Origin of the sequence: Pseudomonas sp. CF161 (assembly GCF_000416215.1) — a bacterium.
Classification (GTDB): domain Bacteria; phylum Pseudomonadota; class Gammaproteobacteria; order Pseudomonadales; family Pseudomonadaceae; genus Aquipseudomonas.
The window spans coordinates 1-57,671 of record NZ_ATLP01000094.1; the positions used below are offsets into that span (position 1 = coordinate 1).

Annotated in this window: 44 protein-coding genes, 2 pseudogenes and 1 riboswitch (1 of these 47 running past the window's edge); of the genes and pseudogenes, 12 read left to right on the forward strand and 34 right to left on the reverse strand. The window is 66.2% G+C overall.

The features are described 5' to 3' along the window. The 12 genes and pseudogenes from CF161_RS21060 to CF161_RS21110 all read right to left on the reverse strand — a co-directional run. Positions 1-226: ATP-binding cassette domain-containing protein (locus tag CF161_RS21060; RefSeq protein ID WP_020298630.1), on the reverse strand; the 226-nt coding region annotated here is incomplete at its 3' end. Then, the gene (locus CF161_RS21065) at positions 223-1,230 is read right to left on the reverse strand and encodes an iron ABC transporter permease (protein ID WP_020298631.1); all 1,008 of its coding nucleotides are present in this window, start codon (positions 1,228-1,230) and stop codon (positions 223-225) included. The genes CF161_RS21065 and CF161_RS21060, both read right to left, overlap by 4 nt. Next, positions 1,227-2,087, reverse strand: coding sequence for an ABC transporter substrate-binding protein (locus CF161_RS21070; protein ID WP_020298632.1), 861 nt, complete (start codon positions 2,085-2,087; stop codon positions 1,227-1,229). The genes CF161_RS21065 and CF161_RS21070 overlap by 4 nt, the downstream gene beginning before the upstream one ends. A 47-nt stretch (positions 2,088-2,134) precedes the next feature. Next, the gene (locus CF161_RS21075) at positions 2,135-4,255 is read right to left on the reverse strand and encodes a TonB-dependent receptor (protein WP_020298633.1); all 2,121 of its coding nucleotides are present in this window, start codon (positions 4,253-4,255) and stop codon (positions 2,135-2,137) included. A gap of 35 nt (positions 4,256-4,290) precedes the next feature. Further along, complete coding sequence (locus CF161_RS21080; protein ID WP_020298634.1) at positions 4,291-5,064, reverse strand: bifunctional 2-polyprenyl-6-hydroxyphenol methylase/3-demethylubiquinol 3-O-methyltransferase UbiG; 774 nt, start codon at positions 5,062-5,064, stop codon at positions 4,291-4,293. A gap of 108 nt (positions 5,065-5,172) precedes the next feature. Further along, positions 5,173-5,376, reverse strand: a riboswitch (cobalamin riboswitch). Positions 5,377-5,485: 109 nt separating this feature from the next. Beyond that, positions 5,486-5,658, reverse strand: a pseudogene (locus tag CF161_RS33465) (NADP-dependent oxidoreductase); the annotation flags it as partial. 117 nt (positions 5,659-5,775) lie between these two features. Beyond that, complete coding sequence (locus CF161_RS21085; RefSeq protein ID WP_020298635.1) at positions 5,776-6,612, reverse strand: ABC transporter ATP-binding protein; 837 nt, start codon at positions 6,610-6,612, stop codon at positions 5,776-5,778. Beyond that, positions 6,600-7,403: an ABC transporter permease gene (locus CF161_RS21090; RefSeq protein ID WP_020298636.1), complete on the reverse strand. Its 804-nt coding sequence runs from the start codon at positions 7,401-7,403 to the stop codon at positions 6,600-6,602. The genes CF161_RS21085 and CF161_RS21090 overlap by 13 nt, the downstream gene beginning before the upstream one ends. A gap of 9 nt (positions 7,404-7,412) precedes the next feature. After that, positions 7,413-8,399, reverse strand: a complete 987-nt coding sequence (locus CF161_RS21095; protein WP_020298637.1) for an ABC transporter substrate-binding protein — start codon at positions 8,397-8,399, stop codon at positions 7,413-7,415. A gap of 775 nt (positions 8,400-9,174) precedes the next feature. Next, positions 9,175-10,809 carry a GMC family oxidoreductase gene (locus CF161_RS21100; protein ID WP_020298638.1) on the reverse strand — a complete coding sequence of 545 codons (1,635 nt, stop codon included), beginning with the start codon at positions 10,807-10,809 and terminating at the stop codon, positions 9,175-9,177. Beyond that, a complete protein-coding gene (locus CF161_RS21105) occupies positions 10,806-12,206 on the reverse strand; it encodes a cytosine permease (protein WP_020298639.1) in 1,401 nt (466 codons plus the stop codon). Before CF161_RS21105 ends, CF161_RS21100 begins: the two co-directional genes overlap by 4 nt. Positions 12,207-12,364: 158 nt before the next feature. Continuing rightward, positions 12,365-13,855 carry an aldehyde dehydrogenase gene (locus tag CF161_RS21110; RefSeq protein ID WP_020298640.1) on the reverse strand — a complete coding sequence of 497 codons (1,491 nt, stop codon included), beginning with the start codon at positions 13,853-13,855 and terminating at the stop codon, positions 12,365-12,367. Between the two features lie 617 nt (positions 13,856-14,472). Here CF161_RS21110 and CF161_RS21115 point away from each other — a divergent pair. Further along, on the forward strand, positions 14,473-15,387 hold the full coding sequence (locus tag CF161_RS21115) for a LysR family transcriptional regulator (protein WP_020298641.1): 915 nt from the start codon (positions 14,473-14,475) through the stop codon (positions 15,385-15,387). Positions 15,388-15,389: 2 nt separating this feature from the next. On the opposite strand, the gene argE is transcribed toward CF161_RS21115, so the two are convergent. The 3 genes from argE to CF161_RS21130 all read right to left on the reverse strand — a co-directional run bounded on the left by argE (position 15,390) and on the right by CF161_RS21130 (position 18,756). After that, complete coding sequence (gene argE, locus CF161_RS21120) at positions 15,390-16,538, reverse strand: acetylornithine deacetylase (RefSeq protein ID WP_020298642.1); 1,149 nt, start codon at positions 16,536-16,538, stop codon at positions 15,390-15,392. After that, positions 16,539-17,213, reverse strand: a complete 675-nt coding sequence (locus tag CF161_RS21125; RefSeq protein ID WP_020298643.1) for a DUF1028 domain-containing protein — start codon at positions 17,211-17,213, stop codon at positions 16,539-16,541. 160 nt (positions 17,214-17,373) lie between these two features. After that, the gene (locus CF161_RS21130) at positions 17,374-18,756 is read right to left on the reverse strand and encodes an aspartate aminotransferase family protein (protein WP_020298644.1); all 1,383 of its coding nucleotides are present in this window, start codon (positions 18,754-18,756) and stop codon (positions 17,374-17,376) included. Between the two features lie 171 nt (positions 18,757-18,927). On the opposite strand from CF161_RS21130, the gene CF161_RS21135 reads away from it, so the two are divergent. The 3 genes from CF161_RS21135 (at position 18,928) to CF161_RS21145 (ending at position 21,506) form a co-directional block, all read left to right on the forward strand. Continuing rightward, the gene (locus CF161_RS21135) at positions 18,928-19,536 is read left to right on the forward strand and encodes a TetR/AcrR family transcriptional regulator (protein WP_043230009.1); all 609 of its coding nucleotides are present in this window, start codon (positions 18,928-18,930) and stop codon (positions 19,534-19,536) included. 135 nt (positions 19,537-19,671) lie between these two features. After that, a complete protein-coding gene (locus CF161_RS21140; protein WP_043230010.1) occupies positions 19,672-20,994 on the forward strand; it encodes an NAD(P)/FAD-dependent oxidoreductase in 1,323 nt (440 codons plus the stop codon). Positions 20,995-21,062: 68 nt separating this feature from the next. Continuing rightward, a complete protein-coding gene (locus CF161_RS21145; RefSeq protein WP_020298647.1) occupies positions 21,063-21,506 on the forward strand; it encodes a RidA family protein in 444 nt (147 codons plus the stop codon). Positions 21,507-21,607: 101 nt separating this feature from the next. Here the strand turns inward: CF161_RS21145 and CF161_RS21150 are convergent. From CF161_RS21150 to CF161_RS21170, 5 genes and pseudogenes are all read right to left on the reverse strand, one after another. Then, positions 21,608-24,021: pseudogene (locus tag CF161_RS21150) on the reverse strand (TonB-dependent siderophore receptor). A 74-nt stretch (positions 24,022-24,095) separates the two neighbouring features. Continuing rightward, complete coding sequence (locus tag CF161_RS21155; RefSeq protein ID WP_043230012.1) at positions 24,096-25,046, reverse strand: FecR family protein; 951 nt, start codon at positions 25,044-25,046, stop codon at positions 24,096-24,098. Beyond that, positions 25,043-25,558, reverse strand: coding sequence for a sigma-70 family RNA polymerase sigma factor (locus tag CF161_RS21160; RefSeq protein WP_020298649.1), 516 nt, complete (start codon positions 25,556-25,558; stop codon positions 25,043-25,045). The genes CF161_RS21155 and CF161_RS21160 overlap by 4 nt, the downstream gene beginning before the upstream one ends. A 116-nt stretch (positions 25,559-25,674) precedes the next feature. Beyond that, positions 25,675-27,801 (reverse strand): TonB-dependent receptor domain-containing protein, encoded by a 2,127-nt coding sequence (locus CF161_RS21165; protein WP_020298650.1) that lies wholly within the window; start codon positions 27,799-27,801, stop codon positions 25,675-25,677. A 183-nt stretch (positions 27,802-27,984) separates the two neighbouring features. Then, the gene (locus CF161_RS21170) at positions 27,985-28,935 is read right to left on the reverse strand and encodes a LysR family transcriptional regulator (protein WP_020298651.1); all 951 of its coding nucleotides are present in this window, start codon (positions 28,933-28,935) and stop codon (positions 27,985-27,987) included. Positions 28,936-29,072: 137 nt separating this feature from the next. Between CF161_RS21170 and CF161_RS21175 the strand changes: the two genes are divergently transcribed. Continuing rightward, a complete protein-coding gene (locus CF161_RS21175) occupies positions 29,073-30,131 on the forward strand; it encodes an SDR family oxidoreductase (protein WP_020298652.1) in 1,059 nt (352 codons plus the stop codon). Between the two features lie 57 nt (positions 30,132-30,188). On the opposite strand, the gene CF161_RS21180 is transcribed toward CF161_RS21175, so the two are convergent. Beyond that, positions 30,189-30,740: a hypothetical protein gene (locus CF161_RS21180; RefSeq protein WP_218187571.1), complete on the reverse strand. Its 552-nt coding sequence runs from the start codon at positions 30,738-30,740 to the stop codon at positions 30,189-30,191. 141 nt (positions 30,741-30,881) lie between these two features. On the opposite strand from CF161_RS21180, the gene CF161_RS21185 reads away from it, so the two are divergent. Continuing rightward, positions 30,882-31,382, forward strand: coding sequence for a GNAT family N-acetyltransferase (locus tag CF161_RS21185; RefSeq protein WP_043230014.1), 501 nt, complete (start codon positions 30,882-30,884; stop codon positions 31,380-31,382). Positions 31,383-31,416: 34 nt separating this feature from the next. Here CF161_RS21185 and CF161_RS21190 read toward each other — a convergent pair whose 3' ends face one another. The 7 genes from CF161_RS21190 to CF161_RS21220 all read right to left on the reverse strand — a co-directional run bounded on the left by CF161_RS21190 (position 31,417) and on the right by CF161_RS21220 (position 40,376). Continuing rightward, the gene (locus CF161_RS21190) at positions 31,417-32,343 is read right to left on the reverse strand and encodes an alpha/beta hydrolase fold domain-containing protein (RefSeq protein WP_020298655.1); all 927 of its coding nucleotides are present in this window, start codon (positions 32,341-32,343) and stop codon (positions 31,417-31,419) included. Positions 32,344-32,405: 62 nt separating this feature from the next. Further along, positions 32,406-32,846 carry a TspO/MBR family protein gene (locus CF161_RS21195; RefSeq protein ID WP_020298656.1) on the reverse strand — a complete coding sequence of 147 codons (441 nt, stop codon included), beginning with the start codon at positions 32,844-32,846 and terminating at the stop codon, positions 32,406-32,408. 215 nt (positions 32,847-33,061) lie between these two features. Next, positions 33,062-35,446 carry a TonB-dependent siderophore receptor gene (locus CF161_RS21200; protein ID WP_020298657.1) on the reverse strand — a complete coding sequence of 795 codons (2,385 nt, stop codon included), beginning with the start codon at positions 35,444-35,446 and terminating at the stop codon, positions 33,062-33,064. A gap of 180 nt (positions 35,447-35,626) precedes the next feature. Beyond that, positions 35,627-36,601, reverse strand: a complete 975-nt coding sequence (locus CF161_RS21205; RefSeq protein ID WP_020298658.1) for a FecR domain-containing protein — start codon at positions 36,599-36,601, stop codon at positions 35,627-35,629. Continuing rightward, positions 36,598-37,110 carry a sigma-70 family RNA polymerase sigma factor gene (locus tag CF161_RS21210; RefSeq protein ID WP_052027222.1) on the reverse strand — a complete coding sequence of 171 codons (513 nt, stop codon included), beginning with the start codon at positions 37,108-37,110 and terminating at the stop codon, positions 36,598-36,600. Before CF161_RS21210 ends, CF161_RS21205 begins: the two co-directional genes overlap by 4 nt. A 201-nt stretch (positions 37,111-37,311) precedes the next feature. Next, complete coding sequence (locus CF161_RS21215; protein ID WP_043230025.1) at positions 37,312-39,045, reverse strand: amidase; 1,734 nt, start codon at positions 39,043-39,045, stop codon at positions 37,312-37,314. Between the two features lie 116 nt (positions 39,046-39,161). Continuing rightward, positions 39,162-40,376: an MFS transporter gene (locus tag CF161_RS21220; RefSeq protein WP_020298661.1), complete on the reverse strand. Its 1,215-nt coding sequence runs from the start codon at positions 40,374-40,376 to the stop codon at positions 39,162-39,164. A gap of 251 nt (positions 40,377-40,627) precedes the next feature. Between CF161_RS21220 and CF161_RS21225 the strand changes: the two genes are divergently transcribed. From CF161_RS21225 to CF161_RS21240, 4 genes are all read left to right on the forward strand, one after another. Beyond that, entirely contained in the window at positions 40,628-41,662 is a 1,035-nt protein-coding gene (locus CF161_RS21225) for an ABC transporter substrate-binding protein (RefSeq protein WP_020298662.1), read from the forward strand. Positions 41,663-41,734: 72 nt separating this feature from the next. Next, the gene (locus CF161_RS21230; protein ID WP_020298663.1) at positions 41,735-43,969 is read left to right on the forward strand and encodes a TonB-dependent receptor; all 2,235 of its coding nucleotides are present in this window, start codon (positions 41,735-41,737) and stop codon (positions 43,967-43,969) included. A 27-nt stretch (positions 43,970-43,996) separates the two neighbouring features. After that, positions 43,997-46,720 carry a hypothetical protein gene (locus CF161_RS21235; RefSeq protein WP_020298664.1) on the forward strand — a complete coding sequence of 908 codons (2,724 nt, stop codon included), beginning with the start codon at positions 43,997-43,999 and terminating at the stop codon, positions 46,718-46,720. A gap of 41 nt (positions 46,721-46,761) precedes the next feature. Further along, positions 46,762-47,403, forward strand: a complete 642-nt coding sequence (locus tag CF161_RS21240) for a DUF6250 domain-containing protein (protein ID WP_020298665.1) — start codon at positions 46,762-46,764, stop codon at positions 47,401-47,403. On the opposite strand, the gene CF161_RS21245 is transcribed toward CF161_RS21240, so the two are convergent. The 6 genes from CF161_RS21245 to CF161_RS21270 form a co-directional block, all read right to left on the reverse strand. Next, positions 47,384-48,355 carry a LysR family transcriptional regulator gene (locus CF161_RS21245; protein WP_020298666.1) on the reverse strand — a complete coding sequence of 324 codons (972 nt, stop codon included), beginning with the start codon at positions 48,353-48,355 and terminating at the stop codon, positions 47,384-47,386. The two genes, CF161_RS21240 and CF161_RS21245, sit on opposite strands and share 20 nt — an antisense overlap. 227 nt (positions 48,356-48,582) lie before the next feature. Further along, a complete protein-coding gene (locus CF161_RS21250; RefSeq protein WP_020298667.1) occupies positions 48,583-49,908 on the reverse strand; it encodes an amidohydrolase in 1,326 nt (441 codons plus the stop codon). A gap of 9 nt (positions 49,909-49,917) precedes the next feature. Further along, positions 49,918-51,102: an acyl-CoA dehydrogenase family protein gene (locus CF161_RS21255; RefSeq protein ID WP_020298668.1), complete on the reverse strand. Its 1,185-nt coding sequence runs from the start codon at positions 51,100-51,102 to the stop codon at positions 49,918-49,920. 21 nt (positions 51,103-51,123) lie between these two features. Further along, complete coding sequence (locus CF161_RS21260; protein WP_020298669.1) at positions 51,124-52,470, reverse strand: MFS transporter; 1,347 nt, start codon at positions 52,468-52,470, stop codon at positions 51,124-51,126. A 6-nt stretch (positions 52,471-52,476) separates the two neighbouring features. Next, positions 52,477-55,002, reverse strand: coding sequence for a TonB-dependent siderophore receptor (locus tag CF161_RS21265; RefSeq protein ID WP_020298670.1), 2,526 nt, complete (start codon positions 55,000-55,002; stop codon positions 52,477-52,479). A gap of 130 nt (positions 55,003-55,132) precedes the next feature. After that, on the reverse strand, positions 55,133-55,834 hold the full coding sequence (locus tag CF161_RS21270; RefSeq protein ID WP_020298671.1) for an enoyl-CoA hydratase/isomerase family protein: 702 nt from the start codon (positions 55,832-55,834) through the stop codon (positions 55,133-55,135). 147 nt (positions 55,835-55,981) lie between these two features. Here CF161_RS21270 and CF161_RS21275 point away from each other — a divergent pair, with 147 nt between their 5' ends. Next, positions 55,982-57,004, forward strand: coding sequence for an alcohol dehydrogenase catalytic domain-containing protein (locus CF161_RS21275; protein ID WP_020298672.1), 1,023 nt, complete (start codon positions 55,982-55,984; stop codon positions 57,002-57,004). A gap of 2 nt (positions 57,005-57,006) precedes the next feature. Next, positions 57,007-57,671, forward strand: partial view of a class I adenylate-forming enzyme family protein gene (locus CF161_RS21280; RefSeq protein WP_020298673.1) — the 5' portion only. The gene runs 829 nt beyond the window's last position; the window shows 665 of its 1,494 coding nt (coding positions 1-665); it begins with the start codon at positions 57,007-57,009; its stop codon lies off the right edge, out of view.

Sequence of the window (57,671 nt, forward strand, 5' to 3'; positions counted from 1 at the left end):
CCGCGGGCCAGGCGGCAAGGGGCCGCTGCTGCACCTGTACCTGCCCGGCGCTGGTCGGCTGCACCCCGGCCAGGGCGCGCAGGGCGCTGCTTTTGCCCGAGCCGTTGGGGCCGACCAGCACCAGCAGCTCGCTGGGTTGCAGTTCCAGGTTGAAGTCATGCAGCACCGCCTGGCCGGCGTGTTCGACACACAGGCCCCGGGCCTGGAGGACGGGAGCGGTGCTCATGGGGCAGGCCTCGTGCGGGTCAGCAAGACAATGAAAAACGGCGCGCCGAGCAGGGCGGTCAGCAGCCCCAGGGGGATTTCCGCCGGTGGCAGCAGGCTGCGGGCCAGGCCATCGAGCAGCGCCAGCAAGGCGCCGCTGACCAGGGCACTGGCCACGATCAGGCGCTGGTGGGTCGGGCCCAGCAGCCAGCGCACGGCATGGGGCGCTACCAGCCCGACAAACCCCACCAGCCCGCCCCAGGATACCGCCAGCGCGGTGATCGCCGCCGCCAGCAACAGCGCCAGGTTGATAAAGCGCCGGGGCCGCAGGCCCATGCTGTAGGCCACCTGATCGCCGAACCCCAGCAGGTCCAGGCCATGGGCCAGGCGCCGGGCCGCCAGCAGCGCAAGAAGGGTCAGCAGGCCCAGCAGGCCGAGGGCGGCGAAGTCCGGGGTGTGGATGCCGCCCAGGGTCCAGCTCAGCACCACTTGCAGGTTGACCGTTTCATCCGACAGCGCCAGCAGCAGCAAGCTGCGCACGGCGCCGAGCAGGGCGGCAACGGCGATGCCGGCCAGCAGCAGGCCACTGGTGTCGTTGATCCGCGTCAGGCGGGTGATCAGCAGCACCAACAGGGTCGCGCCCCAGGCTCCGGCAAAGGCCAGCAGCGGCAGGCTCAGGGCCAATGCCAGGGGCAGCGGCACCAGCAGGGCGATGGCCGCCCCCACCGCTGCCCCGGGGGCGCTGCCAAGCAGGTAGGGCTCGGCCAGCGGATTGCGAAACACGCCCTGGAAAATCACCCCGGCCAGGCCCAGGCAGGCACCCACGCAAAAAGCCGCCAGCACCCGCGGCAGGCGCCAGGTCAGCAGCAGTTGGGCAAAGGGTGAATCGCTGCCGTGCCACAGCGCCACGACGTCGCTCCAGTGGGCCAGTTCGGCGCCCAGCCACAGGGCCATCAGGATCGCCGGGATCGGCGTCAGGCACAGCAGGCGGTAGCGGCGGTCGACGCCGCGAGTGGCCGGGGTCATGGCGTGGTCTCGCTCGGGGGCTTGGGAAACAGCTCAGGGTGCAGCAGCGCCGCCAGTTGCTCGACGCCCTCGACCACCCGCGGGCCGGGGATCAGCAGCAGGGCGCTGGGCAGGCTGTCGACCCGGCCCGCGGCCACCGCGGCAATGCTCTGCCAGCCGGGGCGCGATCCCAGGCTGGCGGCCTGTTGCGGGCTGCCGGCGACGATGATCCGGGTGGGGTTGGCGTGGTACACCGATTCGCCGCCGACCTGGCTCAGGCGGCTGTCGGCGAACAGGTTGCGCCCGCCTGCCAGGCGCAGAATGTCGCTGGTGTAGTTGTGCCCGCGCAGGGTCAGGTAACTGCCGCGATCATTGCTGCCGGTCTCCAGGTACACCGCCACCGGCGGCTGCCCGGCCAGGCGCGCCTGGACCGCAGCGAGGCGCGCCTGCATGTGTTCGATCAGCTGTTCGGCGCCGTTTTCATGGCCGGTGGCCTGGCCCAGCAGGCGGATATTGGCCTGCACCGCGGCCAGGTCGCGGTGGTTGAGCACCAGGGCCGGAATGCCGATGCGCTGCAAAGGGTCGACCAGGGTCGCGGCCTGGCGTGCCGGGGTCATGATCACCAGGTCGGCGCGCAGCCGGGCGATGGCCTCCACGGAAAACCCCAGGCGCCCACCGACCTTGGCCCGGGCGGCGATGTCGGCGGGGTAGCGGGTCCATTCCTCGACCCCGACTATGGCATCGCCGGCACCGATCGCCGCCAGCATCTCGACGTTGCTGGCGAAGATCGCGACGATGCGCTGCGGCTTGTGGGGGATCTCCACCGAGCGTCCCAGGGAATCCACCAGGGTCCGCGGGAAGCCCTCATCCGCCCACACGCCAGGGCTTGCCAAAAGGCACAACAGCAATAGCCAGCGCACCCGGCTTAAAACCGGTAGCGCGCGCCGAGGTACAGCTCGCGCCCCGGGTTGCTGTTGCCCAGGCCACCGTTGGAGGCGCGCGGGTCGGCCAGCGGCGAATCATTGCCGGTGGCGATAAACAGGCTGCTGCGGTCGATGTCGAACAGGTTGTTGACCCCGCCGAACAGGCTCAGCTGCTGGCTCAGGGTGTAGTTGCCGCGCAGGTTGAAGACCCAGAACGGCGCCTTGCGGTACACGTAGTTGGGATCCGGGTTGAGCAGCCGCTCTTCGGTGCGATAGTACACCGGGCCGCGCAGGATCCCGTTCAGCCCCAGGTCCCAATCACGTTCGCGGCCATAGGTCAGGCCGAGGCTGGCCTGGTATTGGTACATGCGCTGGATCTGCTCGCGGTGCGGGCCGGTCAGGGTGCTGGCGGCGCCCTTGTCGTCCATGTCGAAGTTCCAGTTGGCGTTGCTGTTGATCCGCAGGATGCGTTCGTCACCCAGGGCCAGGGCGCGGGCCAGGTCGTATTGCCATTGCGCTTCAAGGCCACGGATCACCGCGTCGCCGTCGCCGTTCACGTACTGGCTGACGTTGCCGCCCAGGGGCCGGCTGGTGATGCGGTCCTGGATCCGGTTCTGGAACAGCGCCAGGTCGAAGAACTGGTAGCGGCTGGTCAGGGTAATGCCGGTTTCGTATTGCAGGCTGGTCTCGGGCTTGAGGTCGGCATTGCCCAGGGTCTGGCTGCCGCTGGTGGTGGTGAAGTCGGCCGCCAGCTCGCCTGCCAGTGGTGCGCGGAATCCGGTGGAAACCCCGGCCCGCAGCTTGACCCCGGGCATGGCCTCGAAGGCGGCGCCGAGGCTGTAGGTGACTTCATCGAAACTGCGGGTCTGCTCTTCGAGGGTCGGCATGTAGTCGGTCTTGACCGTGCTCGAGCGGCCATAGCTGTAGCGCGAACCGGCGCGCAGGGTCAGGCGGTCGTCCATCAGGCGCTGGATCAGCTCGGCGTAGAGTGCGGCGCTGAGGTCATCGGAGTTGATGTCGTAGGGCGCCACCTGGCTGCTGGTGGAGCCGTTCATGGCCACGCGGAAACGATCATTGCGCAGTGTGCTTTTTTCCAGGTCCAGGCCCAGCAGCAGGTCGGTGCCGGGGCCCAGCAGCAACTGCGGCGTCAGCTTCAGGCCATAGGCGTCCAGGCGGCGCTCGATATGGTCCTTGCTGAACCCGGGGCTGCCGTTGCCCTGGCGCTCGGAACCCCAGTGCAGGTCGTCGACATCGCGCAGGGCGTAGACCTGGGCCGCCCAGTTCAGCCAGTCGCTCGGCTTGGCGGTCCAGTTGGCTTCCAGGGACTGGTTATAGCGGTTGTCGTAGTTGTTGTAGTCCCATTGCGAACCGCGAAAGCCCGCGTCGTAGATGCCGTCCGAGCGCAGGGTCAGGTCCAGGCGCTGGTCATCGGACAGGTCATAGCCCAGGGCCAATAACCCGCCCCGGCGTTTCCACGCGGTGTTTTCCTGGGTGCCGTCGCGGCTCTGATAGTCACCGCGCCGACCGCTGTCCAGGCCCAGGTAGTAATCCAGCGGCCCGGACGCGCCGCTCTGGAACAGGCTGCCCTGGGCCAGGCCCCAGGAGCCGCCCTGCAGGGTCGCGCCGCCGCCTTCGGTGTTGCGGCCATTGCGGGTGATGATGTTGATCACGCCCCCGATGGCCTGGCTGCCATAGATCACCGAGGCCGGGCCACGGATCACTTCAATGCGCGCGACCTGGGCCGGCGACAGCTTGGAAATATTCGCCGTGCCGGCCCGGCGCCCGTTGACCAGCACCGTCACCTGGCTGCGAAAGTCCCGGCCCTGGCCATCGGTATTGCCGCCGCGGATGTTGATCGAGGTCTGGCCCGGGGTCCATTCGCTGAAAAAGCCCACCGCGTTTTCCGCCAGCAGGTCGGTCAGGTTGCGCGCCGAGGAGCGTTCGATCTGTTCGCTGTCGATCACCTGCACGGTGCTGGTGACGTCCTTGAGCGACTCGCCGGCCCGGGGGGCGCTGACCAGGGTCGTGTCCATCTGCAGCACCGACGGGTTGTCGGCGGCCTGGGTGGCGAGGCTGGTGCCCAGCAACAGGGGCAGGGCGAAGGTGTGGCGCAGGCTTGGCATGGGGCAGGTCCGCAGGCAGGTTCTTATGGGAGAGTTCACGCGTGCCAGAGCAAGCTGGCGGCGCGTTTCGGGGCGCTGGCCAGCCAGCCCCCCGGGGCCGGTTGCAGGTGATCCTGCAAATGCCGTTCAAGCAGCCCCAGCGCCGCGCCATCGAGGGCGCCGAGCTTCTCCCTGAAATGCATCAGGGCTGCTTCGGGGGTGGCGAACAGCGTGCTGAACGCCCAGTCGGTGAAGTGAATCTCGTCGGGCTGGGCGCTGGCCGGCAGCTCGGCCAGGGTCAGCTGATAACCCGGGGTCATGTCGCTGCGGTGCAATTGCGGCGGCAGGAACCCCGACAGGCAATAGGTGCGCGGGCCTTCCTGGGCCGGCAGGTTCCACACCAGGGTGCCGCGGGCCAGGGGCCGCACCCGCTCGAGAAAGGCCTGGGCCTGGCCGTCGCTGACCGGGAGGTTGGCGCAGAGCACGGTCTGTGCCGGCGCCAGGCCCAGGTCAGCGATGTCTTGCCAGAGACCCGGGTGCAGGCTCAGGGTCACGGCCGGTGCACGGGCCGCGAGGCGCTCGATGCAGTGGCCCATGTAGGCGTTGGGTTCGACCACGGTCCACTGGCCACCGGGGGCCAGCAGATGCCGCCCGAGAATCCCCGAACCGGCACCGATATCCAGCAGTTGCCGCTGCGGGCCGAGCAGTTGCAGCAGGCAGCCGCCGACACGTTCGACATAGTTGGAGGCGGCCAGATGCTCGGCATAAAACGCCGCTTCGTGGTCGGGCCAGACAAAGGGAGCAGGGCGGGGCGGGGTGCAAAGCGTCATCGGGAAGCGCCGGGTTGAGCCTGGTCGGGCCACCCGCGGGAGCTGAAGCAGAAAGTGACGGGCAGGGAACAGCCTACGCACGCCAAGGCCTGCACCCGCCCACCGCGGATTGCCATGTAGGGATCAGGCCGGTCTCCGGGCTCGCGAGGGGCATGAAACATTCGCCTTCCCATGCCGAGGCACAGTGGCTGTGTGAATGTTTCGCTCGCATACCGTTGCGGGGGCAGCGCCGGACTCGCCCCAAAGGGCCTACCGGCTTCCCGTTTCACCCGCAGCACGACGGCTGCGGACACCTGAAACTGGCGCGCATCTGACCATTGGCGGGCGGCAGCGTCAAGCAACCTAAGCCGCAAGCTTGAAGCTTGCGGCTTAGGTGCTTGATGACCTCCTTGTCGTTGGCGCATCCCTGTGCGACAGACTTCAGGGCTTTCTCGGGCATGGCAATCCGCACGGCGACGGTGCCGATAGGGGCCTGGGGAGGGCGCCCGTAGACCTCGTCCTTCGACTTGAAGCGTCGACCTCGGCGCCCAGCCGCAGCACCACGCCGGCCAGGTCGTTGCCCAAAATCAGGGGCAGGCGGTACGGCTGGATCAATCCCGAGCGTGTCCGGATGATTTGCCGCTGGCCGATGAAATCCTGGCAGTGTGCCGGACCCATATCCTTGAATAGCTGCCGCCTGCATCGGCTGACTAGGCGGCGGGTGCCGCGCCGTTAGTGATCGTCCTCGGGCCCGTCGTGCAGCAGGTGGAAGATGTTGCGCTTCATGCGGATAAAGTCCGGGTCCATGACCATGTCCAGGTTGCGCGGGCGGCCGATGGGCACGTCGAGCACTTCCTTGATCCGCCCGGGGCGGGCGCCCATGACGAAGATCCGGTCGCCGAGCAGGATCGCCTCGTCGATATCGTGGGTCACGAACAGCACGGTTTTCTTGCTGTGCTCCCAGACCTTGAGCAGCAGTTGCTGCATCTGCAACCGGGTCTGGCTGTCGAGGGCGCCGAAGGGTTCGTCCATCAGCAGGATCTGCGGGTCGTTGGCCAGGGCCCGGGCGATGGCCACGCGTTGCATCATCCCCCCCGAGAGTTGCTTGGAATAGTTATCGGCAAAGCGCAGCAGGCCGACTTCATTCAGGTAGTGCTCGACGATCTCCTTGCGCTCCGCCGCCGGCACGCCACGGCGCTTGAGGCCGAACTCGATGTTCTTGCGCACCGTCAGCCATGGAAACAGGGTGTAGCCCTGGAACACCATGCCGCGATCGGCACCGGGCCCATCCACCTGCTGGCCACCGACGTAGATTTCGCCCGAAGTCGGCTCGGCCAGGCCTGCCGTCAGGTATAGCAGGCTCGACTTGCCGCAGCCCGAGGGGCCGACCAGTACCGCAAATTGCTGGTCGGGCACCTCGAACGACACCTGTTCCAGGGCGGTGAAGGTGCTGCCCGACGGGGTCTTGTATTGCAGGGTGACCTGGTCCACCCGCAGTTGCGGCGCCGGCTGCGGGGCGATGCGGGCCTGGGTGAGTTGGGTGGGAGAGGTTGCGGTTACTGAGCCCATGCGGCCACCTTCAAACGGAGGAATCTGAACAGTTGATCGGTGACCAGGCCCAGCAGGCCGATCACGGCGATCGCCAGGAAAATCACATCGACCTGGAACCCGCGCATGGCCTTGAGGCTGAGGTAGCCCAGGCCGCTGGAGGCGGCCACCAGTTCGGCCACCACCAGGTAGGTCCAGGCCCAGCCCATGGTCACGCGCAAGGTGTCGAGTACCCCCGGCAGCGATGCCGGGGCGATCACGTGCAGCACCGCGTCGACGCGGCTCGAACCCAGGGTGTAGGAGGCGTTGATCAGGTCCTTGGAAATGCCCTTGGACACGTCGGCGATCATCACCAGCTGCTGGAAGAACACGCCGAAAATAATGATCGACACCCGCTGCTCCAGGCCGATGCCGATCCACAGGATGAACAGCGGCACGAACGAGGTCACCGGCAGGTAGCGGATAAAGTTCACCAGGGGTTCGAGAAACGCCTGCACCACCCGGAAGCTGCCCATCAGCAGCCCGATGGGCACCGCCACCAGGGATGAGATCACGAAGCCGATCATCACCACCTCGACGCTGGCCCAGACATGGGGCCCCAGGGTGCCGTCGCGGGCCAGGCGCAGGGCGGCGTCGAACACCGCCCCCGGGGTCGGCAGGAACATCGCCGGGACCACGCCGCCGTAGGACAGAAACGCCCACAAGCCGATCAGCAGGCCCCAGGCCAGGGCGCTGGCGCTCCAGACCACCTGGATCGGCAAGCCGGTCTTGGGCGTCAGGCAGCGGTTCAGCCACGAATTGCGCTTGGACATGGCGAGCTCCTATTTCGGGCTGATAAAGCGGTTGTCGATCAAGTCGCTGTAGCTGACGTTGAAGGCTTTGCCCTGCAGCTCGCTGGCGGTTTCATTGGCCAGCTTGATCACCGTGGCCGCCTCGCCGGTGCTGCCATTGCTGCCCAGCAGCTTCTCGCTCGTGGCCTGGTCGTAGAAGCGCACGCCCTTGGCCGCGGCTTCCAGCTCGGCCGGGTCCGCCAGATAGCCGCCGACGCCCTTGGCCATGATCGCGTAGGCTTCTTTCGGGTGTTCCTGGGTGTACTTCACGGCCTTGTACAGGCCGGCCACCAGGGCCTTGATGTCGTCCGGCTGCTTGTCGATCACGTCGCAGCTCAGGGCTACCACATCGACGATCACCCCCGGGGTACTGCTGCTGTCCACCAGCACCTTGCCCTGTTGTTTGTTGCGCACGGTGGTCAGGTGCGGTTCCCAGGTCACGGCGGCCGGCACGCGCCCGGAAATAAAGGCGGTGGCGGCGTCGTCGGCGGTCATGTTCTGGATGTTCAGGTCGCTCATTTTCATGCCGGCGTTTTTCAGCAGGTAATTGAGCCAGAACTGCGACACCGAACCCTCGTTGACCGCCACCGACTGGCCCTTGAGGTCTTGCAGGCGGTTGACTTCCTTGCCCACCAGCACGCCATCGCCACCGTGGCTTTCATCCAGGGCGGCCACGGCCTTGAAGCAGAACTGCGGTCGGTACTTGAGGATCTCGTCCAGGGTCGAGGCCGAGCCGGACAACTTGCCCGAGGCCTGGGCCGCCATGTACATCGAGGCTTCCTCGATGGTCGGCAGGTCGACGGTGAGCCCGCCTTCCTTGAAGTAACCCAGGTCCTTGGCCAGGTACAGGGTGCCGTAGCCGACCCAGGTGGTATGGCCGATGGACAGGGTGCCGGCCTGGGCGCCGCTGGCAACGCCGGCGGCGATAGCGGTGAACACCAGGGGACGCATGCAGCGCGAGACGAAAGACTTGATCATTGAGCACTCCCGGAACGATGGTTTTTAGTTCGTATATCTCGGGGCAGTGGGGCTAGACGCCAAAAACGGGAACATCCTGCGGGTCTCTGACGGACCTTTTGCCGCTGTGGGGCGAGGTTGATGTTGGCTGATGTCGAGGGGCAGGAAAATTAGTAAATATGTCGTCGCTGACGATGAAAAAGATGGGCTGTTTTTGTGGTGAGGGAGCTTGCTCCCGCCGGCCTGCGCAGCAGGCCCAACCCCTGAGACCTCGGTGCCTCTGGCCCAGCGCATGCCGCCCTTTGCGGCTGCTGCGCAGCCGAGCGGGAGCAAGCTCCCTCGCCACGGGGAGGGGAGCCAGGTCTCATGGGCGTCGCACTGGGCTGTTTTGTGGTGAAGGGAGCCAGGTCGTATGGGCGTCGCGCTGGGCTGTTTTTGTGGTGAGGGAGCTTGCTCCCGCTGGCCTGCGCAGCAGGCCCAACCCCTGGCCCCTCGCTGCCTCTGGCCCAGCGCATGCCGCCCTTTGCGGCTGCTGCGCAGCCGAGCGGGAGCAAGCTCCCTCGCCACAGGGGAGGGGAGCCAGGTCTCATGGTCGTCGCACTGGGCTGTTTTGTGGTGAAGGGAGCCAGATCGTATGGGCGTCGCGCTGGGCTGTTTTTGTGGTGAGGGAGCTTGCTCCCGCTGGCCTGCGCAGCAGGCCCAACCCCTGAGACCTCGGTGCCTCTGGCCCAGCGCGTATGGCCCTTTGCGGCTGCTGCGCAGCCGAGCGGGAGCAAGCGCCCTCGCCACAGAGTCGTCAGCTGGTCACTGCCTGATTCATGCGGGTGGCACTGGCGGCCTGGGGTGTGCCGTGCAGGATCAGGTCGGCGGCTTTTTCGCCGATCATGATGCACGGCGCGTTGGTGTTGCCGCTGATCAGGCTCGGCATGATCGAGGCATCCACCACCCGCAGCCCCTGCACCCCGTGGACCTTCAAGTCCGGGCCGACCACGCTCATGGGGTCGAGCCCCATCTTGCAGGTGCCCACCGGGTGGAACACCGTCGCTGCGTACTCGCGCACATAGGCCAGCAACTGCTCGTCGGTCTGCACCGCTTTGCCGGGCAGCATCTCCTCGCCGCGAATGGCGTCGAACTGGCTGTCGGCCAGAATTCGCCGGGCCAGTTTCAGGCCCTCGATCAGTACCTGGGCGTCACTCGGGTCGCTGAGGAAATTGAAGTCGATCAGCAACTGGCCATCGCGGTCCAGGCGCAGCTCGCCAATGCTTTTGGGCCGCAGTACGCAGGTGTGCACCGCATAGCCATGGCCCCATTCGAACAGCCGTCCGCGATGGCTGCGATAGCCCGGTACAAAGTGGAACTGCACATCGGGCACGGCGTCGGCCAGGGGCGTGCGGGCAAAACCGCCGGCCTCCACATAGTTGGTGGTGAGCCAGCCCTTGCGCGCCAGCAGGTAGCGCAGGGGCGCGGCGAGAATGCTGGGCAGCGAGCCCAGGGAGAAGCCCAGCGTCAGCGGGCTTTTCGAGCGAATGGTCAGCAGCCCGTCGAGGTGGTCCTGGAGGTTTTTGCCGACCCCGGGCAGGTCATGCCGGACCTCGACTCCGGCTTGTTGCAGCTCGGCGGCCGGGCCGATACCGGACGCCAGCAGCAGCTGCGGGCTGCCCAGGGAACCGGCGCACAGCAGCACTTCACGGCGGGCGTGCAAGGCCTGGGGCTGACCCTGGATGTCCACTTGCACGCCGCGGGCCACCCGCTGTTCGAGGATCAACGAGCGCACCGAACAGTCGGTGACGACCGTGAGGTTGGGACGCTCCCGCACCGGTGCGACAAAAGCGCGGTAGCTCGACAGGCGCCGGGCATTTTTCTGCGTGAGGTTGTAGATCCCGCAGCCTTCGAGCCGCTCGCCGTTGAAGTCATCGTTGCGCGCCAGGCCCAGGCGCTGCGCGGCTCTGACAAACAGCGCCGACACCGGGTTGGGGTCGCGCGCCGCCTCGACATTCAGCTCGCCGCCCGTGCCATGCAGGCGCGGGTCCTGGCCCAGCTGGTTGTTCTCCGACTTCTTGAAATAGGGCAGCACGCTGTTCCAGTCCCAGCCCGGGCAGCCGGCCTCGGCCCAGCGATCGTAGTCGCTGGCATGGCCGCGAATGTAGATCATGCTGTTCATCGAACTGGAGCCGCCCAGGGCCTTGCCCCGTGGCGTGTGCAGGCGGCGGCCGTTGAGGTTTTGCTGTGGCGTGGAGAAGAAGTTCCAGCTGTAGGTCTTGCTCTTGTACAGGGTGATGGTGCCCGCCGGGGTCTGGATGCGCTGGCTGTTGTCGTGGCCGCCGGCTTCGATCAGGCACACGCTGACGCTCGGGTCGGCGCTCAGGCGGTTGGCCAGGACGCAGCCGGAGGAACCGGCGCCGACAATGATGTAGTCGTAGTCAGTGTTCATGCGTTTCTCCCTGCGGGTTTGAGTGCTTGCTGGCGGCTGCGACGGCGGCTGGCCAGGTAGTAGACCGGCGAGATCACCAGCAACCCGACGATCCAGGAAATATCGGCGCCGCCCATGGCCTGGGCGATGACCCCGGTGTACAGCTCGGTGGCCATGAACGGAATCTGCACCAGCACCCCGAGCACATAGCAGCCCACTGCCGTCCAGTTGAAGTAGCCGTAGATCCCGCCGTCGCGGCGGAAGAACGAGTCGACGTCGTAGTTGCCATGGGCGATCAGGTAGTAGTCCACCAGGTTGATCGCGGTCCAGGGCACCAGCACATACAGCAGCAACAGAATGAAGTTGGTGTAGTTGGCCATGAAGTCATCCTGGCCCAGCAGCGCCAGGGCCAGGGCAATGGAGAACAGCAGCAGCGCGGTCACCGCCCGCGACAGGGCGCCGGCCGACCAGGTGGGCACCAGGGTCTGGCCCACGGTGATGGCCGAGAGGGTGCCGCAGTACAGGTTCATGGCGTTGGTGGCGGCGATGCCGATGGAAAACACCGCCACCACCAGGGTCGCGATGCTGCCGGTCATCTCGATCAGGCCGCTGATGATGTCGCCTTCCACGCTGAGGCCAACCACCACCCCCAGGGTCATGGGCAGGATCGAACCCAGGCAGCAGCCCCAGTAGCTGGACCAGAACGCGGCGCGGCCACCGGTGTCGGCCGGCATGTAGCGCGAGTAGTCCGAGACATAGGGTGCATACGCCAGTTGCCACAGGGCCGCGATCGACAGGGTGCCGAGAAAGCCCTGGAGGTTGGTCTGGTTACGTTGCAGGAAGTCCGCCGGCAGCCCGTGCACGCCGATGATCCAGGCAAAGCACAGCAGCAGGATCGCCCCCGAGACGTAGGACATGAGCCGGGTGTAGGCGTGGATCAGGCGATAGCCGAACACCGTCGCCACTACACTGATCAAGCCCACCAGGACGATGCCCTGGTTGGTGCTGAACAGCGGGTAGCGGCTGTGCAGCGATTGCCCGCCGAGCACCAGGTTGGAGGCGAAAAAGCCCAGGTACATGATCACCACCAGGGCCACCACCAACAGCGAGCCGTAAGAGCCGAACTGGCCCCGGGTCTGCACCATCTGCGGCACACCCAGTTGCGGGCCCTGGGCCGAGTGCAGGGCCATGAAGATGCCGCCGATCAGGTTGCCGGCAATCAAGGCGGCCATGGCCGCCAGGAACGGCAACTTGAACACCGTGACTGCCAGTGCACCGGTGACCACCGTCAGCAACATGATGTTGGAGCCGAACCAGATGGTGAACAGGTCGCGGGCGCGGCCGTGGCGCAGGTGTCGGGCAATGGGCTGGATGGTGCTCAGTTCAAGGGTTGCCGCTCTGTTGTCGTTATTATTCATCGGTCATTCACTCTGGTATCGCCCGGGCAAACGCCCCGGCATGAGTTGCAGGCAAGAAGGATCAAGCAGGTAAACAGTGCCCGGCCGGTTTTGCGCAAACGGCCGGGTCGTGCGTCACAGTGGCCAAGCACGAACCGGGCCGCTGTTGCGATAAGGGCTCAGCGCAGCTGGAACCAGGTGGTTTTGAGCTGGGTGTATTTGTCGAACGAGTGCAGCGACAGGTCGCGGCCAAAGCCCGATTGCTTGCCTCCGCCAAAGGGCACGCAGACGTCCAGGGCATCCACGGTATTGACCGACACGGTTCCGGCATTCAGGCGGCCGGCGACGCGATGGGCGCGGTTCAGGTCATCGCTCCAGACCGAGGCGGCCAGGGCATAGATATGGTCGTTGGCCATCTGCACCGCCTGGTCTTCATCGTCGAAGGCGGTGATTGCCAGCACCGGCCCGAACACTTCTTCGCGGGACAGGCGCATCTGCGGCGTGACTTGGGTGAAGAGGGTGGGCTGGATGAAGTTGTTCGAACCGTTGAGCGTCACCTGCTCGCCGCCGGCCACCCGTTGTGCCCCGTCGCTGCCGGCCTGGGCGATGTAGTCCATGACCCGGGCCGTCTGCCGTGCATCGACCATCGCCCCCATCTTGCTCGCGGGGTCCAGTGGGTCGCCGGGCTGCCAGTGCCGGGTCTGCTCGATCAGGCGTTCGACGAACTCATCGTGGATCGAGCGCTGCACCAGCAACCGCGAGTTGGCTGAGCACACTTCGCCCTGGTTGAAGAAAATCCCGAACGCGGCCTTTTGCGCGGCCAGGTCCAGGTCCTGGCAATCGGCGAACACCAGGTTTGGGCTCTTGCCGCCGCATTCGAGCCACACCTGCTTGAGGTTGGATTGCGCCGAGTACTGCATGAAATGCTTGCCGACCTGGGTCGAGCCGGTGAACGCCAGCGCGTCGATATCCGGGTGCAGGCCCAGGGCGCGCCCGGCGTGCTGGCCGAGGCCGGTCACCACGTTGAACACGCCTTCCGGGACCCCGGCTTGCAGCGCCAGCTCGGCCAGGCGCAGGGCCGAGAACGGCGACTGCTCGGCGGGCTTGAGGATCACGCTGTTGCCGGCGGCCAGGGCCGGCGCGAGCTTCCAGGCGGCCATGTCCAGCGGGAAGTTCCACGGCACCACGGCGGCAATCACGCCCAGGGGCTCGCGGGTGATGGTGGCCAGGGCGCCGCGGCCGGTGGGGGCGACCTGGTCGTAGAGCTTGTCGAGGCTTTCGGCGTACCAGGCAAAGACGTGGGCGGCGCCGGGCACATCGATGTTCCAGGCGTCCATCACCGGCTTGCCCATGCTCATGCTGTCGAGCAGGGCCAGCTCTTCGCGGTGGGCCAGGATCAGCTCGGCCAGGCGCAGCAGCACCGCCTTGCGTTCCCTAGGCAACAGGCGAGCCCAGGGGCCGCTGGCAAAGCTCTTGCGGGCGGCGCTGACGGCCAGGTCGATATCGGCATCGCCGCAGGCGGCGACGTTGGCCAGCAGGGCATTGGTCGCCGGGTTGCGCACGGCGAAGGTCTCGCCGCTCAACGCGGCGTGCGCCCGCCCGGCGATCAGTGCGCTGTCGCTAAAGGGTTGCTTGGCCGCTAGCGTTTGCCAGGTATTGAGGTCAGTCACTGCATACTCCCAGTTGGCCCCTCGGGGCTCCGTCCACGATCAGTGGGGCCGATAGTGGGCCAAGCGCCGGGGGTGGGAAATTAGTAAAAATGTGTTCCGTATCGATAAAAAACCTCGGCTGGCGTGCTTCATCGTGGCGCACGCATCGCCCGTAGCCGCTGTCGAGGCACGAGGCTGTTCAACCACTGACGCTCCTCGACGTCCCGCCCTGTAGCCGCTGCCGCAGGCCCAACCAGACAACCCATCAACACCTGACACTGCTCGGCGTCCATAAGGGCCAGCGCAGCCTCGTGCCTCGGCAGCGGCTATGGGGGTGGGCCTGTCTGGCAGTCTCGTGCTTGGGCGGCATCGGGTTGAGCAGCTTTTTTAAGTTCAGGCCCCAGGAAATTGCTGGTTTCACCCCGGGGCGTGCTGGTTGCAGAATCGAGGTTGTGCGCGCGTTGGCGCAACGGCCCGATTCTTGATTGACCTGGCCCAGTACCGCGCATCATTTCGCCGGGGGCACGATGGCTCGTGCAGGCACGCAGCAGCGGCGTTCTACTAAGCTGCACGCGGTGCACGAGCGCCGTGATCGCGCCCCGTTTTGATGCGTTCGACCCATCTCTTTCGAGGTAGCCATGGCCGCTTACAACTTGCGACAACTCAAATACTTCGTCACCACCGTCGAATGCGGCAGCGTGGCCGAGGCCTCGCGCAAGCTTTACATCGCCCAACCTTCGGTCTCGACCGCAATCAAGCACCTGGAAGAAAGCTTTGGCGTGCAGCTGTTTATCCGCCATCACGCCCAGGGTGTGTCCCTGACCCCCAGCGGCGCGCGCTTCTATCGCAAGGCCCAGGAGCTGCTGCGGGTGGCCCATGAGTTCGAGCAAAACGCCCTGGCCGATAACGATGTGGTGGCCGGGCAGATCGACATTGGCTGTTTTGAAACCGTCGCGCCGCTGTACCTGCCACGCTTGATCGCCGGCTTTCGCGATCGCTGGCCGGGGGTGGAAATTCGCATTCGGGACGGCGAGCAGCAAGAGCTGGTGCAGGCCCTGACCTCGGGCAGCATCGACCTGGCGATTCTCTATGAGCATGACCTGGACAGCACCATCGACACCGCGCCGTTGATGGCGCCGCAGCAGCCCTACGCGCTGTTGCCCGAAGGCCATCGCTTCGCCCATCAGGCCCGGGTGTCACTCAATGACCTGGTGCTCGAACCCATGGTGCTGCTGGATGTGCAGCCCAGCCGGACCTACTTCGTCAGCATCTTCGAGGAGCGCGGCCTGACCCCGCACATCCTGTTCAGCTCACCCTCGATCGAGATGGTGCGGGGCATGGTCGGGCGCGGTTTCGGCTTTTCGATCCTGGTGACCCGGCCCACGTCCGACTACACCTACGACGGCCAGAAGCTGGTCTGCGTACCGCTGGTGGAAGAGGTCACGGGCTCCGGGTTGTCCGCGGCCTGGTTGCGCCGTTCGCAGTTGACCAAGCCGGCGCAATTGTTTGTCGATCACTGCCGCGAAGTGTTGGCGCCCAGGGACCAGGCCTGAGGTCAGCCTTGCAGGGCCGACGCCAGGCGTTCGAGCATGGCGTCGCAGCCCGCGAGCTGGGCGAGGCTGACAAACTCGTCGGGCTTGTGGCCCTGGTCCATGCTGCCCGGCCCGCAAACCACCGTGGGGATGCCCACGGCGTCGAACAACCCGCCCTCGGTGCCAAACGCCACGGTGGCAAATTCGCTGGAACCACAGAACTGGGCAATCCAGCGCGCCGCCTGGCTGTCGGCGTCGGTGGCCAGGCCCGGATAGGCTGAAAGCTCGGAAAAACCAATGCCACTGGCACCGTCCACTGCCTGCATCCTCGGCAGCAATTGCTGTTGCGCGAAGTGCTGCAACTGCTCGGCGACCTGCCGCGGATCCTGGTCGGGCAGGGCACGGACTTCAAAGTCGAAACGACAATCGGCCGGGACGATATTCAGCGCCTTGCCGCCGCTGATCATCCCGGTCTGCACGGTGCTGTACGGCGGGTCGAAACGCGGGTCATGCAGCTCCGGGCGGCGCAGGTGGGCGCCGATGCGGCCCAGTTCGCCAATCAGCTCGGCGGCGTATTCGATGGCGTTCACCCCCTGGGGCGCGTAGGCCGAATGGCAGGCCGCGCCATGCACGTCACAGCGCATCGCCAGCTTGCCCTTGTGCCCGAGCACCGGCTTGAGTTCAGTGGGTTCGCCAATGATGCACAGCAGCGGCTTGTGTGGCCGCCGCTCAAGTTCGGCGAGCAGCGAGCGCACCCCCAGGCAGCCGACTTCTTCGTCATAGGACAGGGCGATGTGCAGCGGCATGCGCAATGGCGCCGCGAGAAACCTGGGCACCGCCGCCAGGACACAGGCGATATAGCCCTTCATGTCGGCGGTGCCGCGCCCGTAGAGCTTGCCGTCGTGCTCGCTGAGCTCGAAAGGGGCGACGCTCCACGCCTGGCCGTCCACCGGCACCACATCGGTGTGCCCGGACAGGACAATGCCCGGCACCTGTGGCGGGCCCAGGGTGGCGAACAGATTGGCCTTGCTGCGCGGCTCATTGAAGATCAGTTCGCAGGGCACCCCGAACCCCGCCAGGTAGTCACGCACAAACTCGATCAGGTGCAGGTTGGATTCGCGGCTGGTGGTGTCGAAGCCGACCAGTTTGGCCAGCAACTCGCGGCTGTTCATCTATTCATCCCCGGGCACGCCGTAGCGTGGGGCTTTGGTCGGGTCCAGCGCGCGCACGATGTAGTCCTGCATCTGCGGGCTGTAGGCCTGCCACAGCTGCGCGAGTTGGCCGATGGGGTCATGCTCGGCCCAGTCGACCCGCAGGTCGACGATGGGCCAGGTCAACTCGCCGACCACCACCATCGCCGCCGAATGCACCGGCCCGGCTTCGCCCCCGGCCGCGACTGCGGCCTGCATCGCGGCGATCAGCCGGTCGGCCAGTTGCCCGCCGCTGGTTTCGAAGGTCTGCACCAGGGTTTCGATCACCCCGGGGTCGGCCAGCATATTGCCGGCGCCGACGCACTGCTCGCCGGCCAGCGCGTGGTGGGTGCCCAGGGTCTGGCTGCCGCTGAAGTGCGCGGTCTGGCCCAGGTGGTCGATGGCGGTCAATTGCCGGTACTGGCTGTAGCCATTGCGGGTCAGGGCCTTGTCCAGCGCCTGGGCGGGGGACAGGCCGGCCTCCATCTGTTCCAGCACCTGGGGCCCGAGGGCGGGCAGGGTGATGTTTTGCGTGGCGACCGCCCCGACCCCCGGGCGCAGCCAGGGGCAACGCGCGCCCACGGCAATGCTCGAGGAACTGATGGCGATCCCCAATTGACCGGTTTCGGCGCAGCGGCCGACGATGGAAAAAGTCATGGCGTGGTGCTCCTGTTTCGTCTGGCCAGCCATCCGCGCCCCAGGTGGTCCCGGGGCGTGGACGGGATATGAATCCATTCTGTCCAGGCGCTGCGGTTGGCGAAACGAGGTTTTTTGTGGTGCTTGCTTAAGTAAATACTTGCCAGATCAGCGCTCGCCGTTACAAGCGCCCGTACTCGCGGGCGGTGCGATCGACGGCGATCCGCGTCTTGTCCACCAACTCATCGAGCTCGGCACGGGTCGCCACCAGAGCCGGGGCCATGATCATGCGGCCCAGGGTCGAGCGGATGATCAGGCCCTCTTCGAAGCCGATGGTGCGGCAGCGCCAGGCGATATCGTTCTCGTTGGCAAAGCGTTTGCGGGTGGCCTTGTCTTCGGCGAACTGCAGTGCCGCCACCAGGCCGATGCCCTGGACTTCACCCACCAGCGGGTGGTCGCTGAACACCTCTCGCAGGCAGTTCTGCAAGTACGGCCCAGTGTCGGTGCGGACCTGGGTCACCACCCCCTCATCGCGCAAGGCCTTGAGGTTGGCGATGGCCACGGCGGCGGCCACCGGGTGCCCGGAGTAGGTCAGGCCGTGGGCGAATACGCCGCCTTTTTCCACCAGGGCCTCGGCCATGCGCCGCGACAGAATCAGCCCGCCCATGGGGATGTAGCCCGAGGTCAGGCCCTTGGCGATGGACAGGGTGTCGGGCTCGAAGCCCATGGCCTGGTGGGCGAACCATTCGCCGGTGCGGCCAAAGCCGCCGATCACTTCGTCAGCGCACAGCAACACGTCGTACTGGCGGCAGATGCGCTGGATTTCCGGCCAGTAGCTGGCCGGTGGAATGATCATCCCGCCTGCGCCCTGGAACGGCTCGGCAACGAAGGCGGCGACCTTGTCGGCTCCCAGTTCGAGGATCTTCTGCTCCAGTTGCCGCGCCCTCTGCAGGCCGAACTCCTCGGGGCTCAGGTTGCCTTCGTGGGCGTACCAGTAGGGTTCGTCGATATGCGCCACATCGGGCACGGTGCCGCCCATTTCATGCATGAATTTCATGCCGCCCAGGGCGGTCGCCGCCAGGGTCGAGCCGTGGTAGCCGTTCCAGCGGCCGATCATGATTTTCTTCTGCGGCTGGCCCATCACCTGCCAGAACTTGCGCACGGTGCGGATCAACACCTCGTTGGCCTCGGAACCGGAGTTGGTGTAGATCGCGTGGCTGTAGTGGGCCGGCAGCAGGCTGAACAGCAGCTCGGACAGCTCGATCACTGCCGGGTGGGTGGTGTGGAAGAACATGTTGTAGTACGGCAGTTGCTGCAATTGCGCGTAGGCCGCGTCGGCCAGGTCCTTGCGGCCGTAACCGAGGTTGGTGCACCACAGGCCGGACATGCCGTCCAGGTAGCGCTTGCCGTCGTTGTCCCACAGCGCCAGGCGCTCGCCGCCGACCATCACCCGCGGGCCTTCGGCGTTGAGGGCTTTCTGGTCGACGAAGGCGTGAATGTGGTGCGCGGCGTCGGCGTTTTGATAGTCCAGGGTGCTGCGGGTGGGGTCGAGGTCGGCGGTCATGGCGTGCTCCAGGTGTGAGGCGCAGTGGGCGATCGGGCTGCCTGCCGACGGGGGCAGGGCAGTGCGGGGATAATATTTGGCACCTAAAAATATTTTTGTAAAGAAAATATTTGTCCTTGAAAAGTGATATCCGTAGGCTGGCCGACATCGTCAGCGCACCCCAGGGGAACCATGTCCGGACTACGAGAGAGGCAAAAGGAGCAGCGCCGCCAGGTGATCGCCGAGGCCGCGTTGCAGCTGTTCAAGCGCAATGGGTTCGGTGCCACCACCCTGGAGCAGATCGCCCACCAGGCGGGGGTGTCGTCGCCGACCGTGGTCAATTATTTCGGCGGCAAGCAGGAAATTCTCCTGGCCCTGCTCAAGGCCCCGGATGAGCAGGCCATGGGCGAGGCCCGGGCCCACCTGGACGAGCGCAGCGACCCGCTGGAGGCCCTGTGCGAGTTCGAAGGCCTGATGACCCGCTACCAGCTCCAGGCCATGCCGGCGTCCCTGTGGCGCGAGCTGGCGCCGTTTCTGTTCACCGGTGAGCTGTCCCAGGCCCTGCAACCCTGGAACGCGGCGGTGATCGAGGAAACCAAGGCCCTGCTGATGCATTTCCAGCGCCTGGGCAAGGTGCGCGCGAGCGTCGATATCGAGGTCGCCGCCACCGTCTTCAACCAGTACGCCAACATGGCGTTCATCCGCCTGGCCACCGAGCCCACCCCGGACCGTGCCGCCCATGCGGCGCATATGCGCAGCTTCCTCGGCCTGTTGTGCCACGGCATGCTCGGCGCCGAGTAGGTCAGCCGCAGGGCCGTGCAGGCGTCGCTGCCGGCCCTAGTTTTTTCCTGCCTTGCGACGACAAAAATCATAATTTCGCTATGCCCTGTATCTGCACAGAATGCGACCACACCCGCCTTCGAGAAGGACACAGGCATGACAGCTGGAAAAATACAGACAGATACGCTGGTTGTGGGCGCCGGTCAGGCAGGCGTGGCCATGAGCGAACACCTGAGCAAACTGGGGGTGCCGCACCTGGTGCTGGAGCGCAACCGGATTGCCGAAGCCTGGCGCACCGGGCGCTGGGATTCGCTGGTGGCCAATGGGCCGGCCTGGCACGATCGCTTTCCGGGGCTGGAGTTCGACGACCTGAGCCCGGACAGCTTTGCCTCCAAGGAGCGGGTGGCGGATTACTTCGAGGCCTACGCCCGCACCTTTAACGCGCCGATCCGCACCGGGGTCGAGGTGCACAAAGTGCGACGCAATATCGGGCGTCCGGGCTTTACCGTGGAAACCTCCGAGGGCGTGATCGAAGCCAACCGCGTGGTGGCAGCGACCGGGCCGTTCCAGCAGCCGGTGATCCCGGCCATCGCGCCCCAGGACCCACGCCTGACCCAATTGCATTCGGCGCACTACCGCAACCCCGGGCAACTGCCCGAAGGCGCGGTGCTGGTAGTGGGCGCCGGTTCATCGGGCACGCAGATTGCCGATGAACTGCAACGCGCCGGCAAGACCGTGTACCTCTCCATCGGCCAGCACGACCGGCCGCCTCGGGCCTACCGCAACCGGGATTTCTGCTGGTGGCTGGGGGTGTTGGGGGAGTGGGACGCCGCCGCGATGAAGCCCGGCCGCGAGCACGTGACCATCGCCGTCAGCGGTGCCCACGGCGGGCGTACCGTGGACTTTCGCGAGCTGGCCCAGCGCGGCCTGAACCTGGTGGGCCTGACCCAGTCCTTCAAGGATGGGGTGGTGAGCTTTCGCCCGGACCTGGTCGACAACCTGGCGCGTGGCGACGAGAACTACCTGGCGCTGCTCAATGCCGCCGATGCCTACATCGAGCGCAACGGCCTGGACCTGCCCCTCGACCCTGAAGCCCGTCGGGTATTCCCCGATCCGCAGTGCGTGACCCAGCCGATCCTCGAACTCGATCTGGCGGCAGCGGGCATCAGCACCATCATCTGGGCCACCGGTTTTGTCGCGGATTACAGCTGGATGGAAGTCGATGCCTTTGATGCCAGCGGCAAGCCGCAGCACCAGCGTGGGGTGTCCACGGAACCGGGGATCTACTTCCTGGGCCTGCCGTGGCAGTCACGGCGGGGCTCGTCGTTTATCTGGGGCGTGTGGCACGACGCCAAATACGTCGCCGACCATATCGCCACCCAGCGCCAGTACCTGACCTATCGCGATGCCAGCCAGCGCCAGGCCGACAGCGCCGCCGCGCCGCTCACCCTGCTGGAAAAACCGGCGGTCAGTGCGTGACCGCCATGGCCCGACCCGGCACCCGCAGTGCCGGCCGAGCGTTGTATTTCTCTCTTCAGGAGCTCCCGATGTCGCAGCCCACCCACACCCGTATCCGCATGTTCAACACCAAGGAAACCTACCCCAACCAGGCCCTGGACAACGACCTGTGCCAGGCCGTGCGCGCCGGCAACACGGTGTATGTGCGCGGCCAGATCGGCACCGATTTCGATGGCAACCTGGTCGGCCTCGGCGACCCCCGGGCCCAGGCCGAACAGGCGATGAAAAACGTCAAGCAACTGCTGGAAGAGGCGGGTTCGGACCTGTCCCATATCGTCAAGACCACCACCTACATCATCGACCCGCGCTACCGCGAGCCGGTGTATCAGGAGATCGGCAAGTGGCTCAAGGGCGTGTTCCCGATCTCTACCGGGTTGGTGATCTCGGGCCTGGGCCAGCCGCAATGGCTGATGGAAATCGATGTGATTGCAGTGATTCCCGATGACTGGCAACCCGGCGCCGCAACCCCGTAGCCCCAGCCTCGTGCCTCGGCAGCGGCTACGGGGTTTGCGGTGGTGCAAAAACGCCATGGCCTCGGGGAGGGCATGGCGTTTTTTTTGGGCTGGCTGGGGAGTTAGAAATCCCAGCGGGTGTTGAGCATCACGTTGCGCGGGTCGCCGTAGTAGGCGGTGTTGTAGAAGCCGATGTTGGTGTAGTAGCGCTTGTCGAAGGCGTTATTGAGGTTAAGGGTGGTGGACAGGTGTTCGGTGATTTGGTACTTCGCCATCAGGTCCACCAGCCAGTACGGGTCCTGGGAGAATTTTTCCTTGGCGCTGTTTTTCGAGTAGTTGGTCAGCACGCGCCAGGATTCGCCCTGCCAGCGGGTGCCGCCGCCGAGGGTCAGCTTGTCGAGGCTGCCGCCGAGATTGTAGGAGGTGTACAGGCTCAGTTGGTCCTCGGGCTCGGAGGTGCCGACCTTGGCCCCGCTTTCATCACGGCTGACCTTGTGGGTGTAGCCGCCTTGCAGCTGCCAGCCGGGGGCCAGTTCGCCGGAAATCTCCGCTTCGTAGCCCTTGGTCTTGGAGGTGATGCCCATCTCGGCGTAGCCCAGCGCCGGGTTGGTCAGGGTTGGCGTTATAGGCCTCGTCCGGGACGGCGCGGTTCTTTTCGTGCACTTCAAAGTAGGCCAGGCTCGAATTCAGGCGGCCGTCGAAGAATTCGCCCTTGATCCCGACTTCATAGTTCTTGCCCTCGTTGGGCCGCAGCATCTTGTTGTCGCGGTCGCGGTTGTAGGTCTGGGGCATGAAGATTTCGGTGTAGCTGGCGTAGGCGGTGAAGTTGTCGTTGAGGTCGTAGGTGGCGCCGACGTAGGGCACCAGCCGCCCGGTTTCCGTGGAGTGTTCGTCGCCGGTCAGTTTGTAGTTGGCGACGCGGGTGCCGAGGAACAGGTTCAGGTCATCGCTGAGGTTGAAGCGGGCGCTGATGTAGCCCGCGCTCTGGCGGGTGGTCATGTCGTTGTACTGGGTCGGTTCGCCCCAGTCCGGCTCGACCCCATCGCCGTTGAAGCTCCAGAAGTCGAAGCTGTTGCCGTTGGCGTAGACGGGGGCGCCGTAGTCCTTGCCGGTCCAGTGGGAGTTGGACGCCGAGGCGCCCACCACCAGTTCATGTTCGCGACCCAGCAGGCTGAAGGGGCCGTTGACATACAGGTCGGCCGCTGTCGGCGCGGGTCTTGCCGGTGAATTTGTTGGACCACAGCGACGACAGCCCGGTGGCTGGGAACGGCCCGCTCTGCACCGAACCCAGCGGCGCGTTGTAGCCGTTTTCCAGATGGGTCAGTTGCGCCTTGGCCACCCAGCCATTGGCGAAGCTGTGTTCCAGGGTCGAAAACACGCTCTGGGTGTACTGTTCCCAGCGGCTCCACTTGGCGCCGTTGTTGTAGGAGCGCTTGACGTCGATGCGCTCGCCATTGCGGTCGAACAGCGGACGGCTGCCGGACCAGCCCGAGCCCTGGGGGTCGTTTTCCTGGGCGTCGAAGCCCACCGTCAGCAGGGTGTCCTCGCCGAGGTCGGCTTCCAGGCTGGCGAAGTAGACGCTGGTCTTGCGCTGGTAGTGGTCCATGAACGAGTGCTTGTCCTGGTACGCCGCCACGGCCCGGCCGCGCAGGTTGCCGCTGTCGGTCAGGGGGCCGCTGACATCGATCTGCGAGCGGTAGTTGTCCCAGCTGCCGGCGCCCAGTTCGATACTGGCCTTGAAGTCGCGGGTCGGCTTTTTGCGGATCAGGTTGATCGTCGCCCCCGGCGCTCCGGCGCCGTTCAGCAGGCCGGTGGCGCCCTTGAGCACTTCCACCCGGTCGTAGATCGCCATGTCGCTCAGGGTCTGCCCCGACGAATAGGCCGAGTTGCGCAGGGTCGGGATGCCGTCGTATTGGAAGTTCTCGATCGAGAAACCGCGCGCGAAGTAGTTGGTGCGTTCGCTGTCATAGGTCGACACGGTGATGCCCGGGGTGTGGCGCATCACATCGTCGATGGAACTGAGGGCGAAATCATCCATGTGCTGGCGGGTGATCACGGTGATCGACTGCGGCGTCTCCCGTGGGGTGAGCACCATGCGCGTGGAGGTGGCGAGGGTGCCCGGGGTGTAGGAACCGCTGCCTTCGGTGATGGTGCCCAACAGGTTGGCGTTGATCTGGGTCGCGCCCAGGGCCAGCGCGCCTTGCACCGGGGCGCTGGCGAGCTGGTAGCCATCGGCGCTGGCCCGGGCGCTGAAGCCGCTGCCGCCGAGCACCTGGGCAAACCCGTCCGCCACGCTGTAGCTGCCGCGCACGCCGGGGCTGGTCAAGCCGGCCACCTGCTCGGACTGGAAGGCGATCGGCGTACCGGCGGCCTGGGCAAAACGGCTCAGCACATCAGCCAGAGGGCCGGGGGCAATGTCGAAGGCCTGGACCTGCTCCTGGGCATAGGACAGGGCCGGCAACGCCAGCGGCAGGCAGCCAAGCAACAGGTGGCCGGCCAGCAGCAGGCCGCCACGGGTGGACGGGGTTGAAGACATGTTATCGGTGCTCCTTTGGATGTTGGCCAAGGGAAGGACGGAGCAAAACCGCAAACACGCAACGCCCGGGCAAATTATTTTTCCGCGGGGGTGAGCGTCACCCGGGTCAACCATGGGGTGTAGTGGCTGACTTCAATCGGCAAGGTGCGCTGCAGCAGGCGCAGCGCCTTGTCGCTGTCGTCGGTCGGCAACATCACCGTCACGCGCAGGCCTTGCAAGGCCTGGCGATCGAACAGCAGCAGGCCCGGCCGATGCCGCGCCAGGCGTTCAAGCACGTCCGCCAGGGGCTGGTCGTTGGCCAGCAATTGATGGTGGGTCCAGGCTTGCTCGAGGGCGTCGGCATCGACCTGTTCCACCGTGCCCGGGCCCCGGGCATCGAAACGCAGGCGCTGGCCGGGACCGAGCACCTGTTGGTGCCCGGCGCTGTCGATGCGGGTGGAGGACTCGAGCATGGTGACCTGGGTCGCATCGCCGCTGCGCTGGACGATAAACCGCGTGCCCAGGGCGCGGATGCTGCCTTGGGGAGTGTCGACATAAAACGGCCGCTGGGCGTCCTTGGCCACGTTCACCAGGATTTCGCCGCGCAGCAACTGCACCCGACGCTGGCGGGGGTCAAAGTGCAAGTCCACCGCCGAGCCGCCTTCGAGTTGCAGCTCGCTGCCATCGTCCAGGCGTTGCTGGCGCCACTGGCCGCTGCCGGTGCTCAGGTCGGCCAGCAAGTAACCCTGCTGCCCGTACTGGTAGGCCGGCACCGCAGCCAGGCTCAGCAGCACAGCCAGGGCCAGGCATTTGGCCGCCGTGGCCACGGCTCGTGGTTGTCGGGCCCGGCGCAATGCGGCACGGGCCGGGGCCTGTTGCAGGGGCAGCAGGTGGCCTTGCAGGCGCGTTATGCTGTGGCGGTGTTGCGGGTCGGCGGCCAGCCAGGCCTGGAACGCCTGTTCGGTGGCGGCATCGGCCTGGTGGTCGAGGCGCACCAGCCATTCGGCGGCCTGCCGCAATACCTCGGGTGGTATCGATGATTTCATGCCTGGGCGCACCGATCGCAGGCCAGCAGGGCCTCCACCAGATCGTGCTGCACGGTGCGCACCGAGACCCCCAGGCGCTGGGCGATCTGGGTCTGGTCCAGGCCTTCGAGGTGCCGCAGGACAAAACTCTCGCGCACCCGAGGCTTCATCTGGGCCAGGGCCCGGTCGATGGCTTCCAGCACTTGCACCGCTTGCAGGATCTGCTCCGGAGAAGGCGCGTGGTCCATGCAGGCGGCGCAGAGTTTGAGCTCTTCCAGGTAGGCCTGCTCCAGGCGCTGGCGCCGACCCTTGTCCATCAACAGGCGACGCGCCACGGTTGCGAGGTAGGCCTGGGGTTCGCACGGGGCCACATAGGGGCCGGTGGCGAGCAGGCGGATAAAGGTGTCCTGCGCCACGTCCGCCGCGTAGTGAGAACACTGCACTCGGCGGCGCAACCAACTCAGCAACCAGCCGTGGTAGCCGCGATACAGGGCTTCGAGCGTTGCGGCCTCGGCGGGTGGAGTGGGCTTCATGAGAAAAAGTCGTAAGTGGGAATGAATCCTATTCTAGTGTGTGGCGGCTCGGCCCTGCAATGGGCGCAAGCTCGCAGGTTATTTGTCGGCGTTGAGAGGCGAGGGCGGGGCGGCCCTCAGCGCAGGCTCCACGACACGCCGAAATACACCCCCAACCCCTCGCCCGGCGTCGAGCGCGCCGCGTCCAGGCCTTTGTCGTCGTAGCCCGGCGTCACGGTGGCGGCGTAGTGCTGGTTGGTCAGGTTGCGCATGTCGACCCAGGCCTGCCAGTCGTCCTTGGGCGCGTTGTAGCCCAGGGTGGCGCCGAACAGTGCGTAAGGGTCGGCGTAGTAGCTGTTGGCGTAATCCACCGCAGCCTTGGACACCAGTTGCGTATTGAGCGCCGCGAAGAAACCCAGGGGCCAGTCGTAGCGCAGCTCGCCCTGGTAGTAGTGCATCGGCAGGCCCGGCAGGCGGTTGTCGCCAAAGCGCTGATCGTCGCGGTAGTGGAAGTCGCTGAAGGTGTAGGCCTGGCGCAGGCTCAAGCGGCCGACGCCGTCCCGCGACCACAAGGTGCTCTGCAGACTGGCTTCCAGCCCCTGGTGCACCGTGGGGCTGGCGTTGAGTTCATAGGGCGTGGTGGCGTTGGCATCGGGCAGCACCGACAGCAGTTCATGACGCACCTGGGCGTAGTACCAGGCCAGGCTCCATTGGCCCAGGGCGCTGTCGCCACGCCCGCCAAGTTCCAGGGTGGTGGCGGTCTGATTGCGCAACTCGATCGGCTCGCGCTGGGCCCCGGTGGCAACCCCGCTGCCGGGCCCGAACACCCGGTTGGAGCTGTAGATCAGCGACCAGGGGTGCGGCCCTTCCACCGAACGGCTGAGGTTGCCGAACACTTGCACGTCCTTGTTCAACTGGTAGCGCAGGCCCAGGCGCGGCGCGTAGTCCCAATCGTGCAGGCTGGTCTTGCCGCCGCCGTCGGGGTAGGTCACCGCGCTTTCTCGGCGGGTGTAGATGGCCGCCAGGCCGGTGGTCAGCCACAGGTCGTCGGCGATCTCCAGGTCGTTGCCCAGGTGCAGCACGCTGTCCGAGCCCTGGTAGGTGAAATTGCGGATCCGCGTGCCCGGCGCATAGCCGGCGGTGTTGCCGGTGGGGATGCGCACAAACTCGCTGGCGCCGGCGTTGGGCAGGTGCTTGGTCACGCGCAGGCCCAGGGTGCTGTGGCTTTCCAGGCCCCACAGGGTGTCGCGGCGCTTGTAGTCGAAGGTGCCGCTGACGTCGGTATAGGCCACCCGCAGACGGTTGGGGCCTTCGCGCAGGTCCATGGGGTAGTCGTGGTAGACCAGCCCGGTCTGCAGGCTCGAATCGTCATCGATGTAGTAGGTGGTCTTGTTGCCGATAAAGGTGCTGCCCGGCTGGTCGCGGTTGTAGTCGCGGGCGACGTAGGTGGGGTTGGCCGCCCGTGGATCATGGTCGATGGAGCGTTTGGTCACGCGCCCGGCCAGTTCGTTTTCGGTCTCGCGGTGGCGCAGGTAGAAGCGCGTCTCCAGGTTCGGGTTGAAGCGATAGCCGAAGTTGGCCACCACCCCCTGGCTGCTGCTGGAAGTGTGGTCCTGGTAGCCGTCGGAGCGCGCGTCGGTCAGGGACAGGTAGTAATCGAAGTCGCCCAGCACCTGACCCGAACTGACCTGGCGCTGGCGATAACCGTGGCTGCCCATGCCGTAGCGCACCTGCAACAGCGGCGCGTCATAGCCGGTGTGGCTGACGTAATCGATGGCCCCGCCCAGGGCCAGGGCGCCCCGGTCGAAGCCGTTGGCGCCGCGCAGCACTTCCACGTGATCGAGCCACAGCGGCTCCAGCAACTCATAGGGCGTGCCGCCGGGGCCGGTCAGGGGCAGGCCGTCGAGCATCGTGTACAGCCCCGACGCATGGGCGCCCGGGGCGCGGTTGATGCCCGAGCCGCGGATCGAAATCTTCACCCCTTCATTGCCCGCCGACTGCGCGTACACCCCCGGCTGATACGCCAGCACGTCCTGGTTGCTGGCCACCCGGCCCTGCAGCGGGCGCCGCATATCGACCACATTGGTCGCCCCCGGCACCTGGGCCAGCCGAGTCTCGGCGTCTTCCAGCGTCTGTTCCTCGTTGCCCTGTTCCTGGGCCTGGATCAGCACCTGGCCCAGCTCCATGCCCTGGGCCTCGGCCAGGGCCGGGCAGGCAAGGGCCAGGCCCAACAGCGCAGTGGGCAGGGATTTGGGCGAGGGCATCGAGAAACTCCAGGCAGGGGTAAACGGACAATGAAAGGTGCGACGTAGGAAAGGACGAAGGAAACACATGGCAATTTGGGTTTTTTGCCGGGTTAGCGGCACCCGGCGCCACGGGCCTTATGGGCAACCACGCGAAGCGACAGGCGTAGGGGCTCGGTTCAACGAGCGGCCCAGGCCAGTGCGTCAGGCAGAACGCGGTATATCGGGCGTTGGCTGTCCGGCTTCGAGGCGCTGGAGTCGAACATTCGCCACCAGGTAGTCGAGAAAAACCCGCACCCGTAGCGGCATCTGCGGGCCCTGTCCGAGAAACACGGCGTGCAGGGGATCGACGTCGCCCGGGTTGAAACCTTGCAGGACCGGCACCAGCCTTCCCGCAGCAATGTCGTCGACCACCTGGAACTCATCGAGGCGCGCCAGGCCCATGCCGGCCAGTGTCAGTTGGCGCAGGGCCTCACCGTCGCTGGCCGTCAGATTGCCCACGGGCGAGACGATCCATTGCGCGCCGTCCACCACAAAAGGCCAGCCTTTGAGGGTACGGGTGTAGCCGAAGTCCAGGCGGTTATGCCGGCTCAGGTCGTCGGGTACGCGCGGCAGGCCATGGCGCTCCAGGTAGGCGGGCGCGGCGACGACGATCATCCGTGATTCACCGAGCTTTCTGGCCACCAGGCGCGAGCTTTCCAGTGCACCGTGGCGTATCGCGACGTCGGTTCGCTCTTCCAGCAGATTCACCACCTGGTCGGTCAGTACGATGTCGAGTTCGATGCCCGGGTAGCGCGAGAGAAACCCTGGAACCAACGCGAACAAGACCTGTTGGGCAAAGGGCACACTGGCGCTGACCCTGAGTCGACCCCGGGGTTCGCCCTGGCCGGAGGTACTGCGTTCTGCGTCCTCCACCTCGGCAAGAATCCTCACGCATTGCTCGTAGAACGAGTGGCCTTCCGGCGTCGGCGTCAGGCGGCGCGTGGTGCGGTTCAACAGGCGTGCCTGGAGGCGGGTTTCCAGGCGTGAAATCAATTTGCTGACCGCCGAGGGGGTCATGCGGAAGTCCCGCGCGGCCAAGGAAAAATTGCCGAGCTCTAGCACTCGGACGAACATTTCCATCTCTGCCAAACGGTTGATATCCCAGCGTGCCATTGTGAATTTATGTCATGGAAGTCAGTCGTGACGGCAGTCTATATCACAGATAACGCGAGGGGCATCCTGTGTCTCAAGCCGTGCATCTCGCATGGAAGGAGCAAGCAAATGATCGAATTTGGTAATGGGGAGGCACTATGAGCCTCACTCCGGCAAACCGCAAAACCGCGCTGGTGGTCGGCGCCAACGGCATCATCGGGCATGCCGTGGCCCAGGAGCTCAAGCGTGAAGGCTGGCGGGTCAGGGCGCTGGATCGGCGCCCCGTAGCCGGCACCGAGACCTTGCAGGCGGACCTGGTCGACGCGCAGGCGGTGGCCCTTGCGTTGCAGGCAGCCCGAGACACGACCCATGTGTTTTACGCCGCTTTCAGCCCGGACCCGGACCTGGCGCTGGAGGCCCAGCGCAATGCGCGGATGCTGGGCAATGTGCTGGACGGGCTGGAGCAGGTTGATTCCGCCCTTGAGCGGGTGGTCATCTATCAGGGCTTCAAGATCTACGGTTCGCACCTGGGCGCCAAGGTGCCCACGCCGGCCCTGGAGAGTGACGCCGGGCATATGCCGCCGAACCTGTACAGGGCCCAGGAAGCCCAGCTCAGAGCGCGCGCCGAACGCAGTCGCTGGGATTATGTGGCGCTGCGGCCTGATCTGGTGGTCGGTGATATCCACGGCAACCCGATGAATATTGCGCTGCTCATCGGCGTCTTTGCCGAATTGTCCCGTGCCCTTGATATCCCGCTGCGATTCCCCGGAACCGACAAGGCCTATGGCCAACTGCTGCAATTCACCGATGCCGGGTTACTGGCACGGGCCAGCGTCTGGGCAGCCCTCAGCGAGTCGGCGGGCGGCGAGGCGTTCAACGTGGCCAACGGCGATATTTTCCGCTGGGAGCGCATGTGGCCGGAGATCGCCCGGCACCTGGCAATGAACACCGCTTCGCCGGTGCCGCTGACACTGACCCGGCACATGCCGGACAAGGCCGGGTTATGGCGGGAGATCGCCAAGCGCTACAACCTGATTCAAGGCGACCTGGAGAAACTGGTGGGCTGGGCCTTCGGGGATTTTATCTTCCACACCGAGAACGACATCATTTCCGATACCAACAAAATCTACCGCTACGGCTTCACTGAAAGGGTCGACTCAACCGCGTCGCTGCTCAATGCGCTGGACAGCCTCAAGCGCCAGCGCGTGCTGCCCTAGTCGGCGGCCCGGCCTGGGCATTGCCGTTGGCCTGGGTGTCGCCAACGGCGAGCGGGGCTAGGCGTCACCGTTCAAGGCCTTGGCCAACCGAGGATCCGCCTTCCACAGCGCATCGGTGACGGCGAAGGCTTCGGCTCCCCGACCGGAACTCATCGCCTCGTGCCGAGACAGCATCCGGCCCAGAATCGGCTTGCCGGCCCATGAGGTGTCGTCTGCATCGAGGACCCGGCAACCAGGTTCGCGGTGGGTGATTCTCCACTCCAGCGCCACGCATTCCTTGGCCGTTGTGTCCGAGCCCGCGCCCCAGCCCCGAAGGCTGACGGCCATCGACAGGCCCCGCTCGGGATGGGCGGCCGTATAGGTGCCCAGGTACACGGCATAAGCGCCGTCAGCATTGAATACAAAACCGCGAAACATCCTGGTTTCGTGCCCACAGGTTCCGCAATGTCCTGCGACCGTCTCTTCGCCGGGTTCTATTTGCAACGCATTGTCCATACCCATGTTTCCTTGGCGGGGGTGGCGGCTGAGGTCCATCAGCGCATTCGATCCGGTGCGCATCTTACCTGAGCACCGGCTGTTGCAGCGCAAGCCGGGCAGGGTGTCGTCCATTGGGCCGGTCATGGAGTCGGAGCGCAGGTGCTGTAAGCTTGCGCTCGCTGTGACCGGGCCGCAAAAACCAGCCCGCCTTTTATTCAGCTGTGCTGGCCGCTCGCCCCTGATCTTTATCGAGCAGGGCAGCCGAGGTGATGAATGAACACATATAGAGTTCGCGAACTGAGAATTACTGACGCCCAAGCCTTGCTGGCATTCGAAACCGACAACCGCCAGTGGTTCGAGTCCCATATCGATGCCCGCGCCCCGGCTTTTTACTCCTTGCAGGGCGTCACCGAACATATTCAAGGTTACTTGTCCGACTTTGCCGATGGCCGCTGGCACCCGTTCGTGGTCGAAGAGACCGGCGGGAAAATAGTCGGTCGCGCCAACTTGAAAAGCATCGACCCGGTGCAGCGTACTGCGCAGATCGGCTATCGCATCGCGCAAGACGCATGCGGGCAGGGGCTGGCCACCCTGGCCGTGCGGCACCTGATCCAGGAGGCGCGCAGGCGCTGGCAGCTTTCGCAACTGGTGGCGTATGTCTACGAGGCCAATCTTGGTTCGAAGAAAGTCCTGGCGCGCTGCGGGTTCCTGCTTGAACAACCCGCTGCCGGCGCGCCGGCGGGGGGCGAGAGCCGTTTTGTGCTGGCGATCTAGATAGGCCTGCTGACGAGGTTGAGTCGATGGTTTTTCAGCAGTTGGCCCCCTCGATTCGCGCCGTTATCCACGTTCGGCTGTACGCCAGGACAGCAGCGCCCAGGGCGGTCGGAAAATGAATGAAGCCATGGGCCGCAGCGGGCACCACGTGCACCTCGACCGCTGCCGACTGCGCCCAGCGCTCGGCGATTTGCAGGGTGTCGTCTAGCAGCGGATCCAGCTCGGCGGCCAACAGCAGGGCCGGCGGCAAGTCGGTAAAGTCGCCATACAGCGGTGACAACGGCGGCTGCCGACGCTGCTCGTCGCTCAACCCCGGCGTCAGCATGCGCAGCGCCTGCACCATGCCGGGGCCGTCCAGCACCAGGGTTTGCGCGGGTGCGGCGTGCACGCTGGGGGTTCCGCCGAGGTCGTAGACGCCGTAGTACAGCAGCGCGCCGCGCACCCGTTGCAGCAGGTCGGGCCACTGCTTCAGGGCCAGCAGGGTGGCCGCAGCCAGATGGCCTCCGGCCGATTCACCCACGACAATCACCGGCAGGCCGGCAAACTCCTCGCATTCGTCGCTCAGCAGCCAGCGCGCGGCACTCAGGCAGTCCTGCATCAGGCCTTCAACCGGGGTCGATACGGCGAGCCGGTAATCCACTGAAACCACCGCGACCTGGCACTCATTGACCATGGCCAGGTTGAGGGGGTCGTTCATCTGCGCATTGCCGATCACCCAGCCGCCGCCATGGAAATCCAGGACCACGCCCCGTGCTTTTCCGGCGGGCCTGATGATGCGCACCGGCACCGCAAGACCGTCGACAGCGATGACCCGTGTTTCAGCCTTGAGCCCGTGCTGCCGTAACTTGCCCGCGCCGCCGATCTGGCCGGCACGCAGCAGGGCCTGGATCACCCGGGGCGTGAGCCGATTGCGGATTCGAAAGCGTGGCAACCAGGCGAGCTTCTTGTTGAAGTCGCGCATTTGCCGCAACTGCTCCTCGCTGGCGGGCCACAGCCGGTTTGCCGCGGGTTGGCGAGGGCTCATCAACGGTTATGGCGCAGAATGGAAAAATTCAACGCCGCCGCCACACACAACCACGCCAGGTACGGAAACAGGATCAGCCCGGTGATCAGGTCCAGCTGCAAGGCCAGGACCACCATGGCCGCCACCACCAGCCACAACAGGGTGATGATCAGCATGCCGGCCAGTATCCGGTGGGCGCCGAAGAACACCGGCGTCCACAACGTATTCAGCGCAATCTGCGCGGCCCATAACGCCAGCACCGCCTGGCTGCCGGGGATCAGGCTCAAGCGGTAGCCGGCCCAGGCAAGCAGCAGGTAGATCAGCGTCCAGGCCACCGGGAACAACCAATTAGGTGGGGTGAAGCCGGGCTTGACCAGGGCGTCGTACCAGGGGCCCGGCTTGAACAGAAGGCCGGTGCTTGCCGCGGCAGCACAGGCCAGTAGAAAAATAAAGAAAGTCATCATCCGTCCTTAGCTGAAGTCAGCTGTCTGGGGGCGCACACGATGTGTCGGCAGCGTTAAACAAAGGACGCCCGGCGCGGCAAAAAGTTTGAATTGAACGCTGACAATTTTCCGCTCGCTCGACGCAGCCGACCTGGCGCCGGGTGCATTCGAGCCACCGGAGGTTGAGCGTAATTGCGGATTAGCCACTGCGAGGACCTGGCTGATGCGGCGGCTCAGTACTGATAACGCAAGGTCAGCGCAACATTGCGCGGGTCGCCATAGAACAATCCGCCAAAGTTGTTCGAGGTCGGCAGCGACTGGTAGTAGGTCTTGTCCAGGGCGTTGTTGAGGTTGTACTGCAGGCTGAACTGGCGGTTGATCTGGTAGTGGGCGTGCAGGTTGAGCAGGGCGTAGCCGCTCTGTTCGATGTCGTAGCTGCTGGCGGTGGTGGAGGTGCGACTTTGCATGTAGAGGTCGCCACCGGCGCGCCACTGGTCGAGGATGCCGGGCAGTTGGTAGTCGGTGGAGACTTTGAGCAGGCGGCGCGGAATGCGCGTGTAGTAGTCGCTGCCCTTGTTCAGTCCGGCCACGTATTGCGGGTCGCTGTAGGTGTAGCCGGCGCTCAGGTTCCAGCCTTCCAGGGGCTGCCCCGAGACCTCTATTTCGAAGCCGCGGTTACGCACTTCGCCGCCTTCCTGGTAGCAGGCGCTGCTGCCGGTGACACCGCACACCCGTGGCCCGGAGGTGGCTTCGGGCATGTTCGAGAGTTCGGTCTGGAACAGCGCCAGAGCGGTGTTCAAGCGGCCACCGAAGTATTCGCTCTTGATGCCGATTTCGTAGTTGTCACCCTCCACCGGTTGCAGCAGCTTGTTGCCCACGCCGTAGTAGCTCTGGGTCCGATAGATCTCGGTGTAGCTGGCGTACAGCGTGTGGTTGTCGCTGAGGTCGTAGACCAGTCCGGCGTAGGGAATCGCGCGGCCGTTTTCCTTGTACTGGTCGTTGGAACTGGGGCTGCTCACCTGGTAATCGGACCAGCTCAGGCGCGTGCCGAGGATCAGGCTCAGGTCGTCGCTCAGGCTGAGCCGCGTCGCGCCATACAGGCCTCTTTCCTTGCGGACGTAGTGGTAGTCGGACTGAGCGTTTTTATTGATCGCCGGGGTGGGAATGGCGCTGTAGTCGAAGGTATTGATGTTGATGCTCGGGGTGTTGGTGGCGGTATGGATGCCGACATCGAAGTCGTCTTTGCGGCTGTTGGCGCCGAACATCAATTGATGGTCACGGCCCAGCAGCTTGAAGGGCCCGGTGGCATACAGGTCGAGGCCCAGTTGCCGGTCGCGATAGTCGGCCTGGGACACCACCAGGCGGTAGTTGTCGCCCGAGGTGCGCGCCGGGTACGAGGACAGGAAACCGGCGTCGGACCAGATGGAGTTGAGGGCCAGGGTCAGCTTCCAGTCGTTGTCGAACTGGTGGGTCAGGTCGCTGAACAGGTTGTAGTTGTTGCGATCCAGGTAGGCCCAGTCGCCCGCCAGGGAGGTGGAGCGCGACAGCGGATAGAACGAGCCGTCGACGCGGGTGTTGAGGCCGCCCCAGTCGTAGCCGTTGCTGTTGTCTTGCTGAATCGTGGCGCCCACCGCCAACACCGTCGACTCGTCCAGGTCCGCCTCGCCGATCAGGTACAGCAACTGGTTGTCCTTGCTGGCGCCATCGCGGTAACTGCCGCTGGTGTTGTAGTAGGCCACCGCCCGCCCGCGCACGTTGCCGCTGTCGTTCAGGGGGCCGGAAACGTCGACCTGGCTGCGGTAATTGTCCCAGGAACCGGCGCCCAGCTCCGCGCCCAGGCGAAAGTCTGCGGTCGGGCGCTTGCGCACCAGGTTGATCGCTGCCGACGGGTTGCCGGTGCCCTGCATCAGGCCGTTGGCGCCGCGCACCACCTCGACCCGGTCATAGAGCGCCATGTTGGAGGTGGACATGACGTCCATCGAGTAGTTTTCCGAAATGTTGCTCGGGATGCCGTCGAACTGCAGGTCGTTGACCTCGAACCCGCGGGCGTAATAGGTGGAGCGGTCGGTACCGATCTTGGTGTAGGTAATGCCGGTGGTGGTCCGCGCCACTTCATCAAGGGACTGGATGTTCTGGTCGTCCATCCGCTGGCGGGTGATCACCGTCACCGATTGCGGGGTTTCGCGCAGGCTCATGGGCAGGCGGGTGGCGGTATTGGTCGAGCCGGTGGTGTAGGAGCGGGTGCCCTGGGTGCTGCTGCCCAGGCCGTTGGCAGAGATGTTCGTGGCCCCCAGTTGCAGGGCCGCGCCTTGCACCACCGGCAGCAGCACGTAGCCGCCAGCGGGCTGGGGTTCGGCACGCAGGTCGCTGCCGGCGAGCAACTGCTGTAGCGCCGCGTCGGGGGTGAAACGACCCTGCAGCCCGGGGCTGCGCTTGCCCGCCAGCAGTTGCTGGTCAAAGGCGATATTTAAGCCGGTGGCCCGGCTCAGTTGGCTCAGGGCCTGATCGAGCGTGCCGCCTTGCACGTCGATCTGGCGCACCGCGGCGGGCTGCTCGGCCGCCTGGCCCGGGTGGATGACGGCAAGGCCCAGGCTCAGGCACAGAAGCGCTTGGTGCACGGCCGATGCCAGGGACTTGGAGGCAGGGCGCAGGGGAACGGCTGGGTGTTGTGGGATCACAGGAGAGGGTCTCGATGGCAGTTGATAAGCATTCAAGGAGGTATGCCGTGTCAAAAGCCAAATCCCCTCAGGGCCACGCGGTTTTTTTTCAAGGCCCGGTGGCGGCAGCAGGGCCAGCGCTCAACTGGGCAGCAGGCGCACCCAGTAACGGGTCAATTGCTGGATGTGCAGGTGGTGCGATTGGGCGATGAATTTCAAGGTCGCCTCGGGGGTGCTGGTGCTGAAGTTGCCGCTCACCGGCAGTTGAGCAATCTGCGGATCACAGCCCAGGTAGCCCACGCGGTAGCGGCCAAGTTCCTCCAGCAGGCTAGCCAGGGGCATGTCTCTGGCGATCAACATGCCGTCGCGCCAGGCGCTGTATTGCGCAGGCGCGGGGGGCAGGCGCAGCGCGCCGAACGGGTCGACCTGCCAGCGTTCCCCGGCCTGGACGGTGATCGGTTCGCCACGGGCCGGCTGCTGGATACTGACCGCGCCTTCGGCGACGGACAGCAGCGTCGAATCATCCTTGCGCCGCACCTCGAACCGCGTGCCCAGGGCTTGCAGCACACAGTGCGGCGTTTGCACCCGTAACGGTCGCCTGGCAGCGGCCGCCAGGTCCTGGCCGCTGGCGAGGGCGATTTCGCCACGCAGCAGAATGATCAACCGCTGCTGAGGGTCGAAGCGCAGCTGGACCGCGCTGTCGGTGTTGAGGTCGAGCCGCGTGCCATCGGCCAGGGTCCATTGGCGATGTTCGCCAATCATCGTGCTGTGGTCGGCCATCAGCCGTTGCCAGGGCGCCAGCTCGCGGGTGGCCCAGCCGCTGGCGCCGACCCCCAGCAGCAGGGTCAACAACTTGAGCAGTTGCCGGCGCTGCAAACGTGCTTCCGGCAGCTTGTTCAACGTGTGCAGCACCGCTGCCTTGGGCAGGCCGGCGAACTGGCCATTCAGGCTTTGCATCCGGGCCCAGGCCAGGGCGTGCTCGGGGCCGGTTGCCAGCCATCGCTCAAAGGCCTGCCGGGTGGCGGCATCGGGCTGGTTGTAGGCGAGCTTGATCGACCAGTCGATGGCTTCATCGATTACCGGCCCGGGCAGCTCGGGTAGCGCTGGGGCGGTCATGGGGTGCTCTCGAAGGTCGCGGCGTAGCAATGGCGCAAGGCCTTGGCGATATAGCGCTCGACCGTGGCCACCGAGACACTCATGCGCTGGGCGATGGCTGGGCATTTCAAACCCTCCAGCTGCGCCAGCAGAAACGCCTGGCGGACCTCGGGTCGCAATTGATCCAGCAGCCGGTCGATGGCCACCAGGCACTCCATGGCCAGGGCGCTGGTTTCCGGTGACAGTGCGTACTCTTCGGGCAATTGGGCCAGGGTCTCGAGCCAGGCGCGCTCGATATCCCGATGGCGCCAGAGGTCGATCACCAATCCCCTGGCCACGGTCTGCAGGTAGGCCCGGGGCTGATCCAGGGGCGCTGCCAAGCGGCGCTGGAGCACACGCACGAACGTATCCTGGGCCAGGTCGGCGGCGTCCGCCGCATTGCTCAAGCGGCTGTACAACCAGCGCCGCAGCCAGGAGTTATGAGCCCGGTACAGGGATTCAACGCAAGGGGGGTGATTGTCGGCAGGCATGCCCAGTCCAAAGGATGCAAAGTAAATGATAATTGGTCGCATTATCACTCGTTTTGCGCGGGCTTGGGAAGATTGTGTCGTGGGCGTCTGTTCCCAGGCGGCAGGCGCAGGCTTGGCTCGGGGCGGTGCTGGCGCGGTGACGGCGGCTTGCGCGCCGGGGTGGTCGGGAGTGGCGCCTGCTTTGCGCCACTCCCTGGCTGGTCAGCCTTTGCTGCCCGTCAGGGCCGGGGTACGGGGCGGGATTACCCGCTTGTTGGCGGTGGATTCAAAGGCCGAGCCCAGCCGCAGCAGGGCCGAGTCGTCGTAGGCGCGGCCGGCGAAGGTCAGGCCCACGGGCATGCCGATGTCGGCCATCAGGCCCATGGGCACGGTGACCGTGGGCACGCCCAGGTGGCGGATGGCGAGGTTGCCGTTGGCCACCCAGACCCCGTTGCTCCAGGCGATGTCCGCCGCCGCCGGGTCGACATCGGCATTGGCCGGGGCTACGTCGGCCACGGTTGGGAACAGCACTGCATCCAGGCCCAGGCGATCCATCCACTCTTCGAGGTCGATGCGCCGGGTCTGCTCCAGGCCGCGCAGGCCGTCGGGCACGCTGTCGATCTGGTCCCAGGGGGTAATGCCGCGCTCGGCCATTTTCACGTATTCGTCCATGCCGGCGGCAAGGTCGCCTTCGCGGTTGGGCAGGGTGCCGGGGTCGTGGGGGAAGATCTTCGGCCCGTCGACGTCCACCAGGCGCTGGAGCTTGGGGTCGCCGTTGGCTTGCAGGAAGTCATCGAACGCCCAGGCCGTCAGGTCCCACAATTCGTGGTGCAGGAACTCCTTGGACACCAGGCCGCGGTTGTACACGGTCGGCGCACCCGGGCGGTCGCCCTCGCAGTTGGAAACCAGCGGGAAGTCCACTTCCAGCACTTCGGCGCCGGCCGCTTCCAGGGCCTGGCGCGCCTGTTGCCAGAGCTCGATCACCGCGGGCCGGGTGTGGATGCGCTGGCCGGTCGGGCCACCGATGCCCGGCGCTTCGCTGGTGCCGGCCTCGGGGTCGGCGTTGATGTACATGCGCGGCACGCCCAGGCGCTTGCCCTTGAGGGCCGTGGCGTCGGCCGCCAGTTGCGGGTAGGACGCCGGGCGCACCGAAGCCACGCTGGGGATCGGCACCCAGGGCTGCAGGCGCCACAGGTCGCCGCGGGTGTCCGGGTCTTCGGCCACCACCACGTCCAGCACTTCCAGCAGGTCGGCCATGGTCCGGGCGAAGGGCACCACCACGTCCATGGTCGGGGTCAGCGGCCAGTTGCCGCGCACCGAGATCACCCCGCGCGACGGGGTATAGGCACACAGGCCGTTGTTCGAGGCCGGGCCGCGCCCGCTGGACCAGGTTTCCTCGGCCAGGCCGAAGGCGGCGAAGCTGGCCGCCGTGGCCGTACCGGCGCCGTTCGACGAGCCGGAGGCGAAGGGCGCCGTGAGGTAGTCGGCGTTGTACGGGCTCTCGGCCCGGCCATAGACCCCACGCTGCATGCCGCCGTTGGCCATGGGCGGCATATTGGTCTTGCCCAGGCAGATGGCCCCGGCGCCGCGCAGGCGTTCGATGGTGAAGGCGTCGCGGTAGGCCACCAGTTCGGCAAAGGCCGGGCTGCCGGAGGCGGCGGTCAGGCCCTTGACCAGGTAGCTGTCCTTGGCGGTGTAGGGAATGCCATCCAGCGGCCCCAGGGCCTGGCCCCGGGCGCGACGGGCGTCGCTGGCCTCGGCTTCCTTCAAGGCGTCGGGGTTGCGCACCACCACGGCATTGAGGGCGGTCGGCGTGGCGGGGCCGTCATAGGCGTCGATCCGCGCCAGGTACGCCTGGACCAGCGCCACGGACGTGACCTGGCCGGATTCGAGGGCGGCGCGCAGTTGGGCGATGGAGACCTCGGTGACGTCGAACGGGGTCTTGGGCTCAGGCACATCACGTTTCAAAATGGATTCTCCTCTCGATTCTTGTGGCACGGCGTGGCGTGGCAGGGGGCTGGACTCACCCTTGAGGGGGGCTATTTTGCACCAAGTCGGCGTTGAAGAAATCGCTATAAGCGTCGTTCTTGGTCATCGGGCCGCGACACGTCCCTCGGCAGCCAGCAGGCCAGCAGCCCGAGCAAGGGCAAGCCACTGGCGGCGCAGAAGGTGGCGACCACCCCCCATCGATCCGCCAGCAGCCCCAGGCCTGCGGCGCCGATGCCGCTGATGCCGAAGGTCAGGCCGAAAAAGGCGCCCGCCACCAGGCCGCTGCGTCCGGGCAGCAGGTCCTGGGCCATCAGCAGGATCGCGGCGAATGCCGAGGCGATGATCAAGCCGATCAGCACCGACAAACCCAGGGCCAGGGGCAGGCTGGCGTAGGGCAGCAGCAGGGCGAAGGGGCAGGCGCCGAGGATCGACAGCATGATCACCCGGCGCCGCCCGAGGCGATCCACCAGCGGGCCGCCCACCAGGGAGCCGAGGGTGATCGCCAGCAGGAACACAAACAGGTAGAGCTGGGCCTGCGCGATGCTGACCGCGAAACGCTCGATCAGAAAGAAGGTATAGAAGTTGGCGATGCAGGCCAGGTACAGGTATTTCGACAGCACCAGCAGGCTCAGCAACACCAGGGCCCTGGTCTTGGCCGTGGGCGCCAGGGCACCCAGGGCCGAGGGCGCGTTGCTGGTGCCCTGGGCGCGAGCAGCATTGGCCCGTTGCAGCCGACGCAATACCCAGGCCCCGCCCAGGGCCAGTGCGCACAGCCACCCGGCCAACTGCGCCAGCGACAGGACCAGCACGCTTGCCAGCAGCAAGGGCGCGGCGGCCGAGCCGATATTGCCCCCCAATTGAAATACCGACTGCGCCAGCCCCGGGCGACCAGGGCTGGCGCTGCGTGCGGCGCGCGAGCCTTCAGGGTGAAAGATCGACGAACCGAGGCCGATGGTGGCGGCCACCAGCACAAAGTCCGGCAGGCTGTCGGCACGGGCCAGCAACACCATCGCAGCAGCCATGCACAGCATGGCCCAGGGCAGAAGCCAGGGCCGAGGCGTGCGGTCGGTGCACCAGCCCACCAGGGGTTGGCACAGTGAGCCCACCAGGTGAAACACCAGGGTGATCAGGCCGATCTGGCTGTAGCTCAGGGCGTAACGGCTTTGCAGCAGCGGGTAAAGCGCCGGCAGCACCGCCTGGAACAGGTCGTTGAGGCCATGCACCAGGGCGATGGCCCACAGCGCGGGTGCCACCCCGGCCAGGGCGGCGGGGCGCGCAGAGGTGAAGGGCAGGGTCATGGCGGGTCGTCAGGCAAGGGGGATCGCCCAGTGAATCCGATCCTCCCGGGCGGCGGCCAGTGCGTTTTTGTCATCATTTTTTTGCGGATTGCACATCAGCGCTGCGCCCGGCGATCTTCCTGGCTTATGCGATTACTGAATATAAAACTCTGTTTTTAGTATTTATCGATCAACCGAACGCTGTGGTTAAACCTCTCCCCATAAGCCAGCACAGACAGCGCTGCTGGATACCGACGGAGTGGCCACCTTTCATGTCATCGCTTGTTCCCATCCCCCTCAAGCCCCTGTTGTCCCTGGTGCTCGCCCTTGGCCTGAGCCTGGGCCAGCTGACTTCGGTGCTGGCCGAGACGCCAGCGGCCCAGCTCAATATTGCGGTGTCCGACATCGGCGCCGGCGGCAAGCCGGCCGGTGGCGGCCTGGTGGACGTGATCCATTCCCGCGGCTTGCTGGAGCAGGCCCTGGCCGCCGAGGGCGTGACAGTCAAATGGCACTTCTTCAAGGGCGCGGCGCCGCTGATCAATGAGTCGTTCGCCAATGGCCAGATGGACATGGCGTACCTCGGCGACCTGGGCAGTATCGTCGGCCGGGCCGGTGGCCTGGACACCCGGGTGGTGGCGGTGGCCGCGCGCGGCGTGGCCCATTACCTGGCCGTGCCCCCCGGCTCGTCGATCCATGGCCTGGCCGATCTCAAGGGCAAGCGCGTCGGGCTGTTTCGCGGCACGGCGGCGCAGTTGTCATTTATCGGTGCCCTGCGCACCGCCGGGCTGACCGAGCAGGACGTCAGCGTGATCAACCTCGACTTCGTCGCGGCCAGTGCTGCACTGGCCGCGAAGCAGATCGACGCCACCTGGGGCGGGGCCAATGTCCTGGCCTTGCGCGACCGGGGCCTGGCGCAGATCCCGGTGTCGACCCGCAGCCTGGGCGGTGCCGGTGAACTGGCCGGGCTGGTGCTGGTGTCGGGCACGCTGGTCGAGCAGCACCCGGACTGGGTCAAGCGCATTGTCCAGGTGCAGCGCGAAGCGGCGGCCTGGGCCAGTGCCGAGCAAAACCGCGAGGCCTACGTGCAGTTGCTGGCCGAGCAGGCGGCGTATCCGGCCAGCCTGTTGCGGGCCGACCTCGACGGCGCGCCGCCGCTCTCGACCCTGCTCTCGCCGGAGCTGGACCCCGGGTTTGTCGCGCAACTCGGGCAAGCCATCGCCACCGCCCGGCAAGCGCGGCTGATTCGTCGCGATATCGACCTGGAGCGCTGGCTGGCGCCGCAGTTCCTGCACCAGACCGCTCCCTGAACCCTGCCGACTGGCCCCGCGCCGGCCGTTTCGGGCTGCCGGTCCGCTCTCACTTTGATGTTGGAAACCCTTATGAAACTTCATCTGCAACCGCCCTGCATTCCCTGGCTGACCGGGGTTGCCCTGGTGCTCGGCGCGTCCTCGGTGCTGGCTGAAAACGCCACCCAACTGGCCAGGGTCCAGGTCGATGGCACGCGCCAGGTCGACGCCCAGCAGGCCCCCGATTCGGCCCGCGAATTGAGCGGCAAGACCCTGGAGCAGCAGGGCATCTACCGCCTCGAAGACCTGCAGCAACTGGCGTCCGGCCTGGACGTGGCCACGGTCGACCCCTACGACACCCGCCTGACCCTGCGTGGTGTCGGCGATGGCGGCGGCAGCGAGATCAATATCGGCATGCCCAGCAGCGTCGGCCTGTTTCTCGACAACGTGTACCTGAGCCGTCCGGGCATGCTGTCCAACGACCTGCTGGATATCGAGCGGGTGGATGTGCGTAGTGGGCCCCAGGGCACCTTGTACGGTTTCAATACCACCGGTGGCGCCATCGACATCCACAGTCGTAAACCGACCTTCACGCCCGAAGGTTCCCTGCGCCAGTCGGTGGGCCAGCGCGGTTACACCCAGACCCAGGCGATGTTTTCCGGGCCCCTGAGCCCAACCCTGGCCGGGCGCCTGAACCTGTCCCATACCGAGAAGGGCGGCTATATCAAGAACATCTACACCGGGCACCAGTTGGGCGGCAGCAACCAGGACGGCCTGCGCGGGCAACTGCTGTGGCAGCCCGAGGACGACTTCAGCCTGCGCATCATCGCCGACTACAACAAGGCGACCAGCTACCCGGTGGCGGTGCTGGACAAGGCCAACACCATCAACGGCAGCGTGCCTTACCTCAACCGCACGGCGCTGGTGGGGGCCCATGTGGTGGGCGGCGGCTACAAGGTCAATACCGATGCCGAGAATGAGGCCTATGTGCGCCAGGGTGGTTTATCCGCCGAGGCCAACTGGACCCTGGGCAATGGCTACAACCTGCGTTCGGTGTCGTCGTTCCGCTACTTCGGCTTCCAGCCCAATGCCACCGACACCCTGGACATCCCGCTGTTTGCCGGCAGCGGCGGCGATGTGCGCGACCGCGTCTGGTCCCAGGACATTCGCCTGGATTCGCCCAGGGGCGAGCATTTCGATTACGCCCTGGGGGCTACCTACTGGGGTGAAAACCTCGACACCTTCGCCCACGACTACTACGCGCCGGGCAGTCGCACCACCACCTATTACGGCAACAATTCCAACACCGGCAAGGCGGTCAAGCGCTGGGGCGAGATCGACGACACGGTGTTCTCGCTCTATGCCCAGGGCACCTGGCATGTGAACGATGAGTTCGACATCACCGCTGGCGTGCGCAACAGCTACGAGAAAAAAAGCGGTTCGTTCCGACGGGTCAACAAGAACGACTTCGACTCCGGCGAACTCAACCAGTACAGCCAGCTGCCGGCGGCCATGCTCAATTTCAGCTACTACTTCCTGCCCAACCTGCAGGGCTACCTGGCGCTGGCCTACGGCGAGAAGTCGGGGGGCTTGAACGTGTCGTCGGGGGCGGCCGGCAAGGCCGGTTACGACAGCCTGCTGATCGACCCGGAAAGCACCCGGGGCGGCGAGCTGGGCTTCAAGAGCCATTGGCTGGACCACCGGGTCAGCCTCGACGCGGCGCTGTTCTGGTCCGAGGTGCGCAAGTTCCAGACCACCGCTTTTGATCTGGAAAGCCAGAGCAGCTACCTGATCAATGCCGGCACCATGCGTTCCCGGGGCCTGGAAACCAACCTCACCCTCAAGCCGGTGGAGGGCCTGAGCATCAATTTCAACGGCACCCTGCTGGACAACCAGTACCTGGACTTCAAGGACGCCAAGTGCCCGCCCGAAGTGACCCTGGCGCCGCGTCCGCCCAACTCCTGCGACATGAGTGGCGAGCGGGTGTTTCGCTCGCCCAAGGTCACCTACAACCTGTCCAGCCGTTATGAATGGCAGACCTTCGGCGCGCTCCAGGCGTTTGTCGCCGGGCGCTACTCCTACCGCACCTGGGCCTATGGCACGGTGGACAATTCGGCCTTCACCCGCATCCCCGGCTACGGCTTGCTGAGCCTGTCCACGGGCCTGGGCGGCAAGTATGGCGACGGCAGCTGGAACGCCTCGCTGTGGGCCAACAACGTCACCGACAAGCGCTATTACCGCTCCCTCAACAGCGGCGACTACGGCTCGGCCTTCGGCGTGGTGGGCGAACCGCGAACCCTGGGCATGACCCTTGGCTATGACTTCTAGGGCGGGGCAGCGATGAGCAGGTTTGTGATGGATCGACGCAGTTTTATCCAGGCCGGCGCGTTGCTGGCCGGTGCCGGGCCGCTGATCGGCAGCGCGCTGGCCGCGCCGTCGGCGGGCGGGCAAGCCCTGGCGCCCCTCAACTGGTTGGGGGACGTGCTGCCGGAGTCCTTGACCGGGGTGACCTGGGGCACGCCCTGGCCCCGGGGCCAGGTGGCGGCCGGCAGTCAATTTCAGCTGCGTGGCAGCGACGGTTCGACGCCCGTCCTGCAAAGCTGGCCGCTGGCCTATTGGCCCGATGGCAGCCTGAAGTGGAGCGCCCACGCCATGGGGCCCCAGGCCGCCGTGGCGCCCAGTTACCAATTGCGCCCCAGCCGCGATCAGGCTTCGCGGGCTTCGCTGGTGAGCGAGCACGAGGCTGAAATCCGCATCGATACCGGGCTCCTGCAATGCGTGATCCCGCGCCAGGGTCACAGCCTGATCAGCAGCGTCAAACGCCAGGGGCGGCCGGCGCTGCACGACGGTCACCTGGTGTTGCACGTGCAGGGTGACCCGGACGGGCCCGCGACCCCGGTCCGCCATTACCGCAGCCAGGTGCAGCGGGTGGTGGTCGAGCAGCAGGGGCCGGTGCGCGCGGTGCTGGCGATCCATGGTAGCCACCAATTGCTGGGCGCCGAGGCCAGCCTGCTGCCGTTTATCGTGCGCCTGTACGCCTATGCCCACAGCGACACCTTGCGCCTGATCCACACCCTGGTGATCGACCTCGATGAGCAGCGGGATTTCATCCAGGGCGTGGGCCTGAGGTTCGACACCCCGCTGGACGCGCCGCTGCATGATCGCCACGTGCGTTTTGTCGGTGCCCAGGGCGGGGTCTTCGCCGAGGCGGTGCGCGGCCTGACCGGGCTGCGACGCAACCCCGGCGCTGAGATCCTGCGGGCCCAGGTCGAGGGCCGCAGCACCGGTCCGGTGTCGGGGTTCGCTCCCGAGGTCGGCCAGCGCCTGCAGTACATTCCAGCCTTCGGCAGCTACCGCCTGGTGCAGGCGCACCCCGATGGCTTCCAGATCAGCAAACGCACCGCCAGCGGCCACAGTTGGCTGCACAGCGCCACCGGCGAACGCGCGGCGGGCGTCGGTTACCTGGGGTCGCCCGAGGGCGGCGTGGTGTTCGGCCTGCGCAACTTCTGGCAAAGCTACCCGGCGCAACTGGACATCGAACGCGCCCACACCGAGCGTGGGCAAATCACCCTCTGGTTGTGGGCGCCCCAGGCCGCGCCGATGGACCTGCGGCCCTATCACGACGGCATGGGCCAGGACAGCTTCGTCAAGCAGCGCGAGGCCCTGGAGATCACCTACGAAGACTACGAACCGGGCTTCGGCACCGCCTCGGGCGTGGCCCGCACCAGCGAACTGGAACTGCAATTTGTCGCCGCCACCCCCAGCGGCGCCGAGCTGCAACGGATCGCCCGGCGCATCCAGCAGCCGCCGTTGTTGCAGGCACCGCCCCAGCATCTGCACCAAGCCGGGGTGTTCGGTCCGGACTGGGCGCCGATCAAGGCCGGTGGCCCGCGGGAGCAGGAAATCGAAACCCAGCTGGCCTGGTATTTCGACTTCTATCGCAACGAAGTGGAGCAGCGGAAGTGGTACGGGTTCTGGGACTACGGCGATGTCATGCACACCTACGATGAGCAGCGCCATGTGTGGCGCTACGACGTCGGCGGCTTCGCCTGGGACAACTCCGAGCTGAGCACCGACCTGTGGCTGTGGTACTACTTTTTGCGCACCGGGCGTGCGGACGTGTTCCGCATGGCCGAAGCCATGACCCGCCACACCGGCGAGGTCGATGTGCACCATATCGGCCGCTTTGCGCCCCTGGGGTCACGGCACAACGTCCAGCACTGGGGCGACAGCGCCAAGCAGTTGCGCATCTCCACTGCCGCCAACCGGCGCTTTCTGTATTACCTGACCGCCGATGAGCGGGTCGGCGACCTGTTGCATGAACAGACCGAAGCCCTGCGCACCCTGCGCGAGGTGGTGCCGGGGCGCAAGGTCGGCCAGCAGCGCGACCCGCGCGAGGGTTACGCCAGCATCAGTTTTGGCACTGATTGGGGAGCGATTGCCGCCGCCTGGCTCACCGACTGGGAGCGCAGCGGCGACCCGGCGGTGGCGCGGCGCCTGCTCAACAGCATGGAGAGCATCGCTGCCCAGCCCCATGGGTTTTTCACCGGGGTCGGCAACCTGCAACTCGACAGCGGGCGCTTCGATATCGATTCCAGCGGCGCGCTGTCGGTGTCCCATCTGTCGGCGGTATTCGGCCTGGCGGAAATCTGCAGCGAGCTGTTGCAAGTCCTGCCCTCGGCCAGCTTCGAACGGGCCTGGCTGGATTACTGCCGGCTGTACAACGCCCCGCCGGCCGAACGCCGGCAAGCCCTGGGCCAGCCCCTGGGCGACCTCAACCTGGCCCAGGGGCATGCACGGCTGACGGCGTTCGCGGCCTATCGCCTGGGTGATTCCGGCTTGCGCGACCGGGCCTGGAAGGAGTTCTTCGCCGGTGCCGGCGGCATCCCGAGGCCCAACCGCCGGCTGCATGGGGTCTCGCCGCCGGACTACTTGTATGCCTTGCAGGAGCCGGACCCGGTGTCGGTCATCGATGAGCACTCCGGCACTTCCAGCGCGGCCAATCTTTCGACCAATGCCGTGGCGCAATGGGGCCTGACCGCCATTGCCCTGCTGGCCCTGGACCCGGCGCCGCGATGAAGGTCGCGACGCGTCACCCTATCTGCTCAGAGACTCTCAGCATGCCCCCAGCCAATGCCGCGCCGACCCCGAATGCCGGGGTCCTCGTCGAGGATGATTTCACTCAGTTCGACCCCCAGCGCTGGCGCGTCGAAACCGAACAGCCCCAAGGGTCCGGGGTGCGGGTCGAGCAGGGCCGGCTGCTGATGGATACCCGGGCCGGCATGACCGTCTGGCTGCGTCAGCGCCTGGCGGGGGCCTACCGCATCGAGTTCCTGCGCCAGGTGCTGGTGGCCGGCCAGGCCAATGACCGGCTGTCCGATATGAACCTGTTCTGGGGCGCCCACGACCCGGGGCAGGCCGAGTTGCTGGCGCGGGATGGGGTGTTGGAGTCCTACGATTCCCTGGCCACCTATTACGTCGGCATGGGCGGCAACGGCAACACCACCACGCGCTTTCGCCATTACGACGCCAGCGGCCAGCGGCACCTGCTGGGGGAGAGCAGTGCGCCCGGCGACCTGTTGCAGGCCGGGCGGGTGTACCGCAACCGCATCGAGGTCGTGCCCGGCGCCACCCGTTACTGGGTCGACGAGCAGCTGCTGTTCGAGCAGGCCCTGGAGGGCCTGCCGGCGCCCGGTTACTTCGGCTTTCGTTCGGTGTGGTCGCGCCAGGCCATCAGCCGCTTCAGTGTGCGAGCCCTGTAAGGGCCAGCTCCGCACTTTCACCCTGGGGCGGATTGGCCTCCAGGGCCTGCATGGCCACATCCGCTTCGTGGAAGGCTTCGATCAGGGTCTGGGCCAGGAACGACAGCTTGTAGCCGGCGCGGCTGACGATGCCATAGTGGGTGAAGAACTCCGGCGCCAGCGGGTCCAGGTCCTTGATGTTCAGCACCTTGAGCCCCTGGCGCAGATAGGGGTTGTTGTGGCTGACGTTGGTGGTGCCGATGGCGTCGGAGTGCTGGATCACACTGATCAGGCTGTAGCCGTTGTCGCACTCGATGCTGGTCTGGAAATCCGGGCGCCCGCTGAGTTCCACCAGGGCCTTGCGCAGGTTCGGCGGGCGTACGGTGCCGGCCAGGGGGTAGCTGAACAGTTGCTCCACCGTGACCTCGTCCAGCGCCGCCAGCGGATGCTCGCTGCGGCAGCAGAACCCCCAGCGATGCTGGCTGAGCAGCTCGACCCGGTAGTCCGGGTCGTGCTCGAAATTGCGTGCATCGGCGACGAAAAACTCGCACTCCTCGGCCAGCAGGCGCTGGCCCAGGGCCTGCCAGTTATCGACATGAAAACGCAGGCGCACCTTGGGCAGGCGCCGGGTGAACAGGCCCAGGGCCTGGGGCATCAACCAGGCGGCGGGCGCCGGGCCGCAGGCGAACGACAACTCGCCGGCCTCGTGCTCGTTGAACTGGCGCACCGAGTTGATCAGGTCGTGGGCGTTGCCGATCATCAGCCGCGCGTGTTCCAGCACGATCAAGCCTTTCTTGGTTGGCGCCAGGTTGCGGGTGCGGTCAATCAGGCGCGTGCCGAAACTCTGCTCCAGGGCCTGGATGCTGCGGCTGAACGCGGAAGGAGAAATATTCACCGACTGGGCCGCAAGACCGAAGTTGCGATGCTCCACCAGGGCAATGAAATGGCGCAGTTGGCGTAGATCCAGGTGCATGGGGCAGGGGGGCTCGACAGTGGCAAGAAGATGCCCGCCACTGTGCCGCGCTCACGCCCGGTTTAAAAAGAATTAAAAATTTCATTTTTAGCCTATTCAGCAATAAGCATTCCCCGACCCCTGTAGCCGCTGCCGAGGCACGAGGCTGCGTTGGCCCGCGAGATCGCCGTGTTGGGTCAGGTGTATGGGCGGAGTCATGGAGGGCCAGCGCAGCCTGGCGCCAGGGGTTACGGGGTTTGGTTATTGGCCATGTAGCTCAGGGTCATCCGGCTCAAGGCGCGGATGCCCACCGCGAGGCTGGGGTCGTCGACCTGGAAGCCGGGGGAGTGGGTCGGCCACACCGGGCCGCTTTCCAGGCTCTTGGGGGTGACGCCCATGCGCATGAACAACCCGGGGATCTGCCGCGCGTATTCGGCGAAGTCGTCGGCGCCGTAGGTGCCGTTGTCGATCCGCACCGGGGTGGTCGACACCTGTTGCAGCACCGGCAGCATCCGCTCGACCAGGGCCGTGTCGTTGTAGCCGGCGCGATACCCTCCCGGCAGGTACTCGACCTGGGCCTTGGCCCCGGAGGCTTCAGCGATTTTTTCGGCGCTGCGGGTCATGCGCTGCAGCACGTCCTCGCGCTGTTCGTCGCTGACGGTGCGGATCGAGCCTTCCAGGCGCACCTCGGCGGGGATGATGTTGTGCCGCTCGCCGCCTTCGATCCGCCCCACGGAAATCACCGGCGCCGGCAGCAGGCTGAGGTTCGACTGGCGGCTGGGAATGGTCTGCCAGGCGAGAATCACCTGGGCCGCCACCGGCACCGGGTCGATGCCGGTCCAGGGGAAGGCAGCATGGGTCTGGCGCCCGCTGATGCGCGCGACAAAGGTGTCGGCGGCCGCGGTGGTGCGCTGGCGGCTGAGGGTAAAGGTCCCGGCCGTACCGGCGGTGACGTGGATGCCGAAGATCACCTGCGGCGCCGGATTCTGCAGCACCCCTTGCTCGATCATCAGCCGCGCGCCGCCGGCTTCACCCAGGGGCGGGCCTTCCTCGGCGGGCTGGAAGATCAATTTGAGGGTCCCCGGCAACTGCTCGCGATGGGCCGCCAGCACTTCGGCCACGCCCAGGGCCATGGCCATGTGCGCGTCGTGGCCACAGGCGTGCATCACGCCGATGTCCTTGCCCCGGCTGCGCAGGTCGTTGCCCTCATCCTTGCTGCGCACCGTGGAGGCATAGGGCAGGCCGGTCTGCTCGGTGAGGGGCAGGGCGTCGAGTTCGGCGCGGATCGCCACCACCGGCCCCGGCCGCCCACCGCGCAGAATGCCCACCACCCCGGTGTGGGCGATGCCGGTCTGCACGTCCAGGCCCAGCTCCCGCAGGCGTCGGGCGATGCGCTGGCTGGTGAGGACTTCGCGGTTGCCCAGCTCCGGCTGCTGGTGGATGGCGTGGCGCAAGGCGATGACCCCGGGCAGGGCGCGCTGGATTTGCGCGTCCAGGTCATTCCAGGGTTCGGCCGCCGACAGTGAGCCGGACAGCAGCAGGAGCAAGATCCCGCCGGTTTTGACATAGGGCATGGTCCGGCCTCAGTAGGTGAAGGCAATGGGCGGTGAATGGGCATTGAGCAGGTAGTCGCCGATCGCCTTGTACTTGTAGGCCAGGGCGTCGTGGGTGGTGTGGGTGCGGGCGTTGCGCCAGTGGCGGTCGAAGTTGTAGCGCGACTGGGTGGTGGCCGCGCCGCCAACCTCGTACAGGCGTTCGCAGACATGCAGGGCGGCGCGGGTCGAGGCGATCTTGGCCTCGGCCACGGCGATGGATGAGCGCACCAGGATCGCCTCCAGTTCCTCACCCTCGGCCAGGCCCAGCAATTGACTGCGGGCCGCCAGTTCGACAGCGCCGGCGGCTTTTTCCACCAGGGCCTCGGCGCCGTGGATACGGGCCGCCAGGTCACCCACGGTGTGCAGGATATAAGGGTCGTTGCGCGCCTGGTCGACGCCGCTTTCGCGCACCGGGCGCGAGCCGGTCCGCGCCCACTGCACCGCGTCGTCCAGGGCCGCGAGGCCAATGCCGATGTCGATCGCGCAATGGATCAACTGCGCGCTGGCGCCGATGTAATTGCGCCGCTGGTACCACTGCGCCAGGGGGATGACCTGCTCCGGGCGCACCACCACGTCCTCCAGCAGGGTGCTGCCGCTGGCGGTCACGCGCTGGCCCATGCCGTCCCAGTCGTCGAGCAGGGTGATGCCCGGCGTCGCCGCCGGCAGCATCACGTACAGCGCGTTGCCGGCTTCATCCACGGCCTGGATTTTCAGCAGGTCGGCGAACAGGCAACCGGTGCTGTAGAACTTGCTGCCATTGAGCACCAGGTGTTCGCCACGGCGCTCCAGGCGGGTGTGGATTTCTCCGCGAAAGGTGCCGCTGCGCTCGGCAATCGCCCCCGAAGACAGTTGGCGTTCGGCAAAGGCGCCGAGGTACTGGCGCTGTTGCTCGGGGTTGGCGATCAGGCGCAGGTGCTCGACCGTGGCGAAGTGTGGAAACAGCGCCTGGGCCACGCTGGGGTCGGCCTTGGCCAGGGCGATAAAGATCTGCGCCACCTGCAACTGGCTGACGTCGCCGCCGCCCAGCTCCCGTGGGACCCGGGCGGCGCCGAGGCCGGAGTCGCGGATCAGGTCCAGCTGGGCATGGGGCAGGATCCGCCCGGCGTCGCGCTCGGCGGCGCCGGGTTGAATCTGGGTGGCCAACTGCTGGGCCAGGGCGAGGTAATCGGTCATGGAAGTGTCCATCAAAAAAAGTCAGGAAGCGTCGCGCAGGGCGTGCCGCGGCACGCCGAGCAAGAGGATCAGCGTGCCGCAGGCCACCAGGCCGGCGACGATGTACAGCGCCAGGCTGATGCTGCCGGTGGAGGTCTTGATCGCGCCGATCATGATCGGTGTCAGCAGGCTGCTGATTTGCCCGCAGCAGTTGACCAGGGCCAGGCCGGCGGCCTTGGCGTGGTCCGACAGGTAATAGGTGGGGATGGTCCAGAAAATCGCCGTGGCCACTAGGTAGCCGCTGGTCATCAGGGTCAGCACGGCAATCGCCGAATACGGGCTGAACAGGAAGTTGGGCAGAATCAGCATCGCCAGGGCCGCCGCCAGGCCGCCGAGGGCGAAGTGCCAGCGCCGCTCCTGGTGCAGGTCCGAATGGCGGCAGGCCCAGAGCATCAGGCTGACGCCGACCACATAGGGCAAGGCCGAGAGCAACCCCAGTTGCCCGAGGTTGCTGACCCCGGAATCGCGGATGATCGACGGCGCCCAGATATTGGTGACGTTGCCGGTGCACATGATGGTCAGGCAGTAGGCCAGGGTGATGAACCACACCTTGCGGTCCTTCAGGGCTTCGACAAAGCGCGTGTGGCCGCCGGGTTTGCGCTGTTGCCGCTCGCGGACCAGGGCCTGTTCGATGGCGTGCTTTTCAGCGGCGCTCAGCCACGTGGCCGAAGCCGGTTTGTCGTCCAGCCAGTACCAGGCGAACAGCCCGGCGAGCACCGGCGGAATACCGGTGATCACGAACAGCCATTGCCAGCCGGTGAATCCGGCGATGCCGGCGAAGTGGCTCATGATCGAGGTCGACAAGGGCCCGCCGATAATCCCGCACACGGCAATCGCCATGATAAAGCGCGAGGTGATCCGCGCGCGGTGGCTGGCCGGGAACCAGTAGGTCAGGTACAGGATCACCCCGGGGAAGAACCCGGCTTCGGCCGCCCCCAGCAGCACCCGCAGCACATAAAACTGCGCCGGGGTCTGGGCGAAGGCGGTGGCGATGGTCACCAGGCCCCAGAGGATCATGATCCGGGTCATGGTTTTCTTGGCGCCGATTTTTTCCAGCAACAGGTTGCTGGGGATCTCGAACAGCAGGTAACCGATGGAGAACACGCCGACGATGATGCCGAAGGTGGCGTCGCTGATGTTGAGGTCGGTCTTGAACTGCAAGTGGGCGAAACCGATGTTGACCCGGTCCAGCCAATTGAGCACGAAGCACAGGAACAGGAACGGCATGATGCGCCACGCCAGTTTGCGGTACAGGCGCTGGTCGAACTCGGGCACCGAGGTCCCGGCGCTGGGCCGGGCATCAACGGGCAGGGTGCTGGAAATACTCATGGGCCCTTACCAGCTCACGTCGACTTTGGCGAAGTAGTACGCGCCTTCCAGGCCGTAGGGCGAGTACCAGCTGTAGGTCGGGTTGTCGGTGGGGAAGAAGTAGAAGCGCTTGGCCTCGTCGTTCAACTGCTGCGGCCGACGGTCGAAGATGTTTTCGCCGCCCACCGTGACCTTCACCGCATCGCTGAGCCAGTAGCCCAGGCTCAGGTCGGTGATCAGCGCCGGACGGATTTCCTCGTCGCGGCTGGCGCTGATCTGGTTGCGCCCGGTGACTTTCGAGTAGCGGGTGCCCTTGAGCGTGACGTCGAAGTCACCCAGCTGCCAGGCAGCGGTCAGCGAGGTCACGTTTTTCGGGTAGGCCGAGGTCAGGTTGCCCTGGCGGTCGCGGCCCACCGCGCTGACCCCGGTGCCGGCGAGGGCCTCGGGCTCCTTGATTTTCTCGATGGTCTGCAGGCTCTGGTTGCTGAGCAGGGTCCACTTGGTCTTGCCGTAGCGGCCCAGGTCATAGCGGTAGTCGGCCACCAGGTCGATGCCCCGGGTGCGGGTGTCGGCCAGGTTGCCGAAGTAGGACACGATCTGGTTCGGGTCCAGGCCATTGCTCGCCAGCAGGTTGGACACGGCGGTGCCTTGCAGGTTGCTGGTCTGCAGCACGCGGTCCTTGATGTCGATCTGGTACAGGTCGAGGGTGACGTCGAGGTTTTCAGTCGGCGTGAGCACAAAACCCAGGCTGTAGTTGGTCGAGCGCTCGGGCTTCAAGGCCTTGGCGCCCAGGGCCTTGCCGGCGGCGTCGTCGACGGTCACGTAGCGGGTGGTGGCCTGTTCCAGCTGGCCGGTGAGCGGGCTGGTGCGCCAGGCGGTCAGCGACGAGGAGTAGTACTGCTGTTGCAGGGACGGCGCGCGAAAGCCGTTGCTGAGAGTGCCGCGCACCGCGAACTGCGGGGTGAAGGCATAGCGGGTCGAGAGCTTGCCGCTGCCGGTGTCGCCAAAGTCGCTGTAGTGCTCGAAACGTCCGGCCAGGCTCATGTCCCACTGCTCGGTCAGGCTCTGGCTGAAGTCGATATAGCCGGCGGTATTGGTCCGCGAATAGTTATGCGCATCGGCCGGGGTAAAGCCCACCAGCCCGGGCGCGCCGGGGTTGGGGCGCTGGCCGGCGAGGGGGCTGCCGGCGGGGAACACATAACCGCCATCGGCATAGGACGCGTATTCGCCGGCCTGGATCTCGAAGCCGTCGCGGCGGAACTCAAGGCCGGTGGAGACGTTCAGCGGCTTGGCGAACAGCCCGGTGTCGAAGGCCCGGGTCAGGTCCAGGTTGTTGGTCCACTGGCTGGCGATCAGGTTGCCGCCGTCCATGTCACGCGGGCTGTTCGGCCCCAGGGATGGGTTCAGCGAGCGTTCGTTGCGGGTGTTGGCATTGTTGTAGCCATAGCTGGTGCTCAGGTCCCAGTGCCAGCCCAGCAAGTCGTCGTTGCGCACGCCGAACACGCTCTGGAAGTCGTCTTCCTCGACCACGAAGCGCGGCGAAAACCCGTCCGGGTAGACCGAGACGATGTTCTGCGGCGAGTTGGCGGTGCGGTAGGTGCCCCAGCTGGTGGAGTTGCGGTGGCTCAGGGTCGAGAACGAGTACAGGGTGTAGGCCTCGTTCAGCGGCAGTTCGGCGTTGTAGCCGAAGTTGTAGGTCTGGGAGCGCGGCTGGCCCAGTTGCTGGCGGTAGCGGCTTTCGCTGGTTTCCCGTGGGTCGGGCTGGCCGTTCTGGCGGAAATAGATGCTGGTGCGATCCGGCACCGCGCCGGCGACGTTGGAGCTTTCCTGCACGCCGATGTCGGCGCTGAGGCTGAAGAAGCCCTCATTGGGCAGCTCGAAGCCCTGGTTGATCTGGCCCTGGCCCCGGGCGCCGAAATTGCCCTTGCCGCCGACCCGGTTCGCGTACTGCCCATACAGGGCGCTGGCGCTGCCGCCGGAGTGGTTGCTCTTGAGGATGATGTTGATCACCCCGGCAATTGCGTCCGAACCGTATTGCGCGGCGGCGCCGTCGCGCAGGACTTCGATGTGGTCCACGGCGCTAACCGGGATCAGGTCGAGGTCGGCCGGGGACTGGCCACTGGCGGTGGCGGCGGTCTGGACGAAGATCAGCGACGTGGTGTGCCGGCGCTTGCCATTGACCAGCACCAGCACGTGGTTGCCCCCCAGGCCGCGCAGGGTCGCGGACTTGACCGACAGCCCGGTGCCACCGGTGAAACCGGCGGCATTGGTGTAGGACGGCACGGCAGCGGCCAGGGCGTCGCGCAGGTTCTGCTTGCCGGAACGGGCCAGGTCGTCGGCGCTGATCACATCGATCGGCGCCAGGCTCTTGGCCACGGTGCGGCCGCTGTCCCGGGCGCCGGTGACGATGACCGTCTGCAACGCAGTGTCGCCGGTGGCCGAAGTGCGGGCGCCACTCTCGTCGGCCAGGGCCGCCGGGCTGGCGCACAGGCCGAGGATGCCGGCAGTCAGCAGGTTGAGCCTGGGGTGAAAGCGGGTGTACGGGCGAGACATGGTGAGGCTCCAATGTTTAGGTGCCGCTTTCCATTCCTGGTGGTGGGAGTTCCTGACAGTACTGGCGAGGCTGAAGTGTGGGTGTTTCTCGTTATGGGCAGAGGGTGCGGGCGGCCTTCGTGGGCCGCGCTCAACGGTCGCGCATGACGTCCTGTCGGGCCTGGTCGACCAGTGCCAGATGCCGCTGCAGGCGGCTATTGCGCTCGGCCAGCAGCAGGCGCTTGGTCCATTCCACGGCCTTGGCGGAATGGGCCGCGAGCTGCGCCGCCAGTTCCAGGGCGCGGGCATAGGCGTCGTCCACCACTTCATGCACCAGGCCCATGGCCAGGGCCTCGCGGGCCTCGAACTGGCGGGCGCTGAGCATGATGTCCAGGGCCGCGGCTTCGCCAATCAGGCTGGGCAAGGTGATGGCGCTGAAGCCGGACAACATGCCGTGCTGCACTTCCGGGAAATGGAAGCGGGTGTCGTGGCGAGCAATGCGCAAATCGCAATGAATGGCCAGGCTGATGCCCAGGCCCAGGGTGTGGCCGTGCAACGCGGCGATCACCGGTTTGCTCAGCTCATGGCCGACGCCGGGCAGGGCACGGGCCAGCACCTGGCTGCTGACGGTCTCGCCGGTTTCGCGGATTTCCTTGAGGTCGGAGCCGGCGCAGAACGCCCGCTCGCCGGTGCCGCGCAGCACGATGGCGCGCACCGCGCGGTCATCCTGGGCGCGCTGCCAGGCGTCGGCCAGTTCGTGCTTGGCCTGGCTGTCCAGGGCGTTGAGGCGCTCGGGGCGGTTGAGGCTGACCACCAGGATCCCTTCGCCAACGTGTTGGTACTCGACTGTCATGGTTTGGATTTCATCGATTGTGAAAGAAAGACGCTTTGCCCCTTGAGGTCGGCGTCAAAGTGGGGAAAACTTAATTGATGTGCACAATGCAAACAACATGTTTGTTATATGAACATATTCTTATCAGGTCACAAACGGTTATAAAAAATGAAAGCGATAGTTCTAAAAGCCTTCGGCGGGCCGGAGCAACTGCAGGTCGAGGAGGTGCCGACACCGCAACCCGGGGCCGGTGAAGTGCTGGTCAAAGTGCATGCGGCGGGGGTCTGCCACCACGATCTGCTGCACCGCGCCGGGCAACTGCCGGGGGCCCACACCGGGGTGGTGCTGGGCCATGAAGTGGCGGGCGAGGTGGTGCAAGTCGGCGCCGGAGTCCTGCAACTGCGGGTCGGCGCGCGGGTGGTGATCTACCAGCGACGCTTCTGCGGGCAATGCCGCGATTGCCTGCGCGGCCGCCAGGACCTGTGCCGCGCCCTGGGCCTGCCATCGGTGGACACCGAGGGCGCCTACGCCGAGTACCTGCGGGTGCCGGCAATCTCCGCCGTGGAATTGCCCGACGGCCTGGACTACACCCTGGCCGCCCTGGCCTCATGCCCGATCGCCACCAGCGTGCGTGCGCTGTACGGCGAGGCGGCGCTCAAGCCCGGGGAAACCGTGCTGATCAACGGCGCCAGCGGCGGCCTGGGCGTGCACCAGATCCAGCTGGCCCGGGCGCTGGGCGCGCGGGTGATCGCTGTCACCGGCAGCGCGCAAAAGAGCGAACTGCTCAAGGGTCTGGGTGCCCATGAAGTGATCGTCAGCCAGCAGGGCTACAGCGCCGAGGTCTGGCGCCTGACCGGCAAGCGCGGGGTCGACGTGGCCATGGACAACCTCGGCCACACCCTGGAAGACACCCTGCGCAGCATGACCCTCGGCGGGCGCGTGGTGGTGCTGGGCAATGTGCAGCCGGGCAATGTGGCAGTGGCTCCCGGTTTGCTGATCGGTCGCCGGCTCAAGGTCCAGGGCTCGGGCAGCGCCACCCTGGAAGAACTGCGGGTGGCCCTGGCGTTGATCCACAGTGGCCAGGTGCGGCCGCTGATCGACCGCATCCTGCCGTTCCCGCAGGTGGCCGAGGCCCACGCGCTGCTGGAGTCGCGCCAGGTCAGCGGGCGTATCGTCCTGAGTGGGTGGTGAATATGGATATCAGTACGCTGCTGGCCCAGGCGGCCGGCAAATGGCCCGAGCAACCGGCGCTGAGCGAGCCTGCCAGCGCCCGCAGCCTGACCTTCGCCGAGCTGGATCGGGCGCTCTGCGGGTTTGGCCAGGCCCTGGAGCGGCTGCACCTGGCGCCCGGGGCGCGGGTGGCCCTGCTGGCGGAGGCCAGCCTCGACTATTTGATCGCCGACTACGGCTGCATGGCCAACGGTCGGGTGCGGGTGCCGCTGGACCCGGCCCTGGCCGCCGATGAACTGCTGGCCCAGGTGCGTGATGCCGGCGCTGTCCTGCTGCTGTTCTCGCCCCAGCACCTGGCCCTGGTGGAACGTCTGCGCCAGGCGGGCATCGACTGTCGGCCCCTGGAGACCCTGACCACCCCGGCCGTTGGCGACCTCAGGCCACGCCCGGCCCAGTCGCCCCAGGCCCTGGCTTCGCTGAACTACACCGGCGGCACCACCGGCACCCCCAAGGCGGTGATGCATCGCCATGCCAGCCTGTGCGCGGTGTTGCAGAACATCGTCATGGCCCGCGGCGCGGTGGTCGGCGATGTGCTGCTCAATGTGCGGCCGCTATGGCCGATTGCCGCGGTGGCGGTGTTGGCGCACCTGCTCAGTGGCGGCCAGGTGGTGCTCGGCGGGCGCTTTGA

What these genes read in the sequence shown, in the direction of transcription:
- CF161_RS21130 (WP_020298644.1), bottom strand. Translation starts at nt 18,756, where the DNA reads ATGACCGCCGACCTCGACCCCACCCGCAGCACCCTGGACTATCAAAAC.
- CF161_RS21245 (WP_020298666.1), bottom strand. Translation starts at nt 48,355, where the DNA reads ATGCACCTGGATCTACGCCAACTGCGCCATTTCATTGCCCTGGTGGAG.
- CF161_RS21265 (WP_020298670.1), bottom strand. Translation starts at nt 55,002, where the DNA reads ATGTCTCGCCCGTACACCCGCTTTCACCCCAGGCTCAACCTGCTGACT.
- CF161_RS21255 (WP_020298668.1), bottom strand. Translation starts at nt 51,102, where the DNA reads ATGACCGATTACCTCGCCCTGGCCCAGCAGTTGGCCACCCAGATTCAA.
- CF161_RS21100 (WP_020298638.1), bottom strand. Translation starts at nt 10,809, where the DNA reads ATGAACACTGACTACGACTACATCATTGTCGGCGCCGGTTCCTCCGGC.
- CF161_RS21235 (WP_020298664.1), top strand. Translation starts at nt 43,997, where the DNA reads ATGGATCGACGCAGTTTTATCCAGGCCGGCGCGTTGCTGGCCGGTGCC.
- CF161_RS21165 (WP_020298650.1), bottom strand. Translation starts at nt 27,801, where the DNA reads ATGCCCTCGCCCAAATCCCTGCCCACTGCGCTGTTGGGCCTGGCCCTT.
- CF161_RS21190 (WP_020298655.1), bottom strand. Translation starts at nt 32,343, where the DNA reads ATGCGCGACTTCAACAAGAAGCTCGCCTGGTTGCCACGCTTTCGAATC.
- CF161_RS21205 (WP_020298658.1), bottom strand. Translation starts at nt 36,601, where the DNA reads ATGACCGCCCCAGCGCTACCCGAGCTGCCCGGGCCGGTAATCGATGAA.
- CF161_RS21085 (WP_020298635.1), bottom strand. Translation starts at nt 6,612, where the DNA reads ATGGGCTCAGTAACCGCAACCTCTCCCACCCAACTCACCCAGGCCCGC.
- CF161_RS21125 (WP_020298643.1), bottom strand. Translation starts at nt 17,213, where the DNA reads ATGACTTTTTCCATCGTCGGCCGCTGCGCCGAAACCGGTCAATTGGGG.
- CF161_RS21180 (WP_218187571.1), bottom strand. Translation starts at nt 30,740, where the DNA reads ATGGACGACACCCTGCCCGGCTTGCGCTGCAACAGCCGGTGCTCAGGT.
- CF161_RS21185 (WP_043230014.1), top strand. Translation starts at nt 30,882, where the DNA reads ATGAACACATATAGAGTTCGCGAACTGAGAATTACTGACGCCCAAGCC.
- CF161_RS21145 (WP_020298647.1), top strand. Translation starts at nt 21,063, where the DNA reads ATGTCGCAGCCCACCCACACCCGTATCCGCATGTTCAACACCAAGGAA.
- CF161_RS21140 (WP_043230010.1), top strand. Translation starts at nt 19,672, where the DNA reads ATGACAGCTGGAAAAATACAGACAGATACGCTGGTTGTGGGCGCCGGT.
- CF161_RS21275 (WP_020298672.1), top strand. Translation starts at nt 55,982, where the DNA reads ATGAAAGCGATAGTTCTAAAAGCCTTCGGCGGGCCGGAGCAACTGCAG.
- CF161_RS21115 (WP_020298641.1), top strand. Translation starts at nt 14,473, where the DNA reads ATGGCCGCTTACAACTTGCGACAACTCAAATACTTCGTCACCACCGTC.
- CF161_RS21230 (WP_020298663.1), top strand. Translation starts at nt 41,735, where the DNA reads ATGAAACTTCATCTGCAACCGCCCTGCATTCCCTGGCTGACCGGGGTT.
- CF161_RS21160 (WP_020298649.1), bottom strand. Translation starts at nt 25,558, where the DNA reads ATGAAGCCCACTCCACCCGCCGAGGCCGCAACGCTCGAAGCCCTGTAT.
- CF161_RS21220 (WP_020298661.1), bottom strand. Translation starts at nt 40,376, where the DNA reads ATGACCCTGCCCTTCACCTCTGCGCGCCCCGCCGCCCTGGCCGGGGTG.
- CF161_RS21095 (WP_020298637.1), bottom strand. Translation starts at nt 8,399, where the DNA reads ATGATCAAGTCTTTCGTCTCGCGCTGCATGCGTCCCCTGGTGTTCACC.
- CF161_RS21090 (WP_020298636.1), bottom strand. Translation starts at nt 7,403, where the DNA reads ATGTCCAAGCGCAATTCGTGGCTGAACCGCTGCCTGACGCCCAAGACC.
- CF161_RS21270 (WP_020298671.1), bottom strand. Translation starts at nt 55,834, where the DNA reads ATGACAGTCGAGTACCAACACGTTGGCGAAGGGATCCTGGTGGTCAGC.
- CF161_RS21195 (WP_020298656.1), bottom strand. Translation starts at nt 32,846, where the DNA reads ATGACTTTCTTTATTTTTCTACTGGCCTGTGCTGCCGCGGCAAGCACC.
- CF161_RS21210 (WP_052027222.1), bottom strand. Translation starts at nt 37,110, where the DNA reads ATGCCTGCCGACAATCACCCCCCTTGCGTTGAATCCCTGTACCGGGCT.
- CF161_RS21105 (WP_020298639.1), bottom strand. Translation starts at nt 12,206, where the DNA reads ATGAATAATAACGACAACAGAGCGGCAACCCTTGAACTGAGCACCATC.
- CF161_RS21080 (WP_020298634.1), bottom strand. Translation starts at nt 5,064, where the DNA reads ATGACGCTTTGCACCCCGCCCCGCCCTGCTCCCTTTGTCTGGCCCGAC.
- CF161_RS21075 (WP_020298633.1), bottom strand. Translation starts at nt 4,255, where the DNA reads ATGCCAAGCCTGCGCCACACCTTCGCCCTGCCCCTGTTGCTGGGCACC.
- CF161_RS21250 (WP_020298667.1), bottom strand. Translation starts at nt 49,908, where the DNA reads ATGCCCTATGTCAAAACCGGCGGGATCTTGCTCCTGCTGCTGTCCGGC.
- argE (WP_020298642.1), bottom strand. Translation starts at nt 16,538, where the DNA reads ATGAACAGCCGCGAGTTGCTGGCCAAACTGGTCGGCTTCGACACCACC.
- CF161_RS21175 (WP_020298652.1), top strand. Translation starts at nt 29,073, where the DNA reads ATGAGCCTCACTCCGGCAAACCGCAAAACCGCGCTGGTGGTCGGCGCC.
- CF161_RS21155 (WP_043230012.1), bottom strand. Translation starts at nt 25,046, where the DNA reads ATGAAATCATCGATACCACCCGAGGTATTGCGGCAGGCCGCCGAATGG.
- CF161_RS21135 (WP_043230009.1), top strand. Translation starts at nt 18,928, where the DNA reads ATGTCCGGACTACGAGAGAGGCAAAAGGAGCAGCGCCGCCAGGTGATC.
- CF161_RS21260 (WP_020298669.1), bottom strand. Translation starts at nt 52,470, where the DNA reads ATGAGTATTTCCAGCACCCTGCCCGTTGATGCCCGGCCCAGCGCCGGG.
- CF161_RS21225 (WP_020298662.1), top strand. Translation starts at nt 40,628, where the DNA reads ATGTCATCGCTTGTTCCCATCCCCCTCAAGCCCCTGTTGTCCCTGGTG.
- CF161_RS21240 (WP_020298665.1), top strand. Translation starts at nt 46,762, where the DNA reads ATGCCCCCAGCCAATGCCGCGCCGACCCCGAATGCCGGGGTCCTCGTC.
- CF161_RS21170 (WP_020298651.1), bottom strand. Translation starts at nt 28,935, where the DNA reads ATGGCACGCTGGGATATCAACCGTTTGGCAGAGATGGAAATGTTCGTC.
- CF161_RS21065 (WP_020298631.1), bottom strand. Translation starts at nt 1,230, where the DNA reads ATGACCCCGGCCACTCGCGGCGTCGACCGCCGCTACCGCCTGCTGTGC.